At 62.9% G+C, this 56782-nt stretch carries 51 protein-coding genes, 2 tRNA genes and 2 pseudogenes (1 of these 55 cut by a window edge); 23 read left to right on the plus strand and 32 right to left on the minus strand.

Translation table 11 applies throughout. The annotated features are described in order from the left end of the window. Positions 1–438: 438 nt before the first annotated feature. Together CR105_RS20160 and CR105_RS20165 are read right to left on the minus strand one after the other, a co-directional pair. Positions 439–1986: a phospholipase D family protein gene (locus CR105_RS20160; RefSeq protein WP_099791525.1), complete on the minus strand. Its 1548-nt coding sequence runs from the start codon at positions 1984–1986 to the stop codon at positions 439–441. 22 nt (positions 1987–2008) lie between these two features. Beyond that, on the minus strand, positions 2009–2785 hold the full coding sequence (locus CR105_RS20165) for an enoyl-CoA hydratase (RefSeq protein ID WP_099791527.1): 777 nt from the start codon (positions 2783–2785) through the stop codon (positions 2009–2011). 83 nt (positions 2786–2868) lie between these two features. Here CR105_RS20165 and CR105_RS20170 point away from each other — a divergent pair, with 83 nt between their 5' ends. Then, the gene (locus CR105_RS20170; protein ID WP_099791529.1) at positions 2869–3228 is read left to right on the plus strand and encodes a hypothetical protein; all 360 of its coding nucleotides are present in this window, start codon (positions 2869–2871) and stop codon (positions 3226–3228) included. Here the strand turns inward: CR105_RS20170 and apaG are convergent, their stop codons facing one another. Then, positions 3229–3603, minus strand: coding sequence for a Co2+/Mg2+ efflux facilitator ApaG/CorD (gene apaG, locus CR105_RS20175; RefSeq protein ID WP_099791531.1), 375 nt, complete (start codon positions 3601–3603; stop codon positions 3229–3231). It lies immediately after the preceding gene. Positions 3604–3803: 200 nt separating this feature from the next. Between apaG and rpe the strand changes: the two genes are divergently transcribed. Further along, the gene (gene rpe, locus CR105_RS20180; protein ID WP_099791533.1) at positions 3804–4475 is read left to right on the plus strand and encodes a ribulose-phosphate 3-epimerase; all 672 of its coding nucleotides are present in this window, start codon (positions 3804–3806) and stop codon (positions 4473–4475) included. Positions 4476–4494: 19 nt separating this feature from the next. On the opposite strand, the gene kdpE is transcribed toward rpe, so the two are convergent. The 7 genes from kdpE to CR105_RS20215 form a co-directional block, all read right to left on the minus strand. Beyond that, positions 4495–5196, minus strand: a complete 702-nt coding sequence (gene kdpE / locus CR105_RS20185; RefSeq protein WP_099791535.1) for a two-component system response regulator KdpE — start codon at positions 5194–5196, stop codon at positions 4495–4497. Beyond that, positions 5193–7892 carry a DUF4118 domain-containing protein gene (locus CR105_RS20190; RefSeq protein WP_099791537.1) on the minus strand — a complete coding sequence of 900 codons (2700 nt, stop codon included), beginning with the start codon at positions 7890–7892 and terminating at the stop codon, positions 5193–5195. Before CR105_RS20190 ends, kdpE begins: the two co-directional genes overlap by 4 nt. A gap of 21 nt (positions 7893–7913) precedes the next feature. After that, positions 7914–8498, minus strand: a complete 585-nt coding sequence (kdpC, locus tag CR105_RS20195) for a potassium-transporting ATPase subunit KdpC (protein WP_099791540.1) — start codon at positions 8496–8498, stop codon at positions 7914–7916. A gap of 11 nt (positions 8499–8509) precedes the next feature. Continuing rightward, entirely contained in the window at positions 8510–10612 is a 2103-nt protein-coding gene (gene kdpB / locus CR105_RS20200; protein WP_099791542.1) for a potassium-transporting ATPase subunit KdpB, read from the minus strand. 24 nt (positions 10613–10636) lie between these two features. Next, on the minus strand, positions 10637–12442 hold the full coding sequence (gene kdpA / locus CR105_RS20205) for a potassium-transporting ATPase subunit KdpA (protein WP_099791544.1): 1806 nt from the start codon (positions 12440–12442) through the stop codon (positions 10637–10639). Further along, complete coding sequence (kdpF, locus tag CR105_RS29505) at positions 12442–12528, minus strand: K(+)-transporting ATPase subunit F (RefSeq protein ID WP_218968733.1); 87 nt, start codon at positions 12526–12528, stop codon at positions 12442–12444. The genes kdpA and kdpF overlap by 1 nt, the downstream gene beginning before the upstream one ends. Before the next feature lie 183 nt (positions 12529–12711). Next, positions 12712–13452: a TorF family putative porin gene (locus CR105_RS20215; RefSeq protein ID WP_099791548.1), complete on the minus strand. Its 741-nt coding sequence runs from the start codon at positions 13450–13452 to the stop codon at positions 12712–12714. A 204-nt stretch (positions 13453–13656) separates the two neighbouring features. On the opposite strand from CR105_RS20215, the gene CR105_RS20220 reads away from it, so the two are divergent. The 7 genes from CR105_RS20220 to CR105_RS20250 all read left to right on the plus strand — a co-directional run bounded on the left by CR105_RS20220 (position 13657) and on the right by CR105_RS20250 (position 19615). Further along, on the plus strand, positions 13657–14370 hold the full coding sequence (locus CR105_RS20220; RefSeq protein ID WP_099791550.1) for a phosphoglycolate phosphatase: 714 nt from the start codon (positions 13657–13659) through the stop codon (positions 14368–14370). A 186-nt stretch (positions 14371–14556) separates the two neighbouring features. After that, positions 14557–16053: an anthranilate synthase component I gene (gene trpE, locus CR105_RS20225; protein WP_099791552.1), complete on the plus strand. Its 1497-nt coding sequence runs from the start codon at positions 14557–14559 to the stop codon at positions 16051–16053. Between the two features lies 1 nt (position 16054). Then, positions 16055–16618 (plus strand): anthranilate synthase component II, encoded by a 564-nt coding sequence (locus tag CR105_RS20230; protein ID WP_099791554.1) that lies wholly within the window; start codon positions 16055–16057, stop codon positions 16616–16618. Positions 16619–16638: 20 nt separating this feature from the next. Further along, positions 16639–17673 carry an anthranilate phosphoribosyltransferase gene (gene trpD, locus CR105_RS20235; protein WP_099791556.1) on the plus strand — a complete coding sequence of 345 codons (1035 nt, stop codon included), beginning with the start codon at positions 16639–16641 and terminating at the stop codon, positions 17671–17673. A gap of 2 nt (positions 17674–17675) precedes the next feature. Continuing rightward, entirely contained in the window at positions 17676–18302 is a 627-nt protein-coding gene (locus CR105_RS20240; RefSeq protein WP_099791558.1) for a LysE family translocator, read from the plus strand. A gap of 12 nt (positions 18303–18314) precedes the next feature. After that, positions 18315–19115, plus strand: a complete 801-nt coding sequence (gene trpC, locus CR105_RS20245; protein ID WP_099791560.1) for an indole-3-glycerol phosphate synthase TrpC — start codon at positions 18315–18317, stop codon at positions 19113–19115. A gap of 2 nt (positions 19116–19117) precedes the next feature. Then, positions 19118–19615 (plus strand): cell envelope integrity protein TolA, encoded by a 498-nt coding sequence (locus tag CR105_RS20250; RefSeq protein ID WP_099791562.1) that lies wholly within the window; start codon positions 19118–19120, stop codon positions 19613–19615. A gap of 462 nt (positions 19616–20077) precedes the next feature. On the opposite strand, the gene CR105_RS20255 is transcribed toward CR105_RS20250, so the two are convergent. From CR105_RS20255 to CR105_RS20285, 7 genes are all read right to left on the minus strand, one after another. Beyond that, entirely contained in the window at positions 20078–20569 is a 492-nt protein-coding gene (locus CR105_RS20255) for a hypothetical protein (protein WP_131021778.1), read from the minus strand. Between the two features lie 301 nt (positions 20570–20870). After that, positions 20871–22679 (minus strand): M61 family metallopeptidase, encoded by a 1809-nt coding sequence (locus tag CR105_RS20260; RefSeq protein WP_099791566.1) that lies wholly within the window; start codon positions 22677–22679, stop codon positions 20871–20873. Between the two features lie 73 nt (positions 22680–22752). Then, entirely contained in the window at positions 22753–23328 is a 576-nt protein-coding gene (locus tag CR105_RS20265) for a nucleotidyltransferase family protein (protein WP_099791568.1), read from the minus strand. A gap of 6 nt (positions 23329–23334) precedes the next feature. Then, positions 23335–25551 (minus strand): xanthine dehydrogenase family protein molybdopterin-binding subunit, encoded by a 2217-nt coding sequence (locus CR105_RS20270; protein ID WP_099791570.1) that lies wholly within the window; start codon positions 25549–25551, stop codon positions 23335–23337. A 10-nt stretch (positions 25552–25561) separates the two neighbouring features. Then, positions 25562–26020: a (2Fe-2S)-binding protein gene (locus CR105_RS20275; protein ID WP_099791572.1), complete on the minus strand. Its 459-nt coding sequence runs from the start codon at positions 26018–26020 to the stop codon at positions 25562–25564. Between the two features lie 63 nt (positions 26021–26083). Then, on the minus strand, positions 26084–26806 hold the full coding sequence (locus CR105_RS20280; protein WP_099791574.1) for a DsbC family protein: 723 nt from the start codon (positions 26804–26806) through the stop codon (positions 26084–26086). A 30-nt stretch (positions 26807–26836) separates the two neighbouring features. Further along, a complete protein-coding gene (locus CR105_RS20285; RefSeq protein ID WP_370660698.1) occupies positions 26837–28069 on the minus strand; it encodes an FAD-dependent monooxygenase in 1233 nt (410 codons plus the stop codon). A 109-nt stretch (positions 28070–28178) separates the two neighbouring features. Between CR105_RS20285 and CR105_RS20290 the strand changes: the two genes are divergently transcribed. After that, positions 28179–28254, plus strand: a tRNA-Phe gene (locus CR105_RS20290). 181 nt (positions 28255–28435) lie between these two features. On the opposite strand, the gene CR105_RS20295 is transcribed toward CR105_RS20290, so the two are convergent. From CR105_RS20295 to CR105_RS20315, 5 genes are all read right to left on the minus strand, one after another. Continuing rightward, positions 28436–29149 (minus strand): ABC transporter ATP-binding protein, encoded by a 714-nt coding sequence (locus tag CR105_RS20295; RefSeq protein WP_099791578.1) that lies wholly within the window; start codon positions 29147–29149, stop codon positions 28436–28438. Further along, on the minus strand, positions 29142–30344 hold the full coding sequence (locus CR105_RS20300; RefSeq protein ID WP_099791580.1) for an ABC transporter permease: 1203 nt from the start codon (positions 30342–30344) through the stop codon (positions 29142–29144). Before CR105_RS20300 ends, CR105_RS20295 begins: the two co-directional genes overlap by 8 nt. A 5-nt stretch (positions 30345–30349) precedes the next feature. Further along, positions 30350–31582 (minus strand): efflux RND transporter periplasmic adaptor subunit, encoded by a 1233-nt coding sequence (locus tag CR105_RS20305; RefSeq protein ID WP_099791582.1) that lies wholly within the window; start codon positions 31580–31582, stop codon positions 30350–30352. Between the two features lie 248 nt (positions 31583–31830). Beyond that, entirely contained in the window at positions 31831–32139 is a 309-nt protein-coding gene (locus tag CR105_RS20310) for a CcdB family protein (protein ID WP_099791584.1), read from the minus strand. Then, a complete protein-coding gene (locus tag CR105_RS20315) occupies positions 32126–32464 on the minus strand; it encodes a type II toxin-antitoxin system CcdA family antitoxin (protein ID WP_099791586.1) in 339 nt (112 codons plus the stop codon). The genes CR105_RS20310 and CR105_RS20315 overlap by 14 nt, the downstream gene beginning before the upstream one ends. A gap of 203 nt (positions 32465–32667) precedes the next feature. On the opposite strand from CR105_RS20315, the gene CR105_RS20320 reads away from it, so the two are divergent. The 6 genes and pseudogenes from CR105_RS20320 to CR105_RS29015 all read left to right on the plus strand — a co-directional run. Continuing rightward, the gene (locus tag CR105_RS20320) at positions 32668–33330 is read left to right on the plus strand and encodes an SOUL family heme-binding protein (RefSeq protein WP_099791588.1); all 663 of its coding nucleotides are present in this window, start codon (positions 32668–32670) and stop codon (positions 33328–33330) included. A gap of 249 nt (positions 33331–33579) precedes the next feature. After that, positions 33580–35268, plus strand: a complete 1689-nt coding sequence (locus tag CR105_RS20330; RefSeq protein ID WP_099791591.1) for an alkaline phosphatase D family protein — start codon at positions 33580–33582, stop codon at positions 35266–35268. A 110-nt stretch (positions 35269–35378) separates the two neighbouring features. Then, positions 35379–35987 carry a TetR/AcrR family transcriptional regulator gene (locus tag CR105_RS20335; RefSeq protein ID WP_099791593.1) on the plus strand — a complete coding sequence of 203 codons (609 nt, stop codon included), beginning with the start codon at positions 35379–35381 and terminating at the stop codon, positions 35985–35987. Between the two features lie 82 nt (positions 35988–36069). Continuing rightward, a complete protein-coding gene (locus tag CR105_RS20340) occupies positions 36070–37227 on the plus strand; it encodes an iron-containing alcohol dehydrogenase (protein ID WP_099791595.1) in 1158 nt (385 codons plus the stop codon). 33 nt (positions 37228–37260) lie between these two features. After that, on the plus strand, positions 37261–37938 hold the full coding sequence (locus tag CR105_RS20345; RefSeq protein ID WP_099791597.1) for a type 1 glutamine amidotransferase domain-containing protein: 678 nt from the start codon (positions 37261–37263) through the stop codon (positions 37936–37938). Between the two features lie 78 nt (positions 37939–38016). Then, a pseudogene (locus CR105_RS29015) lies at positions 38017–38211 on the plus strand (hypothetical protein); the annotation flags it as partial. On the opposite strand, the gene CR105_RS20355 reads toward CR105_RS29015, so the two are convergent. After that, complete coding sequence (locus tag CR105_RS20355) at positions 38162–38311, minus strand: DUF2256 domain-containing protein (RefSeq protein WP_099791599.1); 150 nt, start codon at positions 38309–38311, stop codon at positions 38162–38164. The pseudogene CR105_RS29015 and the gene CR105_RS20355 sit on opposite strands and share 50 nt — an antisense overlap. 695 nt (positions 38312–39006) lie before the next feature. Here CR105_RS20355 and CR105_RS20365 point away from each other — a divergent pair. Continuing rightward, complete coding sequence (locus CR105_RS20365) at positions 39007–41094, plus strand: cytochrome-c peroxidase (protein WP_229414038.1); 2088 nt, start codon at positions 39007–39009, stop codon at positions 41092–41094. An 80-nt stretch (positions 41095–41174) separates the two neighbouring features. Here CR105_RS20365 and CR105_RS20370 read toward each other — a convergent pair whose 3' ends face one another. Further along, a complete protein-coding gene (locus CR105_RS20370; protein ID WP_099791601.1) occupies positions 41175–41714 on the minus strand; it encodes a hypothetical protein in 540 nt (179 codons plus the stop codon). A 291-nt stretch (positions 41715–42005) separates the two neighbouring features. Between CR105_RS20370 and CR105_RS20375 the strand changes: the two genes are divergently transcribed. From CR105_RS20375 to CR105_RS20390, 4 genes are all read left to right on the plus strand, one after another. Next, on the plus strand, positions 42006–42824 hold the full coding sequence (locus CR105_RS20375) for a hypothetical protein (RefSeq protein ID WP_131021779.1): 819 nt from the start codon (positions 42006–42008) through the stop codon (positions 42822–42824). A gap of 228 nt (positions 42825–43052) precedes the next feature. Continuing rightward, positions 43053–44396 carry an NADP-specific glutamate dehydrogenase gene (gdhA, locus tag CR105_RS20380; RefSeq protein ID WP_099791605.1) on the plus strand — a complete coding sequence of 448 codons (1344 nt, stop codon included), beginning with the start codon at positions 43053–43055 and terminating at the stop codon, positions 44394–44396. A gap of 177 nt (positions 44397–44573) precedes the next feature. Then, complete coding sequence (locus CR105_RS20385; RefSeq protein ID WP_099791607.1) at positions 44574–46355, plus strand: DUF885 domain-containing protein; 1782 nt, start codon at positions 44574–44576, stop codon at positions 46353–46355. 189 nt (positions 46356–46544) lie between these two features. Beyond that, positions 46545–47090: a hypothetical protein gene (locus CR105_RS20390; RefSeq protein ID WP_229414039.1), complete on the plus strand. Its 546-nt coding sequence runs from the start codon at positions 46545–46547 to the stop codon at positions 47088–47090. A gap of 16 nt (positions 47091–47106) precedes the next feature. Here the strand turns inward: CR105_RS20390 and CR105_RS20395 are convergent, their stop codons facing one another. The 3 genes and pseudogenes from CR105_RS20395 to CR105_RS20405 all read right to left on the minus strand — a co-directional run bounded on the left by CR105_RS20395 (position 47107) and on the right by CR105_RS20405 (position 49898). Next, entirely contained in the window at positions 47107–47562 is a 456-nt protein-coding gene (locus tag CR105_RS20395; RefSeq protein ID WP_099791611.1) for an FxsA family protein, read from the minus strand. A gap of 177 nt (positions 47563–47739) precedes the next feature. Then, complete coding sequence (locus tag CR105_RS20400; RefSeq protein ID WP_099791613.1) at positions 47740–48450, minus strand: MarC family protein; 711 nt, start codon at positions 48448–48450, stop codon at positions 47740–47742. A gap of 15 nt (positions 48451–48465) precedes the next feature. Further along, positions 48466–49898, minus strand: a pseudogene (locus tag CR105_RS20405) (BCCT family transporter). A 290-nt stretch (positions 49899–50188) separates the two neighbouring features. On the opposite strand from CR105_RS20405, the gene CR105_RS20410 reads away from it, so the two are divergent. Continuing rightward, on the plus strand, positions 50189–51439 hold the full coding sequence (locus CR105_RS20410; RefSeq protein ID WP_099791615.1) for a DUF819 family protein: 1251 nt from the start codon (positions 50189–50191) through the stop codon (positions 51437–51439). Positions 51440–51486: 47 nt separating this feature from the next. Further along, positions 51487–51562: transfer RNA gene (locus CR105_RS20415), tRNA-Phe, on the plus strand. Positions 51563–51701: 139 nt separating this feature from the next. Here the strand turns inward: CR105_RS20415 and CR105_RS20420 are convergent. From CR105_RS20420 to CR105_RS20440, 5 genes are all read right to left on the minus strand, one after another. Beyond that, positions 51702–52754, minus strand: a complete 1053-nt coding sequence (locus CR105_RS20420; protein WP_218968729.1) for a porin — start codon at positions 52752–52754, stop codon at positions 51702–51704. A gap of 653 nt (positions 52755–53407) precedes the next feature. Further along, positions 53408–54532: a J domain-containing protein gene (locus CR105_RS20425; RefSeq protein ID WP_131021780.1), complete on the minus strand. Its 1125-nt coding sequence runs from the start codon at positions 54530–54532 to the stop codon at positions 53408–53410. A gap of 132 nt (positions 54533–54664) precedes the next feature. Then, entirely contained in the window at positions 54665–55549 is an 885-nt protein-coding gene (locus tag CR105_RS20430) for a hypothetical protein (RefSeq protein WP_099791619.1), read from the minus strand. Between the two features lie 43 nt (positions 55550–55592). Next, entirely contained in the window at positions 55593–56180 is a 588-nt protein-coding gene (locus CR105_RS20435; protein ID WP_099791621.1) for a TerD family protein, read from the minus strand. A gap of 72 nt (positions 56181–56252) precedes the next feature. Then, positions 56253–56782, minus strand: the final stretch of a protein-coding gene (locus tag CR105_RS20440) for a toxic anion resistance protein (protein WP_099791623.1). The gene runs 595 nt beyond the window's last position; 530 of the gene's 1125 nt are visible here — the last part of the coding sequence; the start codon falls outside the window, past its right edge; it ends in the stop codon at positions 56253–56255.

Below are 56782 nucleotides of genomic sequence, written 5' to 3' on the forward strand. Positions count from 1 at the left end.
AAGCGCCTATATTTCTTCTTTGTGAACATTTGATAATTTAAGTTTTCAGTGACCGAAGTCACTGGCACTTTCATCAAACGCCCACACTTATCGACTGTTAATTGTTAAAGAACTTGTTCGGTACTGCCTGCTGCTTGGCGATGAAGCGTTGTGTTCATCAGCAGCGAAGGAGGAAGAGTATGAAGCGTTTCGCTTATTTCGTCAACCTCTTTTTTTTACCGCACCGTCGTTTCCGACGTCCCCAACTGCTCGCTAACTACTTGATTTCGCTAACCGTTTCATCGGGGAGGCGAACTATAGCAAACAGCCATGCAGCTTGGCAAGGACTGTTTAACGGGCCCCTCGATATTCCAGGGTGAGCGTCAGCGTGGTTGCTTCGGCGCCGCCCGGAACACGATGCGGCGAGACCGCGCATTCCTGCGCAACCGCCGGGAAGGATTAGAGCAGCCAGTCGATCGGCAGCCAGGACAAGAGGCGCACGCCCAGGCGCAGCCAGACGCTGGTGCCCGGCTCGGTGTCGTGGCGGGTCACGACGCCCTTGGTGCGCTCGATCCAGTACAGCGCGCCGTCGGGCGCGAGCCGCACTTCGTAGGCCCGCTCGGCCAGGCCGCTGTCGAGCCGTTCCTTCAGTTGCCGCGTCATCGCCGGGCTGGCGATCAGAAAGCCCATCTCGGTATTGAGGTTGATCGAGCGCGGATCGAAATTGAGCGAGCCGATAAACATGTGCTCGCCATCGACCGCAAACGTCTTGGCGTGCAGGCTGCTACCTGAGGAGATCAGGGGTCCGGGCCGGTGCCGGCGGTCCTCGAGCGGCCAGCTGCGGCGCATCTCGTACAGCCTGACGCCGGCTTGCAACAGCCGCTTGCGCCATTTGGCGTAGCCGGCATGCACCGCGGCGACATCGGTCGCCTCCAGCGCATTGGTCAGCACGCGCACGGCGACGCCGCTGCGGGCCAGCGCCGCCAGTTCGTCGGTCACGCCCGGGCCGGGCACGAAATACGGCGCCACCAGGTCGAACTCGCGCTGCGGTGTGCCAACCAGCTCGCGCAGCTGCGTTTCGACGCCGCTGCCCTGCGCCTCGCGCTGCAGGGCCTTGGCCGGATCGTCGCTGACCAGCCGCGTATCGGCCCATTCCAGCGGCAGCGTGCGCGCGACCAGGTCGGGCAGCAGCGTCGAGGTGCGCCGCGCCAGTTGCAGGGCCGCGGCGGGCGGCCCCGCGTCGACCGCCGTCGCTTCGGCGCGCACGGCGGAGGCGTCGGGATTGGGCGGCACGATCAGCGCGAGCGGATAGGCCGAGGCGCTGTTCCAGTAGCGGTCGAAATCGTTCGACACCGGCGCCACCACGGCGCCGATCGCCAGCACGTCGAGGTCGGCGAACAGCACGTCGCCGGCCGCATCGAAGTATTTGTCGCCGACATTGCGCCCGCCGATGATGGTGATCTGGCCGTCGGCGGTGAACGACTTGTTGTGCATGCGCCGGTTCAGCCGGCCAAATTCGGTCAGATAGCCGAGCAGGCGAAGGCGCCGCAGCACAAACGGATTAAACAGGCGCACTTCGATATTCGGATGGGCGTCGAGCTGCGCCAGGGCGGCGTCGATGCCGGAGGTGCCGAAGTCGTCCAGCAGCAGCCGCACCCGCACGCCGCGCCCGGCGGCCGCGCGCAGGGCGTCGAACAGCAATGCGCCGCTGATGTCGTTGCTCCAGATGTAGTACTGGACGTCGAGACTGCGGGTGGCCGCGTCGGCCAGCACGGCGCGCGCGGTGAAGGCGGTGCGCGCGTCGAGCAGACCGTACACGCCGGACTTGCCCGGATGGGCCGCCACCAGCGGCGCCACCGCCCGCCCGAGCGGGGTGGCGGCAGTATCGCTGAAGGCGCTCGAGGCCACGCGGCCGTCGAGCGGCGGCGGCGCCGTGCACCCGGCCAGGCCGAGCGACAGCGCCAGCACCAGGGCCAGGGCATGGATTTGCGTCAGCAACGAGCGCATGCCTGGCTGGCCCGGCGCGATGCTACAGGCCGTCGAAGTTGGCCGGACGCTTGGCCAGGAAGGCGGACATGCCCTCTTTCTGCGCCGGCGTGCCGAACGCGGCGTGGAAGTAGCGGCGCTCGTAGCGCACCCCTTCGGTCAACGTGGTTTCGAACGCGCGGTTGACGCTGTCCTTGATCGCCATCGCCACCGTTACCGACATCGACGCGACGACGGTGGCCGCGGCCAGCGCCTCTTCCATCAGCTTGTCGGCGGGGACCACGCGCGAGACCAGGCCGGTGCGCTCGGCTTCGGCGGCGTCGATCATGCGCGCCGTCAGCAGCAGATCCATCGCTTTGGCCTTGCCGATGGTGCGCGGCAGGCGCTGGGTGCCGCCGGCGCCTGGCGTGACGCCGACCTTGATCTCCGGCTGGCCGAAACGCGCGCTGTCGGCGGCGATCAGGAAGTCGCACATCATCGCCAGTTCGCAGCCGCCGCCGAGGCAGAAGCCGGCCACCGCGCCGATCACCGGCTTCCTGATGTTGAGGATGTGCTCCCAGTTGCGCCCGATGTAGTTGCCCGGATAGGTGTCGGCGTAGGTGTAGTTGGCCATCGCGGCGATGTCGGCGCCGGCGGCGAATGCTTTCTCGCTGCCGGCCAGGACGATGCAGCCGATGTTGGCGTCGGCATCGAACTGCTGCAGCGCGGCGCCCAGCTCGTTCATCATGTTGTCGTTGAGCGCATTCATCGCCTTTGGACGGTTCAGGCGGATCACAGCGACGCGGCCGTGAGTTTCGATCAGCAAATCTGCATACTGCATGGGCTACCCCTTTATTGGTTGTGGGAACGTCAATAGCGCGATTGTAGCCCTTCCGCCAGTTCGGTCAACGGCCCGGCTCAGGCTTGGGCGCCGGCGTAGGTTGTGGTTCGGGCGCCGGCACCGCCACCGGCCCGACCGGCGCCGGCATCACGATTGGCGGCTGCGGTTTCGGCTCGGGCGGCGCCGGCGGCGGCGTTGTCGCGCAGCCGCCTGACAGTGCGACGGCGACGGCTCCCATCGAAACGGGTAAACTGCGGCGAGTAGCTAACATAAGGAAGTGTATGTGGATCTTGATGGTTGAAGCGGCAGTGGCGCTGTTCCTGCTGGTGTTTATTGTATGGTGGACGATGTATTCGGGCCCGAAGGCCGGCGATGACGACCTCGACGCGATCGAGCCGCCGAAAACGGACAAGCCCGATCGCCTGGACGGCCCGCAAGGCTGATCAGTGCAGGGTGCGCGGCAGCGACAGCACGAATTCCGGGATTTTCGCTTCGAACCGGTGTCCATCTTCGGCCACGCAGAAATATTCGCCCAGCATGGAGCCTTGCGGCGTGGCCATCTGGGTGCCGCTGGTATATTCGAACTGTTCGCCAGGCTGCAGCAGCGGCTGATGGCCGACCACGCCCAGGCCGCGCACCTCTTCGACATGGTTGTTGGCGTCGGTGATGACCCAATGCCGGGCGATCAGCTGGGCCGCGACGCTGCCGGTGTTCTTGATCGTGATCGTATAGGTGAACACGTAATTGGTGCGTGCCGGGTCTGATTGCTCCGGCAGGTACTGGGTGCGGACAGTGACAGTCAATTCGTAGGGTGCCATCGGGTTTCCTTAGTGAAGCTATTATTTTCGAGCATCGTTCATCATACCTCGCAGCGCAAAAGTCCTGGTGTCAGGTCTGACATTCGGACATTTCGCCTTTGAAATGTCGGAATGTCAGACCTGACACCAGCTTCCGGGTACGGCCAAGGCGTGCAACAGCGTAAAATAGCGGCTCCGATATTGATAACCTGCGCCACGCCATGACCCAATTCCGCATCGCCCCCAGCATCCTGTCCGCCGATTTCGCCCGCCTCGGCGAGGAAGTGCGCAACGTCGTCGCCGCCGGCGCCGACATCATTCACTTCGACGTGATGGACAACCATTATGTTCCGAACCTGACAATCGGGCCGCTGGTGTGCCAGGCCATCCGTCCGCATGTCGACGTGCCGATCGACGTGCACCTGATGGTCAAGCCGGTCGATCGCCTGATCCCGGACTTCGCCAAGGCCGGCGCCAACATCATCACCTTCCACCCGGAAGCGTCCGAGCACATCGACCGCACCTTGCAGCTGATCCGCGATAACGGCTGCAAGGCCGGCCTGGTGTTCAATCCGGGCACGCCGATGCACTTCCTGAACCACGTGATGGACAAGATCGACATGATCCTCATCATGTCGGTCAATCCGGGCTTCGGCGGCCAGTCGTTCATTCCGGAAGCGCTGAAAAAAATCAGCATCGCGCGCCGCATGATCGACGAATCGGGCCGCGACATCCTGCTCGAAGTCGACGGCGGCATCAAGATCGACAATATCGCCGCCGCCGCCGCCGCCGGCGCCGACACCTTCGTCGCCGGCTCGGCCATCTTCGGCCAGCCAGACTACAAGGGCGTTATCGACGCCATGCGCGCGGAATTGGCCAAAACCGCGCGCTGATCGAGCCCCGCCCTTTCCACTAGGGCGTGCTGGTCGACAGACGGTAGCCGACGCCGGTTTCAGTGAGCAGGTGGCGCGGCTGGGACGGATCGTCTTCCAGCTTGTGACGCAGGTGGCCCATGTAGATGCGCAGGTAGTGGCCGTCCTCGGCGTGCGACGGGCCCCACACGGAGCGCAGCAGCTGCGGATTGGTCAACACGCGGCCGGCACTGCCCACCAGCACGGCGAGCAGCCGATATTCGGTTGGCGTCAGGTGCACCCGGACGCCGGCTTTCGATACGCAGCGGTCCTTCAGGTCGACCGTCACGCTACCGAAGTGCACCTGGCCGGCAAGGTCGGCGCCAGGCTGGCGCTGCCGGCGCACCGTCGCCCTCACCCTCGCCTGCAATTCGCCGACGCTGAACGGCTTGGTCAGGTAGTCGTCGGCGCCGGCGTCGAGCGCGGCGATCTTGTCGGCTTCGCCGGTGCGCGCCGACAGCACGATGACCGGCACCGTCGACCATTTGCGGATGTCGCCGATGAAGTCGATGCCGTCGCCATCGGGCAGGCCCAGATCGAGAATGATGAGATCAGGACTGCGGGTGCCGGCGTCGCTCAGGCCACGCTGGACGGTGGCCGCTTCCTGCACGTTCCAGCCCTCTTCCTCGAGGGCGCCGCGCAAGAAGCGGCGGATCTGCGGTTCGTCTTCTACCAGCAGTGCAAGCGGCGCAAGGTCGTTCATGCAGGCGATGCTTCCTGTTCGAGATCGGGCGTTGCAGGCGGCTGCCCCAACGGGAGCCTTATTATAAAGGCCGCGCCGCCAAGGTCCGATCGGGCGTAACCGATGGTGCCGCCATGCGCTTCGACGATGGCACGGCAGATTGCCAGCCCAAGGCCGACGCCGCTGCCGGCCGACTCGCGCGCGCCACGCGTGAATTTTTCGAACATCTCCTCTTCCCGTCCCGCCGCCACGCCGGCGCCGTTGTCGGCCACGGTCAGCGTCGCCCATGCGCCGTCCACCGCGGCCGCGATGTCGACGCGCGAGCCGCGCGCGGTATGCTTGGCGGCGTTCTCCAGCAGGTTGCACAGCACCCGCTCCAGCAGCACCGCGTCGAATCGCACCAGCGGCAGATCGGCCGGCATGCTGGTCGTGACGATATGCCCGCTCAGTGGCCCGGCGCTCAGGCGCAGCGCCGTGCCGACCGCTTCCTCGAGCGCCTGCCACTCCAGGTGCAGCTTCACCTGGCCGCTCTGCAAGCGCGCCATGTCGAGCAGATTGGCTACCAGGGCGCTCATGCGCAGCGCTTCGCCGTGCAGGCTGTGCGCCATGTCCAGCTGCGCTGCCGGCAGCGGCGGTTTGGCCCGCGTCAGCGATTCGGACAGGCCGACCAGCGACGTCAGCGGGGTGCGCAGGTCGTGCGACAGCGCCGCCAGCAGCGAGTTGCGCAGGCGCTCGGTCTCCATGTTTACCAGCGCGCCCTGCGCCACTTCGATGTAGTGCACCCGCTCGAGCGCGATGGCGGCCAGCGCGGCGAAGGTATCGAGCTGCTGGCGTTGTTCGGGAATCAGGATCCAGCGCTGCTGTTCCGGCTCGATCGCCAGCACGCCGCGGGTGCGCATCGGCGCCACCAGCGGCAGGTAGAAGCATCGGCTGGCGGGCAAGGTGCCGGTGCCGAAGCCGGCGCTTTCGGCGTGATCGTAAGCCCACTGCGCAACGCCGATATCCGGCGCGCCTGCCGTGTCGGCGCCGGCCGGCAGTTGCAGGCGCCCGTCCAGGTCAGGCACCAGCAGGATCGCCCTGGCGCCGAACGTGCGCCGAATGAACTCGCCGGTGATGTCGAAGATCTGCTCGGTCTGCAGCGCGCCGGATAGCTCGCGGGCGAACTCGTACAGCGCGCGCGAGCGCCGTTCGCGGTGCGCCGCGACATGGGCCTGGAAGCGCAACCCGGCCGTCAGGTGGCCGGTGATCAGCCCTACTGCCAGCATCACGCCGAACGTGACCACGTACTGCAAGTCGGAGACGGCAAACGAGAACCGTGGCTCGACGAAGAAGAAGTCGAAACAGGCTACGCCGACGCAGGTGGCGACGACCGAGGCGCCGCGGCCAAGGCGAACCGCCACCAGTACCACCACCAGCAAGAACAGCATGGCGATATTGGCCAGGTCGAGGTAGCCAACCAGGGGCGTGGCCAGCAGCGCGGTGGCCAGGCTGCTGGCGGCGGCCACGCCAAAGGCCAGCCAGCGGTGCTTGCCGGTCGTCGCCGCCTGCGCCGCCGGCGCCGGCGGCGCAGGCGCATGGGCGGCGTCGCCGATTTCCAGCAGGTCGATATCGGGCGCCATCGCCGTGATGCGCCGCAAGTGCGCGGTGCGCCACGGCCACGTCCTGTGGCCGCGCGCCATGACGATCTTCGACAAGTTGTGCTCGCGCGCATAGTCGACGATGGCCGCGGCGATATCGGCGCCGGCCACCACGGCGGAGCTCGCGCCCAGTTCCGCCGCCAGCTTCAGGGTCAGCAGCGTGGCTTCGCGGCGTTCGGCCGGCAGACGCTGCAGCTGCGGCGTTTCGACATACACCGCATGCCAGTCGGCGCCGAGCTGGCCGGCCAGGCGCGCGGTGCTGCGCACCACATGCTCGCTGCCGGGCCGCGGACCGACGCAGGCAAGCAAGGCGCCCGCCGTTTTCCATACCGTGTCGATCGACTTTTCAATGCGGTAGGCGCGCACGTCGTCTTCGATGCGGTCGGCGGTGCGCCGCAAAGCCAGCTCGCGCAGCGCGATCAAGTTCCCTTTGCGGAAAAAATTCCTGGAGGCGCGCTCGGCCTGGGGAGCCTGGTAGACGCGGCCGCTCTTCAGGCGCGCCAGCAGCTCGTCGGCAGGCAAGTCGACCAGCACGACTTCGTCGGCGGCGTCAAACACGGTATCGGGGACCGTTTCAGCGACCCGGATGCCGGTGATGCCGCCAACGACGTCGTTCAGACTTTCCAGATGCTGCACGTTGACAGTGCTGAACACATCGATGCCGGCGTCGAGCAACTCCTCCACATCCTGCCAGCGCTTGGGGTGGCGCGAACCGGGCGCATTCGAGTGGGCCAGCTCGTCCATCAGGATCAGCGCCGGCCGCCGCGCCAGCGCCGCGTCGAGGTCGAATTCGCCGAGCGACTTGCCGCGGTAGCTGAGCGCCCTGGGCGGCAGCAGCTCGAGCCCGTCGAGCAGGGCGGCAGTCTCGGCGCGCCCGTGCGTTTCGATCACACCAATTAACGGCGCATGCCCCTCGGCCTGCAGTTTGCGCGCGGCCGCCAGCATGGCGTAGGTCTTGCCGACCCCCGCCGATGCACCGAAGTAGATGCGCAGGCGCCCGCGCGCGTCCCTGCGCTGCTGGCTCTGTACCTGGGCAAGCAGCGCGTCCGGGTCGGGTCGCTCGCTGTCATTCTGAAACATCGGTACCTTGCTCCTGCGGTGTTAACGGTGTGCTGGCGGCTCGGCATCGAGCGCCAGGTTCAGGGCAAGTACTTTGACCCTGGCTTCGCCGAAAAGCCCCAGCGTTTGCCCGACAGTATGCGCCGACATCAGCGCTTCGACCCGCTCGGGCGCCAGTTGGCGCGCCGCCGCCACCCGGCCGGCCTGAAAGCGCGCGGCGGCCACGCTGATCTCCGGATCGAGTCCGCTGGCCGAGGCCGTTACGAGGTCAACCGGAATCGGGGCGATATTGGCCGGGTCGGCCTCCCGCAGCGCGGCAATCCTGCCCTTGACCGCATCGACCAGTGCCGGGTTGAGCGGACCCTGGTTCGAGCCCGAGCTGCCGCTGGCATTGTTGGGCATGGGTCCGGTGGCCGATGGCCGGCCCCAGAAGTAGCGCGGCGACGAGAACGATTGGCCGATCAGGGTCGAGCCCACCGGCTTGCCGTCGCGCAGCACCAGGCTGCCGGACGCCTTGTCGGCAAATGCGACCTGGCCGATGCCGGTCACGGCCAGCGGATAGAGCACGCCGACGACCAAGGTCAGCGCGCCAAACAAGACGAGGGCGGGACGCAGAGTGGATTTCATGAGCAGTTCCTTTATACGAGTTTGAGGGCCGACAACACCATGTCGATCAGCTTGATGCCGACGAAGGGCAGGATGATGCCGCCGACGCCGTAGATCAGGATATTCCTGCGCAGCAGCGCGGCTGCGCCGATGGCGCGATATTGCACCCCCTTCAGCGCCAGGGGAATGAGCACGATGATGATCAGGGCGTTGAAGATCACGGCCGACATGATGGCTGAATCAGGGCTGCTCAGGCGCATGATGTCGAGCGCCTTCAGCTGCGGATAGGTGCCGACAAACGCGGCCGGAATGATGGCGAAGTACTTGGCGATGTCGTTGGCGATCGAGAACGTCGTCAGCGAGCCGCGTGTCATCAGCATCTGCTTGCCGATCTCGACGATCTCGAGCAGCTTGGTCGGATTCGAGTCGAGGTCGACCATGTTGCCGGCCTCTTTCGCTGCCTGCGTCCCGGAATTCATCGCCACGGCGACATCGGCCTGGGCCAGCGCCGGCGCGTCATTGGTGCCGTCGCCCGTCATCGCCACCAGCCTGCCCTGCGACTGGTAGTCGCGGATCAGCTTGAGCTTGTCTTCGGGCGTCGCCTCGGCCAGGAAATCATCGACGCCCGCTTCGGCGGCAATGGCGGCAGCGGTCAGCTTGTTGTCGCCGGTGATCATCACCGTCTTGATCCCCATGCGGCGCAGTTCGGCGAAGCGTTCCTTGATGCCTCCCTTGACGATATCCTTGAGCTCGACCACGCCCATCACCCGGCCCGCGTCGACCACGACCAGCGGCGTGCTGCCGCGGCGCGAAACGTCGTCGACCAGGCGCCCCAGCTCAGCGGGATACGGCATCCCGAGCGCCTCGACATGCTTGCGTACCGAGTCGGCCGCGCCTTTGCGAACCTGGCGCGCGCCGATATCGACACCGCTCATGCGCGTGTTGGCGCTAAATGGAATGAAGACTGCCTGAAGGCTTCCCACCTCGCGCTCGCGGATATTGAATTTTTGCTTGGCCAGCACAACGATCGAGCGGCCCTCCGGCGTTTCATCGGCCATCGAGGCCAGTTGCGCCACGTCCGCCAGTTCCTGCTCGGTCACGCCTGCGGCCGGGAAGAAGCCCGCCGCCTGGCGGTTGCCCAGGGTGATGGTACCGGTCTTGTCGAGCAACAGGACGTCCACATCGCCGGCCGCTTCGACCGCGCGCCCGGAAGTGGCGATCACATTGGCGCCCATCATGCGGCTCATGCCGGCCACGCCGATCGACGACAGCAGCGCGCCGATGGTGGTCGGAATCAGGCACACCAGCAGCGCGATCAACACGGTGATGCTGACCGGGGAACCGGCCCCTGCCGCGGCCACGCTGAACAGCGAGAATGGCAGCAAGGTCACCGTGACGATCAGGAACACGATCGTCAGCGCCACCAGCAGGATGGTCAAGGCGATTTCATTCGGTGTCTTTTGGCGTTTTGCCCCCTCGACCATCGAAATCATGCGGTCCAGGAAGGTCTCGCCGGGATTGGCGGACACGCGCACCACCAGCCAGTCCGACAACACGCGGGTGCCGCCGGTGACGGCCGAGAAATCGCCGCCCGACTCGCGAATGACCGGCGCCGATTCGCCCGTGATGGCGCTTTCGTCGACAGAGGCGACCCCTTCGATGACTTCGCCGTCGATTGGAATCACATCGCCCGCCTCGACCAGCACCGTGTGGCCCTTGCGCAGGTCGGCGCCCGGCACCGGCAGCCACGCCGTCCCGTGTTTCGGCGTGGCCAGCTTCTTGGCCATCACGGTTTGCTTCAGCCCGCGCAGCGATGCGGCCTGGGCCTTGCTGCGGCCCTCCGCCAGCGCCTCGGCGAAGTTGGCAAACAACACCGTGAACCATAGCCACACAGACACGGCCAGAATAAAGCCGCTGGAAGCGCGCTCCGACGCGTCGCCGAGGGCCCGGAAATACATCAGCGTGGTCAGGATGCTGCCGACATAGACGACAAACATGACGGGGCTGCGGGCCTGCGTGCGCGGGCCGAGCTTCATGAAGGCATCGATCGTCGCCGGCCAGATCAAGCTGGCGTCGAACAGGGTCAGCGTTTTGCGGGATGTTGCTACCTGGGGTAGCGCTTGTACTTGAGACATCGTGGACTCCGTGGCCATGGATGATTACTTGGTATAGAGCTGCAGGTGTTCGACTACCGGGCCGAGGGCCAGGGCAGGAACGTAATTGAGCACACCGACGAGCAGCACCACGCCGACCAGCAGCCCGACAAAAATCGGCCCGTGGGTCGGCATGGTTCCCGGATTGGCCTCGAGGCGTGGCTTGGCAGCGAGCGCGCCGGCGATGGCCAGGATCGGCACGATCACGGCGAACCGCCCGAACCACATCGCGATGGCCAGCATGGTGTTGTAGAACGGCGTATTGGCGGACAAGCCGGCAAAGGCGCTGCCGTTATTGTTGGCGGCAGAGCTGAAGGCGTACAGGATCTCGGAGAAGCCATGCGCGCCTGGATTGGCGATGCCAGCCTTGCCGGCATCGAGCATGACGGCAATGGCGGTACCGCCCAGCACCAGCAGTGGCGTGACCAGGATCGCGATCGACGCCATCTTCATTTCATGACTCTGGATTTTCTTGCCCAGGTATTCCGGCGTGCGGCCGATCATCAGGCCGGCGATAAAGACGACCAGGATAGCAAACACCAGCATGCCGTACAGGCCAGAGCCGACGCCGCCGAAGACAACCTCGCCGAGCTGCATTAACAGCATCGGCACGGCGCCGCCCAGTGGCGTAAAGGAATCGTGCATGGCGTTGACGGCGCCACACGAGGCGGCCGTGGTCACTGCGGCGAACAGGGCCGAAGCCGAAATGCCGAAGCGCGTTTCCTTGCCCTCCATATTGCCCCCTGCCTGCAGGGCGTTGCTGCCCTGGTCGACGCCAAGCGCCGCCAGATGCGGATGGGCTGCCTGCTCGGCGCCCATCACAAGCAGCGTGGCGGCGACGAAGATGAGACTCATGGCGGCCAGCACCGCAACGCCCTGGCGCTGATCGCCGACCAGGCGTCCGAACGCGAAGCACAGACCGGCAGGAATAAGGAAGATGGCGATCATCTCCACGAAATTCGACAGCGGTGTCGGGTTCTCATACGGATGCGAGGAATTGGCGTTGAAGAAGCCGCCGCCGTTGGTGCCGATCAGCTTGATCGCTTCTTGCGAGGCAACCGGGCCCATGGCGATGGTCTGGGACCTTGCGACGACGCTCTGCATCACCGCCTGGCCCTGGGCGTCCTTGAGCGGCTGTCCATCGGCGCCGGCTTTCGGCATCGAATAGGTGACCGGATCGATCAGCTGCACTTCCTGGTAGGCAGAGAAATTCTGGATCACGCCTTGCCCCATCAGCACGACGGAAAACAGCAAGGACAGCGGCAACAGTACATATAACGTCGAGCGCGTCAGGTCGACCCAAAAATTGCCGATGGTCTTGGCCGAACGTGCGCTGAAGCCGCGCACCAGGGCAAACGCCACTGCCATGCCGGTGGCTGCGGAGAAAAAGTTCTGACCGTTGAGAGCAAGCATCTGCGTCAGGTAGCTCATGGTCTGTTCGCCACTGTATCCCTGCCAATTCGTATTTGCGACGAAACTGACGGCCGTATTGAACGACGAGTCCGGGCTGATATTGGCCAGCGCCTGGGGGTTAAGCGGCAGCCATCCCTGCAAGCGCTGCAAGGCAAAAACGAACAGCGCGCCGACGCCGTTAAAGACGAGCAGCGCAACCGTATAGGACTTCCATCCCATGTCGGCCTCGGGTGACACGCCCGCGGCCTTGTACAAAAGCCGTTCGGCGCGCCCCATCCAGGTCAGGCCGGGGACGGCGCCGCCATCGCCGACGCGGGCAAGCACGATGCCCAAGGGCCATGCAAGCACGAGCAGGACAGCCAGGAATGCGCCAAGCAGCGCCAGAGATTGCATCGTCATCACAGCTCCTCCGCTTTCAGCAATGCGTGGACCAGGTAGGCCAGCAGGCCCACGGCGACGACCGCGCCAATTTGCCAGATTTCCATTATTTGCTTCCCAACTTGTCGCAGCCGGCCGCGAACGCCCAGGTCAGAGCGAAAAACAGCGCCAGTGCGCCGATGTAAATTGCATCCATGTCATCCCTCTTGGTTTTGATACGGCAAGGGTATCGATTGCCGTATAAAGATTTTCTAAAGACTTCAACGTGCGCCGTAAACAAACCGTAAAAATCAGAAGGTTTTAGTGACCGTCAGTACGAGCGCCGATTTGCCGAGAAATTTGCCATTCGCGGGCGAGGCATAGGCCACCTTGCCGGCATTGGTGCCGACATAGGCAAGAGAGCCGGTAACGACGCCGAAGTCGCGTGTTACGCCGATTTTCCAGTCCGTGTAGCTGGCCGCGGCGTTGTTGGCCACGCGCTGGCGGCCTGCATGAAGATTGGCGATCAGCCCTTGGCCGGCGTCCAGGTTGGCAGCCAGATCGAGGTAGCCGCTGTTCTTGCTGTCGACGAAGCCGAACAGATTTGTCACGGCGTGCGAATACTTCACCAGTGCCGGCCCGTAAGACAATTGGCCGTACACCTCGGTGGTGTTGGCGTTGGCGAAGCCGGGCACTGTCGCCAGCTTGTTCGATGGGTAGACGTAAGTGAGGACGCCGACGTCGTAGCCGAGGCCGGCCGCCAGTTCTCCGCGCTTGCCTGCATACAGGTCTATCTCGATGTCGCCGTCTCCGCCAGCATCCTTCGTCCATTTGATTGTTGAGGCCCACGCACCGGCATACAGCCCGGACGCTTTTTGGACGAAGTCGGCGCCGCCCTGCAGTGCAGGCTTCAATCGCGTCTGGGAAATGCCGCGGTAGCGATAGTCGCTGGTCACGGCGGCGTTGAAGCTCAGGTCGGTCGCCTCGTCGGCGCGCGCGGCGCCGGCAGAAAAAGTAAGGATTGCAGCAGCTGTAAGGAGTAAAAGTTTCACGTCGGCTCTTCCGGTTATTGTCAAAATGGACGCGCACTCGACATGCGTCATCAACTGGAAGTAGCGTAGCAAGCAAGCCGTAAAGATTTTCTAAAGACATGGGCCGGTCTTGTAAACGCGGCGTAAAGATTCGTCTGCGGCAAGGCGGGCAATCGATCTCCTCCAGTTCCGATAAAATGGAACATTATCTCCAGCCAACACGTCATGTTTACCAACTTTAACAACGCGCGCCAGGGCGCCATCCGCGGCGTCATCGTCGACCTCGACGGCACCATGCTCGACACGGTGCCCGACTTCCACGTGGCGATCAATCGCATGCGCGCAGAGTTCGAGCTGGCCGCGATCGGCCAGGAGCGCATCCAGAACATGGTCGGCAAAGGCTCCGAGAACCTGATCCGCTCGGTGCTGGCAGTCGACTTCGACCAGGCCGGCGTCGAGCGTCACTTCGTACAAGCGATGGAGGCCTACCAGCGCCACTACCTGGCGATCAACGGCGACCACAGCGCGTTGTATGACGGCGTGATCGAAGGCCTGGAGGCGATGCGGGCGATGGGTTTGCGGATGGCCTGCGTGACCAACAAGCCGATCGCGTTCGCCGCGCCGCTGCTGGCAAAAAAGTGCCTGGCGCCGTATTTCGAGGTGGTCTACGGCGGCGAGTGCCTGCCGCGCAAAAAGCCGCATCCGATGCCGCTGCTGCAGGTGTGCGCCGACTTCGCGCTGGAGCCGGCCGAAGTAGTGGCGATCGGCGACTCGTCGAACGACGCCGAAGCGGCGCGCGCAGCGGGCTGTTTCGTGCTCACCGTCCCCTACGGCTACAACCATGGACAGGCTATACAGGAAACCGATTCCGATGGTATAGTAAGCTCGCTGCTTGAAGCGGCAACACTAATAAGTACGCATAACCGCACCGCTAACTGAACAAATCGCATGTTTTTCACCAAAAAACACACTGTCACCCAAACCGGCCCGCTTGAGGCCTGGCTTTGGCGACGCTGGCAATCCTGGGCTAAGTAACCCGTAATGATTGCTGCCGGCGGCGCTCGCGCGCCCGGCAGGTTTTTTGACCACCACCGCAGCCCTCCCCCGGCTGCCTGGAGAAAAAGCATGACCGAACTCGAATTCAAATCGCTTGCCAACGCCGGCTACAACCGCGTCCCCCTCATTTCCGAAGCATTCGCCGACCTCGAAACGCCGCTCACCTTGTACCTGAAGCTGGCGCAGACGCAGAACGCCGGCAAGAACACCTTCCTGCTCGAATCGGTGGTCGGCGGCGAGCGCTTCGGGCGCTACTCGTTCATCGGCCTGCCCGCCACCACGGTGCTGCGCACCACCGGCCGCGTCACCGAGATCGTCAAGGACGGCAGCGTGATCGAAACGCACGAGGGCAATCCGCTCGACTTCATCGAATCGTTCCAGGCCCGCTTCAAGGTGGCGCTGAGCCCCGGCCTGCCGCGCTTTTGCGGCGGCCTGGCCGGCTACTTCGGCTACGACACGGTGCGCCACATCGAACGCAAGCTGGCCGCCAGCACGCCGAAGGACGACCTGGGCCTGCCCGACATCCAGCTGATGGTGACCGAGGAACTGGCGGTGATCGACAACCTGTCGGGCAAGCTGTACCTGATCGTGTACGCCGACACTACCCGCCCGGAAGCGTTTTCGAAAGCGCGCCAACGCCTGAAAGACCTGCGCATGATGCTGCGGCGCGGCGTCGATGCGCCGGTCACATCGAGCTCGGTGCGCACCGAAGAGATCCGCGACTTCAGCAAGGAAGACTACCTGAAGGCGGTCGCCCGCGCGCACGAATACGTGATGGCCGGCGACCTGATGCAGGTGCAGATCGGCCAGCGCATCCGCAAGCCTTACGTCGACTCGCCGCTGACGCTGTACCGCGCGCTTCGCTCGCTGAATCCCTCGCCGTATATGTACTACTACAATTTCGGCGACATGCAGATCGTCGGCGCCTCGCCCGAGATTTTGGTGCGCAACGAGACCTCGTCCGACGGCAGCAAGAAGGTCACGCTGCGCCCGATCGCCGGCACCCGGCCGCGCGGCGCCACGCCCGAGCGCGACGCCGAACTGTCGAAGGAGCTGCTGGCAGACCCGAAGGAAATCGCCGAACACGTCATGCTGATCGACCTGGCGCGCAACGACATCGGCCGCATCGCCGAAACGGGCAGCGTCCGCGTCACCGAGCGGCTGGTGGTGGAAAAGTACTCGCACGTGCAGCACATCGTCTCGAACGTGGAGGGCAAGCTCAAAGACGGCATGTCGAATCTCGACGTGCTGCGCGCAACCTTCCCGGCCGGGACCTTGACCGGCGCGCCGAAGGTACGGGCGATGGAAGTGATCGACGAACTCGAGCCGACCAAGCGCGGCATCTACGGCGGCGCCTGCGGCTACCTCAGTTTTGGTGGCGAGATGGACGTGGCGATCGCGATTCGCACCGGCGTCATCAAGGACGGCATGCTGTATGTGCAAGCCGCCGCCGGCATCGTCGCCGATTCGATCCCCGAGATGGAATGGCAGGAAACTGAAAACAAGGCGCGCGCCGTGCTGCGCGCGGCGGAACAGGTGCAAGACGGCCTGGATGGGGAGCTCTGACATGCTGCTGATGATCGATAACTACGACTCGTTCACCTACAACCTGGTGCAGTACTTCGGGGAGCTGGGCGAGGAAGTGCGCACGCTGCGCAACGACGAAATCACGCTGGCTGAAATCGGCGCGATGAAGCCCGACCGGATCTGCATTTCGCCTGGCCCGAAGACCCCGGCCGAAGCCGGCGTGTCGGTCGACATCCTGCGCGAATTCAAGGGCAAGCTGCCGATCCTGGGCGTGTGCCTCGGCCACCAGGCGATCGGCGCTGCGTTCGGCGGCAACGTCATCCGCGCCAAGCAAGTCATGCATGGCAAGACGTCGCTGATCGCCCACACCGGCGTGGGCGTGTTCAAGGATCTGCCAAGCCCGTTTACCGTGATCCGCTATCACTCGCTGGCGATCGAGCGCAGCTCTCTGCCGTCCTGCCTCGAAGTGACGGCGTGGACCGACGACGGCGAAATCATGGGCGTGCGGCACAAGGAGTTCGACATCGAGGGCGTGCAGTTCCACCCCGAGTCGATCCTGTCCGAGCATGGCCACAAACTGCTGCAGAATTTCCTCGAACGCTGATACCCCATACCGGAAATGCCATGAAAATCACCCCACAAGAAGCCCTGCTGCGCTGTATCGAACACCGCGAAATTTTTCACGACGAGATGCTGCACCTGTTCCGCATGATCATGTCGGGCGAAATGTCGCCGACCATGATCGCCGCGCTCACCGTCGCCTTGCGCGTGAAGAAGGAAACCATCGGCGAGATCGCCGCCGCCGCCCAGGTCATGCGCGAGTTCTCGACCAAGGTGCCGATGGCCGACACCACCAACCTGCTCGACATCGTCGGCACCGGCGGCGACGGCGCCCACACCTTCAACATCTCGACCGCGTCGATGTTCGTCGCCGCGGCAGCCGGCGCGCGCGTGGCCAAGCACGGCGGGCGCAGTGTGTCGTCGTCGTCCGGCAGCGCCGACGTGCTCGAGTCGCTAGGCGCCAACATCAACCTGACGCCCGAGCAGATCGCCCAGTCGATCGCGCAGACCGGCATCGGCTTCATGTTCGCGCCAAACCACCACGCGGCGATGAAGCACGCCGCGCCGGTGCGGCGCGAACTCGGCGTGCGCACGATCTTCAACATCCTCGGTCCGCTGACCAATCCGGCCGGCGCGCCGAACATCCTGATGGGCGTTTTCCACGCCGACCTGGTCGGCATCCAGGTGCGCGTGCTGCAGCGTCTTGGCGCCCAGCACGCGGTGGTGGTGTACGGCCGCGACAACATGGATGAAGTCTCGCTGGGCGCGGCCACCATGGTCGGTGAACTGGTCGATGGCGAAATCCGCGAATACGAAATCCATCCGGAAGACTTCGGCCTGCCGATGATCGCCAGCCGCAACCTGAAAGTGACCGGCGCCGCCGAATCGAAGACGATGATGATGGAGGCGCTGACGGGTGAGCCGGGTGCCGCTTTCGACATCGTCGCACTCAACGCCGGCACCGCCCTGTATGCAGCCGGCGTGGCCGACTCGATCGAAGACGGCCTGGCGAAGGCCCGCGCTGCCATCACGTCGGGCGCCGCGCGCGCCAAGGTCGATCAGTTCGTGCAAGTGACCCAGCAACTGGGCCAGGGCTGAGCATGTTCGGCATCCACGACCTGGGTCTGTTCGTTGTCTCGGGTCTGCTGCTGAACCTGATGCCGGGACCCGATTCGCTGCTGATCATGACGCGCAGCGCCACCCAGGGCGCGCGCGCCGGCTGCGTGGCGGCGCTCGGCATCGGCGCCGGCGTCTTCATCCACATGTTCGCCGCCGCGCTCGGGCTGTCGGCGATCCTGTCGACGTCGGCCACCGCCTTCACGGTCGTCAAATACGTCGGCGCCGCCTACATCCTGTACCTGGCGTTCGGCCTGCTGCGCAGCAAACCGCGCGCCGCCGTTAACGCAGCGCCGGCCGCACCGCTGCCGTTTTCCAAAATCTTCGCGCAGGGCTTCCTGACCAACGTGTTGAACCCCAAGGTGGCGCTGTTCTTCCTCGCCTTCGTGCCGCAGTTTATCCAGGCCGACGCCCAGTACAAGGCGTTTGCCTTCATCGTCCTCGGCGTCATTTTCAACGTCAACGGCATGCTGTGGTGCTTTGCGCTGGCGCTGTTTACGGCGCGCGCCAAGGCGCGGCTGCAGGTCAGCGCGCGCACCTCGCTGTGGCTGAACCGCGTTACCGGCGGCCTGTTCGTCTGGCTCGGCGTCAAGCTGGCCCTCTCCAAATAAGATCGAGTCCCCATGTCCGACATCCTCAACAATATCCTGGCCGTCAAGGCCGACGAAGTGGCCGCCGCCAAAAAGCACCGCAGGCTGGCCAGCCTGCGCAGTGACGTCGAGGGCGATGCCGTCCTGCGCGCAGGCCTGCGCGGCTTCGAAGCGAGCCTGCGCAATACCATCGCGGCCGGCCGCGCCGGCGTGATTGCCGAAGTGAAGAAGGCGTCGCCGTCGCGTGGCGTGCTGCGCGAGAACTTCCGCCCCGCCAACATCGCCGAGAGCTACGCCCGGCATGGCGCGGCCTGCCTGTCGGTGCTGACCGATGCGCCGTTCTTCCAAGGGTCGCCCGAATACTTGCAACAGGCGCGCGCCGCATGCGAGATTCCGGTGCTGCGCAAGGACTTCATGGTCGACATGTACCAGGTCTACGAAGCGCGCGCGATGGGCGCCGACGCGATTCTGCTGATCGTCGCCGCGCTCGATCACGGCCTGATGGCCGAAATGGAAGCCTGCGCGATGGAACTTGGAATGGATGTGCTGGTCGAAGTACATGATGACGATGAGTTGACGGCTGCGCTGAAGCTGCGCACTCCGCTGCTCGGCATCAATAACCGAAACCTGCGCACGTTCGAGACCTCGCTGCAGAACACGATCGGCCTGCTGCCGCGCATTCCGCCTGGCAGGCTGGTGGTGACCGAGTCGGGAATCATGTCGCAAGATGACGTCAAGCGCATGCGCGACGCGAACGTGCATGCATTCCTGGTCGGCGAGGCCTTCATGCGCGCGCCTGACCCCGGTGTGGAACTTGCAAGGCTGTTCGACTAACCATGAACATTATCCGCATTACCAGGACCGCCAGCGCGGTCCTGCTGGCTTTACTCGCCTGCGCATGCAGCCAGCCACGGCTGGCGTCGCTGGTGCCGTACGGCCAGCCACAGCCGAAAGCAGGCGCGCCCTTGACCGGCCAGCGGGCGGCGTTCGCCAGCGTCGACACTTACAAGGACGATGTCGCCGCGCTGATCATGCGCTACAACGGCGCCCACACCTTCAGCGGCAAGCTGCCGCCGATGCTGCCCGCCATTGTCGTGCTCCGCATCACGGTCGATCGCGACGGCCGCATGACCGACGTCACGGTGCAGCGATCGCGCAACCAGGAAGCATCGCGCGTGGCGCTGGCGTCGATGCAGCGCACCGGCTCGTTGCCGCGGCCATTCAACCTGGCCACCGGGCCTAGCCGGTCGCTGACGTTTTCCGAGACGTTCCTGTTCAACGCCGACTACCGCTTCCAGCTGCGCACCTTGGCCCCGATTCAGACCGCGGACTGAACTCTACTAGTCGGCGACCGTCAGCTTCCGAGCCATCTGGGCTGCAAGCGGCGGCCGGTTGAATGGTTTATTCCCAGAAATTATTCTCAATTATTCGGCAGCCGTAATTATAGCGATGCGATAATTCATCGCAATCGAGGACGTGATACGTTCAAGCGGTACGGGATTCAACCGCGCATCGTCCTGAGGGCGCGACACAGGAAACTTGGCCGTTAAGGGTAGCGGCTCGCATTTCAAACCGCCCGTGCTAGCGATCGACGCCGTTTTTGACTCACATTATCTGCAAACGACGGCAGGCCCGTGCTCACGCTATCTGCAAATGAGCTTGCAATCGACGGCGCCGGCTCGCACTCCATGGCTGCTGGATCACGCTAACTGCAAACGAGAGCCTATATCGGCAAGTCTCTTTTCGACGTTCGCCAAGGGCCGATTTCACTCCTGAAGCGGAAGTTTGGGTAGCCGTCACGATTCGTCCTCGGAGAACCTGGGCAACTTCCAACTAGCATAAAGTGGGGGAAGACTGACAAACCACGTCATGTTTCCCAAAAAGAGGGCAAAGGCGACCCCAACGACACGTTCGACCGCCCATCCATGTTGCGCTACTGTCAGCAGCAAGATTGGTCCACCGACAATGTTGGAGATTGCAAGGAAAGCCATGCTGAAGGCGAACGCATTCTTGCGCAACGCAGCTTCCCATTCGTCGTCATCGATAGATGGCTTGCTCAACGGCCCGTTCATAGCGATGGCTGCGGCAACTGCCATAATCGGACCGGCGACGGCATAAAACATGTGAGGCACAGGGAAAGCGGTGGCGGAGAAGATGAGTCCCGCTCCGAATGCCATCGGAAGCAGCGGCAGCCACCGCATTGGTCGGTGTCTGCGTACATCGGCATCACCGGACATATCGCGTCGAACCTGATCGGACGCCTTGGACCACCAGACAAATGCATCCATCCTCTGGAGAGCGCCTGTGGACGTTTGCACTTAATCTGAGCCGAAAACGCGCCACCGACGGGAAATCTCAGCAAAGACGTCTATAGGAATGAAGGGATGCACACGGCGGCGATAGTCGCGAGTGTGCCCGGTGCTGATCGAAACGTTGAATGGTGCTGGCTCTCGTGGCCAAACCGCGCGCAAGACCCAGAATTACGCGCTTTTCGAAACCCGTTCACATACTCAGGTATCGCTCACTCAGGAGAATGACCGTTGCGTTCTACATGCTGGGGATTTGCGTCTACGCGCTTGGTCTTTCCTTCTAGGCGCTTGGACGCTTGAGCTTCTTGGCGCCGGCCGCCGCCTCCAGCGATATCGACGGCGTGCGGTCGCCCTGCAGCTTGACGTTAAACGTCAGCAGCTCGTCGCGCCGGAAGGCGTGCACCGCGACCGTGTCGCCGACGCGGTAGCGCCCCAGCAGCGCATCGAGGTTGACCGGATTGCCGGAGACGCGCAAACCATCGATCGCCACCAGCACGTCGCCGGCCGACAGGCCCGCGCGATGCGCCGCCCCACCCTCGTGCACCTGCGTCAGTTTGCAGTCGCCGCCATCGCGCCCGGTGCTCGCATCCAGCGCCGGCTTGGCGTCCTTGCGCTGGTCGATGAGCTTGATGCCGAACGGCGCGTACAGCTTGGCCAGCGGCAGGTCGTCGGTCCCGCGCACGTAGCGGTCAAACAGCGGCTTCAGTTTCAGGCCACTGACTTCATCGAACAGCGCCTCCACTTCCGCTTCGGTGACGCCGCGCGCAGCTACCGCATAGAAGTCGCGCCCGTAACGCTGCCACAGCGCGGCCATCACGTCGTCGAGCGACTTCTTGCCGTCGGTCTTGGCGCGGATCGTCAGGTCGAACATCAGCGCCACCAGCGAACCCTTGGTGTAGTAGCTGACGATCGCATTCGGCGCATTCTCGTCCTGGCGGTAGTACTTGCCCCACGCGTCAAAGCTCGAATCGGCCACGCTCTGCTTGGTGCGGCCACTGCCGCGCAGGACGCTGCCGATCGTCTTGGCCTGCAGCTTCAGGTACGCCGCCTCGTCGAGCAGGCCGCTGCGCACCAGCAGCAGGTCGTCGTAATAACTGGTGAAGCCTTCGAACAGCCAAAGCAGCGGCGTGTACGTCTCGGCCTGCAGATCGTATGGCGCAAAGGCGGCCGGCTTGATGCGCTTGACGTTCCAGGTGTGGAAGTACTCGTGGCTGCACAGGCCGAGGAACTTGAGGTAGCCGTCGGTCGCCTCGAGTTTTTTCGGCGTGGCCGCCGTCGGCAGGTCGGCGCGCGCGCAAATAAGCGCGGTCGAAGCGCGGTGTTCGAGGCCGCCGTAACCGTCGCCGACTACCAGCGTCAGGAACACGTAGCGGTCCATCGGCGCCTTCTTCGACTTCGGCTCGAAAAATTCGATCTGCGTTTCACACATCACCTTCAGGTCGGCCTGCAGGCGCGCCATGTTCAGATTCGGGACGCGCCCGGAAATGACGATGTCGTGCGGGACGCCGTGCGCCTTGAACGTCGCCAGCGCGAAGTCGCCCATTTCAACCGGGTGGTCGATCAGGTCGTCATAGTTGGTGGCAACGTAGGTACCGAAGCCATAGCGCTTCGCGCCCAGCTCCGGCAGCGACGTCGCCACCCGCCACGCCGCCGCGGCAGGGTCGGCCGGCCGCTGGATGTCGACCTGGTGCGCCATCTCTTCCTGGCCGAGCACGCGCAGGTAGACGCTGGTGCCGTTGAAGAAGCCGTGGGTCTGGTCGAGGTGGGCGGCGCGCACCGACAGGTCCCAGGCATACACTTCATAGCGCACCGTCAGTGCCCCGACAACCGGCGCCGCGCGCCAGGTATGCTTGTCGAGCTTAGTCAGCGCGACCGTCTTGCCGTCCGACTCGGCGCTGATCTGAACGATATTGCGCGAAAACTCGCGGATCATGTAGCTGCCCGGGATCCAGGCCGGCAGCGCCAGCACTTGTCCATCCGACGCCGGCAAGGCGACAGTGAGGGTGACTTCAAACAGGTGGCCGGCCAGGTCCTTGGGCACGATCGCGTAGTGGATGGCGGGCTGCTTCTTTTGGGGTGGCTTTTTCATGAGTGGTCGGCGGCGTCGCGAAATGGGGTCCCCGCGTGCGCGAGGACGACGTTAATCATGTTGTGAGTGTAGCTCAACGCTGTAAATCCGAGGGCTGATCGATGTCCTGGAAGATGCCGGGATCGTCGACCGCTACCTCGGCGACCTGGTGGCGCTTGAGGATGTGGCGGGCACCCTCGTCGCCGCTCAGCGCCAGCAGTTCGGGCAGACAAGCGGCGCCAAATGCGACCGGGTTGCCGCGCCTGCCGCCGCACACCGGCGCGGCGATCACGGCGCCGCCGGCCAGCGCATCGGCCAGCGCCTGAATGGTCGATACACGCACGTGCGGCATGTCGCCCAGCGCGACCAGCCAGCCGCGCGCCTCCGGCAGGGAATGCCGCAGCGCGTGCACCAGCGACTGCGCCATGCCCTGGTCCGCATCCGGGCAAGTGGTGACGTCGCAGCCGAGCGCGCGCAAGGCGTCGGCGACGCCGCCGTCATCGGGAGCGACCACCGCGACTACCTTCGGCAGCACCGCCAGCATCGCGCGCGCGCTGGCGACAACCACCGGCTCGCCAGCAGCCACAGGCTGCAGCAGCTTGTTACGTGCACCGGAGGGATCGAATCGGCGGCCCCTGCCGGCGGCGAGCAAAATACCGACAGGGGTCATGCGGGCCTACGCCGTCTGCAGGTCGAACGGCAACTTGCGCAGGCGCTTGCCGGTCAGCTTGAAGATCGCGTTGGCAAACGCCGGCGCCAGCGGCGGCACGCCCGGTTCGCCCATGCCGGTCGGCGCATCGCCGGAAGGCACGATGAAGACGTCGACCTGCGGCATGTCGGTCATGCGCGCCACGATGTAGTCGCCAAAGTTCTGCTGCTCGACGACGCCGTCTTTCAGCGTGATGGCGGCACCCGGCAGCGTGGTCCCTAGCGCCATCAGCGCGGCGCCCTCGACCTGCGCCGCAATCGACAGCGGGTTGACGGCCAGGTTGCAGTGCACGCCGGCGGTCACCTTGTGCAGCTTGGGCACGCCCTTGGTCACCGACGCCTCGACGACGTAGGCCACCACCGAGCCGAACGACTCGTGCATCGCCACGCCATAGGCACGGCCTTTCGGCAGCTTCTTCTTGCCGTAGCCGGATTTGGCCACAGCCAGGTCGAGCGCGGCCAGATGGCGCGCGTGCTTCGGATCGATCAGCGTCTTGCGGTACGCGACCGGATCCATGCCCGCCACATGCGCCGCTTCGTCGATCAGGGTCTCCATCACGAATGCGGTGTGGGTCGAGCCGACCGAGCGCCACCACAGCACCGGCACGTTCGCCTTGGCGGTGTGCGCGGTCAGGTTCAGCGGCACGTCGTACGGCGCGCCCATCCCCTCGACCATGGTCTGGTCGACGCCGTTCTTGATCATGAACGGCTCGAACGGCGTGCCGGCGATGATCGACTGGCCGACGATGGCGTGATCCCATGCCAGGATCTTGCCCTTGGCGTCGAGGCCGATGTCGGCGCGGTGCACGTGCGACGGCCGGTAGTAGCCGCCCTTGATGTCGTCCTCGCGGCTCCAGATCACTTTCACCGGGCCGCTCTTGCCGGCGGCGCGGTATGCCTTGGCGACATTGACCGCCTCGACGATGTAGTCGGAGGATGGCACGGCGCGCCGGCCGAAGCCGCCGCCCGCCATCATCGTGTTGACCGTCACCTGCTCAGGCGCCAGGCCCGAGGTGCGCGCCACGGCCGCGTGGTCGGCGGTCTGGAACTGGGTGCCGGCCCACACGGTGCAGCTGTCGGCCTTCAGGTCGACCACGCAGTTGAGCGGCTCCATCGGCGCGTGCGCCAGGTACGGAAATTCGTAGACGGCCGAAATCTTCTTCGGCGCCGACGCCAGCTTCGACATATCAGCTTTAAGCGCAACAGCGCCCGGCGTTTTTGCCAGCGCGGCGAAGTCCGCCATCTGCTTTGCGGTGCTGACCTTCTCGACGCCGCTGGCATCCCAGTCGATGACGAGCGCGTCGCGGCCCTGCTTGGCCGGCCAGTAGCCGTCGGCGATGACGACCACGCCGCGTCCGCCGCGGTCGGTCTGCACCTCGAGCACGTCGATGACGCCCTTGATCGCTTTCGCCGGCGCGGCGTCGAATTTCGCTACCTTGGCGCCGAACACGGGCGGGCGCGCCACCAGCGCCACCTTGGTATTGGGCGGCATGAAGTCGATGCCGAAGACCTGCTTGCCGCTCGACTTGGCACGCGCGTCGATGCGCCTGGTAGGCTTGCCGATGATGGCGAAGTCCTTCGCGTCTTTCAGCGTGACGGTGGCCGGCATCGGCTGCTTCATGGCGGCGTCGGCGAGCGAGCCGTAGCTGGCCTTCTGGCCTACCGGCCCCATGACGAAGCCCTTGGAGGTCTTGCATTGTGCCGGCGCGACCTTCCATTGTTCGGCGGCGGCGCCGACCAGCATCGCGCGCGCCTTGGCGCCGATTTCGCGGTACTGCACGAACGAGTGGGCGATGGTGCCCGAGCCGCCGGTCATCTGCATGCCGAACGCCGGGTCCTTGAACACGTCGCCGGCCGGCGCCAGCTCGCCGCGCATCTGCGACCAGTCGCAATCGAGTTCCTCGGCGATCAGCATCGGCAGCGAAGTGTGCACACCCTGGCCGAATTCGAGCCGGTTGACCATCACCGTCACGGTGTTGTCCGGCGCGATGCGCAGGAATGCGTTGGGCGCGTAGACCGGCTTGGGCGCATCCGCGGCGCGGGCGAACTTGTTCGAGCCCGGCATGAAGAAGCCAAGTACCAGGCCGCCGGAGACTACCGCGCCGGCTTTGAGGAAGCTGCGGCGCGACAGGCCGCCTTCTGCCGGGCGCACCAGCGCCGCGGGATTAATCCATTCAATACGCATGATCGATCCCTCAGGCTAAAGTCTTCGCCGCGTCCTTGATGGCCGCGCGGATTCGTTGATAGGTGCCGCAGCGGCAGATGTTCCCGCTCATGGCGCCATCGATGTCGGCGTCGGTCGGCGCCTTGTTGGTACGCAGCAGAGCGGAGGCGCTCATCACCTGGCCGCTCTGGCAGTAGCCGCACTGCGGCACGTCGTGCTTGACCCACGCATCCTGCACCGCCTTGCCGACCTTGTCGGCATCCATCGCTTCGATGGTGGTGATCTTCTTGCCGGCCGCTGCCGAAATCGGCGTCACGCACGAGCGGATCGGGTCGCCGTCGAGGTGCACGGTGCAGGCGCCGCACAGCGCCGCGCCGCAGCCGAACTTGGTGCCGGTCATGTTGAGGTTATCGCGCAGGGCCCACAAAATAGGCGTCGATGGATCGGCCTCGACTTGCATGTCGCGGCCGTTAATATGAAGAGTTACCATGCCCTGCCCCTTGGTTTTGGAATGACGATCTATATTGTTTTAGTGGTGCTACCGACTACTTGATTACTTGATGCTGCTGAATTTCGCCTCGAGCGTCTTGATGTCGACCGCGCCCGGGATGCGGCTGCCGTCGGCAAAGAAGATCGCCGGCGTGCCCTGGATGCGCATCTTCTGGCCGAGCGCGAGGATCTTGTCGTTCGGCGTCGCGCAGCTGGCCGCGGCGGCGGGAGCGGCTTTACCGTTGATCATCCAGTCGTCCCATGCCTTGTTGCGGTCCGGCGCGCACCAGATGTTCTTCGACTTGGCGAACGAATCTTCCGACAGGATGTTGTACATGAAGGTGTAGACGGTGACGTTGTCGAGTTCTTTGAGCGTCGTCTGGCGGAAGCGCTTGCAGTAGCCGCAGTTGGGATCCTCGAACACCGCGATCACGCGCTTGCCGTTGCCCTTGACCAGCTTGAGCGCCGACTCCAGCGGCAGGTCCGAGAACTTGATCTTGTTGATCTCGTCGATGCGTTCCTTGGTCAGGTCCTGCGCCGTCTTGGTGCTAAAGACGTGGCCCATGAACAGGTACTCGCCGCTTTTATCGGTGTAGAAGATGTCGCCGCCGGCGCGGATTTCGTACAGGCCGCCGTATGGCGTGGCCTTGACCGACTCGATCTTCACGCCCGGCCCCAGTTTCGGCTCGACGATCTTCTTGATGTTCGCTTCGAGCGGCGCCTCGGCGCCGGCGCACGCTGCCACCAGCGCGGTCGCCAGCAGCACAGCGATATGTGATTTACCCATGATTTACTCCGAATCGGTTACAAAAAAATCCTACTTCCCCATCGCGTGGGCCATCAGCCGACGCTTGAGCATGGGCAACTTATTCAGCAAGTTTAGCCCCAAATTCCGAACCACGCGCACCGGCTCGAGATCGGCGCCGAACAGGCGCGCCAGGCCATCGGTGGCGAGCTGCATCAGCAGCACGTCTTCCTTGCGCGCGCGGGCGTAGCGCGCCAGCACGCGTTCATCGCCGATGCTGCGCTGCGCTTCGCGCGCGGCGACCGTTTCGAGCAGCTGGGCCACATCGGCGAAGCCGAGGTTCATGCCGTGGCCGGCCAGCGGATGCACGACGTGGGCGGCGTCGCCCACCAGCGCCACGCGCGGCGCGACGATGGCGTGCGGGCGGATCAGCATCAGCGGCACGTCCTTGACCGACTCCGGCTGCAGCGGCTTGAGTTGTCCCAGCTTGTCTTCGCTCAGCACCGCCAGGCGCACCGCCAGTTCGCCGAGCGACTCGCGCATCAACGTATCGGCCAGCGCGTCGGGCGCCGACCACACCAGCGACACCCTGTCGCCCGGCAGCGGCAGCAGCGCGACGATGCCTTCGTGGCCGGTGAACCACTGGTGGGCGACGCCGTGGTGCGGTTTGGCGCAGCTAAAATTGGTCACCACCGCGCGCTGGTGGTACGAGCGGTAATCGAGGCCGATGTCGCACTGGCCGCGCACCCACGACTGGCCGCCGTCGGCGCCGACCACCAGCGCACTGGCGACGATGGCGCCGCCATCGAGCGTGACGGTGGCGCCGGTGTCGCTGGTGGCCAGGCTGACCGCGCGGGCGCTGACGATGTTGACGTTGGGCGCAAACCTGAGCGCGGCGTCGAGCGCCTGGTTCAGATTGCGGTCTTCGACGATCCACGCGAGCGTGCCGACGTGGGCGCCGAAGGCGTCAAATTCGACGTCGCCCGGCTGCTTGCCGTCGCCGTTGACGGCCATCGAATCGACCGGCGCGACGCGCGACGCGTCGAGCGCGCCCCACACCTTCAGTGACGCCAGCAGCGTGTGGGCTGTGTGATTGAGCGCGTAAACACGCACGTCCCACGGTTGCTCGGCGCCGGGCGCCAATGGCGCGGGCGGCGGGCCGGACGGCGGCACCAGCAAGGTGACGGAATGGCCGGCCTGGGCGAAGCCGAGCGCGGTGGTCTTGGCGATCGCGCCATTGCCGACGATGCAGACATCGCTGTCGTGCCGCGCGGCGGAGGTAGTTGGGCTGTTCATCCGAACCATTATAACGGCTGGAAAGGCCACAGTTTTATGCGGGAATGCAGCAATTTATTTGTTAAGTGAATACTCGGCCTTGCAAACCCGCGTTCGGGTGTCTATAATCATGCCTCTTGGCCTGGTAGCTCAGTCGGTAGAGCAGAGGATTGAAAATCCTTGTGTCGGTGGTTCGATTCCGCCCCGGGCCACCAAGAACATGTTTTACAAGACGCCAATCCATCGTGATTGGCGTTTTCGTTTCCGGCACACGTGATCCTCGTGTCCGTCCTATCTGCGAGGCGGCGCGCGCTTCCCCGCCCCGTCAGCCGCGCCGCAGGGCTGCGACTCAGCTTCAGATCGGATCAGTTCTTACCCGCTGTTTGTATTTGCGGCTTAGCCAAGTGCATCATCGCTCTCGATGTTGCCGTCCACTAGCTCGATGGTGCGGTCGCACTGCTCGGACAGGCGCGGATCGTGAGTGACCAGCAGAACAGCGCAGCCGAACTCCCGGTTGAATTTGCGGAACAGCTCGAATACCTCGGCGGCGGACTTGGTGTCGAGGTTGCCTGTGGGCTCGTCGGCAAGGAGCAGCGCCGGGCGGGAGATCAGCGCGCGGGCCACGGCCACGCGCTGCTGCTGGCCGCCGGAGAGCTGGTCGGGCCTGCGCTGATCGAGCCCCTCCAGACCGACCTGGGCAAGCAGGCTGCGCGCCCGTTCAATCTGTTCGGGCGCGGGTTTGCCGGTGGCGACCATCAGCGGCATCAGCACGTTCTCCAGCGCGGTAAAAGCCTGAATCAGATGGTGAAACTGGAACACGAAGCCGATGGCGCTGCCGCGCAGCGCGGTGCGCCCGGCGTCGTCCATGCTGCGGGTAGGCGCGCCAAGCAACAGCAGCTCGCCCGCCGTAGGCCGGTCGAGCAGGCCGATCACGTTGAGCAGCGTGCTCTTGCCCGAGCCGGACGCACCTACCAGCGCAGCGAAGTCGCGCCGCTGCAGACGCAGGTCCAGCCCATGCAGCACTTCCACTTCGGTCGGCTTTCCGACGTTGTAGCTTTTTCGAAGGCCTTGCAGGCGCAGTATCTCCTCGCTGGCGTCGTGCTCAGACATGGCGAATCGCCTCCACCGGGTCGAGTGAAGCTGCACGCCGCGCCGGCACCGCTGCCGACAGGAGGCCGGTGACCGTCGCCAGTGCCGTCGCGGCCACCGGCAGCCATGGCTCCACTGGGATGTAAAACAGTTTTGGCCCGAACGTGTTGAACGCGCCCACCAGGCCATATCCCGCGACGACACCGAGCAGCGAACCGGCAAGGCCGAACAGTGCTCCTTGGAATAAGAATACCAGGAGCATCTGTTGCCGCGTCGTGCCCATCGCGCGCAAGATGCCAATCTCACGCGTTCGCTGGACCACGCTCACCGACAGCACACTGGCAATGCCCAGCGCCACGCTCAACGCCACAAAGACGCTGATCATCTGCGTGGACAGGCTCTGCGAGCGCAAGGCGTTCATCAGCTGGGCATTCGTTTCCATCCAGCTTTCCGCCTTCAGTCCTGTGAGGCGGGCAATGCGGGCGGCGATAGTCTGCGCGTCGAATATGTCGTCGACCGTCACATCGATGATCGTCGCGCCACCAGGCAGGTTGAGCAGCGACTGCGCCTGCTTCATGTCCAGGTACACGTAGCGCGCATCCAGCTCGCGCACACCCAACTCAAAGATGCCAGCGACGGTCACCACGCTCTCCCGTCCCTGGCCGCCGTCCAGCCGCAGCTTGTCGCCCACGCGCATGCCGAGGTCTATGGCCAGCTGCTTGCCGATCACGCTGTCGCCGGCGCCGATGCGGAACACGCCGGCGACGATGTCATCCTGAATCGGGATGATGCGCAGGTAGCGCGCTGCGTCAATGCCGACCAGCGCCACCGACTGCAGCGCCTCGCCGCGCCGCGCAAACGCTGGCCCGGAGATCAACGGCGACACGGCCTTGACACGCGGCAGCACGTCGAGCACGTCGCGCACTTGCTGCCAATTGTTGATCGAGCGCAGGCGCTGGGCGCGCTTGCTTTCCAGAAGCAGCTGCGCGCTTCCCGAAGCAGGCGGCAGGATGCGGTTTTTCTCTTGCGTGGGCTGCACCTTGATGTGGGCCTGAGTGCCCAGGGTGCGGTTGATGATGTTGCCCTGCAGTCCGGTGATCAGCGCAGTGAGGAAAACAATCACTGCGACACCCACGGCGATGCCAACCAGGATCAGGGTACTCTGCGCCTTGCCTTCACGTAAAAACCTGGTAGCAATGGTCCACTCAATCCACATCGGCGTCAGTCCAGCTTGACCGGCAGTTCATTGCGCGCGGCGGGGTCGACGGTCAAGCCGGTGGACACCAAGCGCACGCGATCGCCTTGTGCCAGCGCGGCCTGGGCATCCGCCAGGATCCAGTCGCCGACCCGCAAACCGGCCGTGACTTCAGTCTGGGTGAGGCCACGCAGGCCGAGCTGTACCTGGCGCCGCGTGGCGCGGCCATTCGCGACCAGCCACAACGCGGCTTGGTTGCCGTCCGTGGCCGCCAGGGCGTCGTTAGGCACGACGATGGCGCGGCCCCGGCGGCCCGTTTCCACGTTCACCGAGACGGTCATCCCCTGGCGCAAGAATGCGGGCACCGGAGTGACGGTGAGGCGCACGTCCACAGTGCCGCGCTGCGCGTCGACGCTGGGGGCGATGAAGCTCACCTTGGCCGGGAACGGCCGCACAGGGTAGGCGTCGGCGATGCACATGGCCGGCTGACCGATCGCGAGCACTTCGAGGTTTTTTTCATCCAGTGGTACCACCACTTCGGTGTCGCCAATGCGCGCAATTTCGAACAGGACCCGACCGGGTTGCACCAGATCGCCCGGCTCGGCGTTACGGGTCAGCACGGTACCGGCGACTTCGGCGCGTATCGTGATCTTGGCCAACTGCGCTTTGGCGCTGGCCACACGCGCGCGCGCGGCGGCCTCGCTGGGATTGCCGGCGACGAGCGAACGAACAGTCAGCAGCGCCTGCTCGACCGCGATGCGGGCGACAGTCTCCGCTTGTGTCGCCTGTTCCATCATTTCGCGAGTGATCATCTGCTGCTGGAAGAGATCACGACGACGCTTGGCTTCGCGGCCGGCCTGAGCCAGCCTCGCTTGCGCCTCGTGCAGACTGGCCTGCGCCTGCGGACGGGTCGACTGCTGCAACTGGGCCAGGGCGGCTTCCGCCTCGCGAACCGAGGCCTCGAGATCGTCGGCACGGAGTACCGCCAGCACGTCGCCAGGCTGCACCACGTCGCCCTCCTGCACGCGCCGCTCGACTACCACCCCGGTCACCGGGCTGCCGACCTGTGCACGCGATACGGCCGCCACGCGGCCGGTCGCCACGACGGTCTGCACCAGTGGCCGCGCCGCCACTTCGTAACCGGCCAAGGCCGGCCCTCGCATTTTCTGCACTAGCCCCCATGCCAGGGCGCCGAAGGCCAAGCAGGCGACGGTGACGAGGAAGAGGGCGCGTTTCGTAATGGGACGTGGAATATGCATGGTGGCCGCTATGTTAGCGTATTGTTCAATATCTGGACTTCTGGGGCACGAGCGGCAGCGCCCCGGCGAGGCGTTTCCGGCACCCCGTAATGGCGCGATCGGGCCTCGATGCAAATAACGGCACACGCGTCGAAACTGTAGGCTGGTCGGGATCCATTGTCAGCCGCCCCACCGCCCCGGCGCGCAAAAATCAGGTCCGTAGCCGGTCCAAGGTGCGGATTTCACGGCCGCAGCGACGAAGTGAAATTTCAATAGCCGCGCAGCACGAATTCGATACACGACTCGGCGATCATCTGGTCGCTCGTCGACAGACGGCCAGCATGCTGGCGCAGCAGGCTCGCCGGCACCGCCAAAAGGTTGGGAGTGTCCATTACATATTCTTGACGTTCAAACTCAATCAGGGCTTGGACGTCTTGCACGATTGCTCGTGGCGGCACATGACGGGAAAGCGGAATACACCATCTGGTGCTGAGACGAACAAAATCGCTCTGCACGTCGACGTACAGGAGATGACGGGCACTCGTGTTCGGATTAACGAATATATCAAATCTCGGCATGGCCACCAGTCAACATTTCCGGATGCTCCGCCAAAAAGCGCTGTAATTGCTCCGCCGCAGTTCCCTCTTCCTCAATCTGGCGTGCGTATTGCTCCAAAGCGTCGCGATTGTCCAGCGCCCACTGTGTACACCCGCCATATCCACCAGGTGGCACCCACCCGTCCGGCACTTGGAGGATCTGCGGTGCCTGAGGCGGCGTGGTCGCCACGACCCGGACCGGAATCAGCTCGAATCGATCGCCAGGGTGACAGATGACGTCAAAAAGTTTCCCGGCATATTTCTTTCCCAGCGATATCTGGCCGCTGGCACCGACTTCCTTCAACATATACGCCTCCAAATAGTCATGCAATCATGCCGCATGATTGGCTGGGCGTCAACGGAGCTGGCCCGACGCCGAGAAGTTTGTGGCTTCCACACTCCCCGCGTCCGGCCTATGGAGTCGCTGATCAGCGATGCAGATGACCATTCACGGACGGTACGCTGAAAAGTGTATGCTATCCGATCAATCCACCTCTCCAACACTTTTCCATGCGCCATTCCATTCACGACACCAGCCAAGGTGCACTGCCTCAGCGAACCATATTGAAGGCAACCCTTGCGAGCGTGCTCTCGCTGACACTGCTGCCAGCGACCAGCAACGCGACCGAAGAGCCCGCCTATACCGTGTTGCGAACGTTCCCGGAATTTGAAATTCGCCAGTACGCGGCCTACACCGTCGCCGAGGTATTGGTCCCGCCCCCCGCCAGCGATGCAGGGAACCGCGCCTTCCCCGTTTTGGCAGGCTATATCTTCGGCAAGAACAAGGGCGAACGCAAGCTTGCCATGACCGCACCCGTGACCCAGACCGCCGCCCCGATGAAGCTGGAAATGACGGCGCCGGTGACCCAGAGCATCGCCACCGGTGGAATGTTGGTGCAATTTGTTCTGCCCAAAGGCATCACCATGGAAAACGCGCCGGAACCCCTCGATCCCCGCGTCATGCTGCGCGAAGTGCCGCCCAGGCAACTTGCGGTGATTCGTTATTCCGGCTCATGGTCGGAATCGAATTATGGCAAGCATTTAGCCAGACTCCAGGATGGGCTGCGCGCAGCCAAAATTGCCTGGAAGGGCGAACCGGTGCTATCCCGCTACGACGGCCCGATGACCCTTTGGTTCATGAGACGCAACGAGATCTGGCTGAACCTCGATTGATCGGAAGCACAGCTAGAAGCAGGCTGCCGCAGTCCGGGCAGGCGCTGCATCAGCGCTGTCTTGCGTTCGCGCTCGAAGGTGTCGCGCTCGCGGTCCGGGTGCAATTCGCGCAGCAGTTTACGGAAGATATCGCGCACCGGCAGGAATCGCCAAGACAACGTCAGCACGTCGTTTCAGACTCCTGTCATCAGGAAGTCATGTCATTCGCATAATCTGGTCTGGCAATTCACCCATGACGACAGGCTACCAATGACCCAATCGAATTCACGTCGCAGCTTTCTCCGTAAGGTTTCACTTGGCACCATGGCGGTGTCAGGCGGCATTGGACTCGCCGGCTGCGGCGGCGACGGTGCCCCCATCGACGTCAGGTTCATGCACGGCGTTGCCAGTGGCGACCCGCTGGCTGATCGCGTGATCCTGTGGTCGCGCGTAAGCACGACCAGTACGGAAGATATTGAAGTGACCTGGTTTGTCTCGGAGGACAGCGACTTCAGGACGGTCATTGCGTCCGGCAGCATGACGACCGGGACGGCGCGCGACCATACGGTGAAGGTCGATGCGACAGGCTTGTCAGCGAACCGGGGCTATTATTATCGCTTCCAATGCTTCGGCGTGGCCTCTCCGACTGGCCGTACCAGGACGCTTGGCATCGGCAACCTGAACCAAGTCAAACTCGCGGTATTCAGCTGCTCGAACTATCCCGCCGGCTACTTCAATGTCTACGCCGAGGCCGCCAAGCACAACGATATCGACGTCGCGCTCCATCTGGGCGATTACATTTACGAGTATGCCAAGGACGGCTATGCCTCCGACGATGCAGCAACGCTTGGCCGTGTCTCCTTGCCTGCCAACGAGATCATTACGCTGACCGATTATCGTCGGCGCCACGCGCAGTACCGCAGCGATCCGGATTTGCAGAACGTTCACGCCAGGCTGCCGTTCATCACGGTGTGGGATGACCACGAGTTTGCCAACGATGCATGGCGCGACGGCGCGCAGAATCATGACCCGGCAATCGAAGGATTGTTCATCGCGCGGCGCCAGATGGCAATGCAGGCCTATCACGAATGGATGCCAATCCGGTTGCCCGACGCAAGCCGGCCGGACCGCATCTACCGCTCGTTTGACTTCGGCAACCTGCTGTCGCTGCATATGCTCGACACGCGTGTCGTTGGCCGCGACAAACAGCTCAACTTCGCGAACTATATCGGCGCCAATGGTGCATTCAACGCCACGGCGTTAGCGGCCGATCTTGCCAACCCGTCACGGCAACTCATGGGCACTGAGCAGACAAGCTGGCTGCAGGGGCAGATGACCAGATCCAAAGCGACCTGGCAACTGCTGGGCCAGCAGGTGCTGATGGGACGCATGAATATTCCAGCGCCGCTCGTGTTGCAGACGATCAGCTTCAGTGCCTACACCGTCCTCGCCACGAAGGCGCAGACCGCGCCCGCAGACCTGACGCCGGCAGAGCTGAAGATCCTCAGCCAACCAGCGATTCCCTACAACCTCGATGCGTGGGACGGCTATCAGGCTGCGCGCGAAACTGTGCTGGGCATGGCGACAACGCTCAACAAGAACCTTGTGGTCCTGGCGGGCGACACGCACAACGCCTGGGCGAGCGATCTTGCAGATCTGAGCGGTCAGGCCGTCGGCGTCGAGTTCGGCGTATCGTCAGTCACCTCGCCGGGATTTGAAACGGTCTTCCCGAACGAAAATCCGGCCGCTGTCGCGGGCGGCCTGACGCAGATTATCGGGCCACTGCAATATGCCGAAACTGCGTCGCGCGGCTTCATGGTGGTCGTGGTCACCCCGGCGGAAACGCGCGCGGAATACCATTACGTCAGCACGGTCAAGTCGAGGACTTACACTGCGGCTGTCGGCAAGATCATCAAAACGCTGCCTGGCCCGGGCAACCGAAAGCTCGTTGCGGCGTAACCGCGTTGAGGCGCGCAGCGGCTTCAACATTCTGGCGCCGGTGGCCACGCGCGACATCAGCACGCACGGACGAATAGACGACTGGTCTAATTTTCGGGTATGATTGCTTCATGAGCCAAGAACGCCAAGACATCCGCCAGCACATTCTCGACACCGGCACCACCATCATCACCGGCAAAGGTTTCGCCGGCGTGGGCCTGAACGAGATCCTCAGCACGGCCGGCGTGCCCAAAGGGTCGTTTTACCATTATTTCAAGTCCAAGGAACGGTTTGGCGAGGCGATGCTGGAAGACTATGTCGGCAAGTACCTCGCGCAGATGGACGCAACGCTGGCCAAGCCAGGGCAAAGTGCGCTGCAATCGCTGATGGATTACTGGGCCGGCTGGAGCGCCGACACGGACGATGGCTGCGATTGCCGATGCCTGGTGGTCAAGCTGAGCAGCGAAGTGGCGGACATGTCCGAACCGATGCGCTTGGCGCTGCGCGATGGCACCGACCGCATCGTCGCCCGGCTGGCGCAGTGCATCGAGCGGGCGCTGGCCGATGGTTCGCTCAGCGGGATCGCCGATGCCAGCCACACTGCCCTGACAATGTACCAGCTGTGGCTGGGCGCGGCGATCTTGACCAAGCTGCGGCGCGACCCGAGCGCGTTGCAAGGCGCGCGGGTAGCAACGCTGAACCTGCTTGGCCTGGCAGCGGCACCATCGGCCGGCAACTAGGCGCTTCGGGCACGCCGACGCCGGCACGACCGGCGTTGTTTCGCGTCCAATTCAAGACGACCAGTCTAATACAAAGGAACCCATGAAGAACTTTCAATTTTACAACCCGACCAAGATCATCTTCGGCAAGGACACCGTGGCCGAGCTGGCCACGCTGGTGCCGCAACAGGCACGCGTGCTGATCCTGTTTGGCGGCGCCAGTGCCGAAAAGAACGGCACCCTGGCCGAGGTGCGCGCGGCACTGGGCCAGCGCAGCGTGCGCGAATTCGGCGGCATCGAACCGAATCCCAGCTATGAAACGCTGATGCGGGCGGTGGCGATGGCCCAGGCCGAGCACGTCGACTACCTGCTGGCGGTGGGCGGCGGTTCGGTGATCGATGGCACCAAGTTCGTCGCCGCCGCGGCCGTGTTCGACGGCGACGCCTGGGAGATCGCTCGCAGCGGTGGCACCAAGGTGCGCAAGGCGCTGGCGTTTGGCGCCGTCCTGACGCTGCCGGCGACCGGTTCGGAGATGAACAACGGCGCCGTCGTCACGCACAAGGCAAGCCAGGACAAGCTGGCGTTTCGCAGCCCCTTGCTGTTCCCGCAGTTTTCAGTGCTGGACCCGACCAAGACGTTCACGCTGCCCGCCAGGCAGGTCGCCAACGGCCTGGTCGACGCGTTCGTCCATACGACCGAACAGTACCTGACGTATCCGGTGCAGGCGCTGGCGCAAGACCGGTTCGCCGAAAGCCTGTTGCAGACGCTGGTCGAGATCGCGCCGCGGGCGCTGGCGGCGCCGGATGACTACGCCACGCGCGCCAACCTGATGTGGACCGCAACGCTCGCACTGAACGGCCTGATCGGCGCCGGCGTGCCGCAGGACTGGGCCACGCACATGATCGGCCACGAACTGACCGCGCTATACGACATCGATCACGCCCGCACCCTGGCCATCGTGCTGCCGTCGCTACTGAAGGTACAACGTGAACAAAAACGCGCGAAGCTATTGCAGTACGGCGAGCGCGTGTGGGGCATTCGCGATGGCAGCGAGGAAGAGCGCCTCGATGCCGCGGTCGATGCAACCCGCGCGTTTTTTGAACGGCTTGGCGTGCCCACACGTTTGTCAGCGTATGGTCTGGGCGCGCAGGCGGTCGAGGCAGTCCTGGCGCAACTGGCCAAGCACGGCATGACGCGCCTTGGCGAACATGGCGACATCGACCTGGCGCGCAGCCGGCGCATTCTTGAAGAAGCACTGTAAGTCCCCTACCCACGCACGTCAAAGGAACGAACGATGAACATTCTGATGGTATTGACCTCACACGACCAGCTCGGCGACACCGGCAAAAAGACCGGCTTCTGGCTGGAGGAATTTGCCGCGCCCTATTACGCGCTCAAGGACGCCGGCGCCGCATTGACGGTCGTGTCGCCGCTCGGAGGCCAGCCGCCGCACGATCCGAAGAGCGATGAACCGGATGCCCAGAGCGCGGCGACGGCGCGCTTCAAGGACGATCCGCAAGCCCAGGCCGTGCTGGCGAACACCGCCAGGCTGTCCGACGCAAAGGTCAGCGACTTTGACGCCGTGTTTTATCCGGGAGGCCACGGGCCGCTGTGGGATCTGGCGGAAGACGCATCGTCGATCGCCCTGATTGAACAGATGGTCGCGGCCGGCAAGCCGGTGGCCACAGTGTGCCATTCGCCAGGGGTACTGCGTCACGTCAAGGGCCCGGACGGCAAACCGCTGGTCAACGGCAAGAAAGTGACCGGCTTCACCAACACTGAGGAGGAGGCGGTCGGCCTGACCAAGGTCGTGCCGTTCCTGGTGGAAGACATGCTGAAGCAAAACGGCGGCATCTATTCCAAGATGGCTGACTGGCAGTCCCATGCGATCGTGGACGGCTTGCTGATTACTGGGCAAAACCCGGCCTCGTCGGAAGCGGCGGCCAAAGCGCTGCTCAAGCTGCTGGCCTGACAGGAAGGCCCGGCCTTGCCAGACCAGGCGGTACACTTGCCGCCCTCGTCGGGCGCGCCCGTTCAGCAACAATAGGGCGACGCGTCCGGCCTGTGGCCAGGCAGGGAGATCACTGCGGGACCTTTCTGGGAAGCCGAACCAGCGCTCCAGGTCTACCTCGAACGCAATCCCAACGGCCACACCATTGCCGAACCCGTCAGCGCGTCAGCGTTAGCGCGGGCATTCATGTCTTACGCTTGCTCTCCTGACGACAGCGATCTGAACAGTACTTGACGTCGCCCCAGACCTTTTCCCACTTTTTTCGCCATGTAAACGGCAACTGGCATTGCTGACATGGCTTGGTCGGGAGGTTCGATTTTTTTCGCATACGCATGTTGAGAATCCCTGGACGCTGTAGGGGCTATAGGTGTAAGCGGTGCGCCTGCCGGCGCAAGACCTGCACACATCGCAACTGGCCTTTGGACGCCGACCCGGGCGAGTATGTCATATGCCACGATGCGCAAACCGCAGCCGGCAAAATCCGGCTGCGGCGCTCCTATATTCGGCCGCCATGGCCCTGGTAGCTCAGTCGGTAGAGCAGAGGATTGAAAATCCTTGTGTCAGTGGTTCGATTCCACCCCGTGCCACCAAGAACATCGTTCACGCAACGCCACTCATGCAAGTGGGCGCTGTCGCTTGTGGGAGCTACTGTCCTTGTGTCCGGTCCGTTTCCGGCCTTCGCTAAAAGCTGGTGATCCGCGGGGTTTCCCAGCATATTTCTTTCCCAGCGATATCTGGCCGCTGGCACCGACTTCGCACCCACTTCATTCGAAGTCGTTACTTCCTAGCAGTTCCTTGATTCGCACAACTACTCGCGCTAAACGCGCCCCGACCTTGGCCTGCTGTGAGGTCATACGCTTGGTCAAGCTCAACGAACCAGCAATCCATTTCGTTACGCTGTTGACGAGTGCCTCCTGTTTCGCACTGATTGGTGGGTTTTAGCAACTGAATCGTACGCAATGGCGAGGCGCTGGATTTTTCCATGGCCCCCCACCCGAACCCATCGTACGACTAGCGTAGGAGACTTCAATGCATGCGCATAACAAATCCTGGAACAGGAAATTGTCCATCTCCTGCTTGATCCGGCTGTTCCGCCCCCGTTCCGCGCGCTATGTCACGGTTCAACTTGACGAAAAATACCACGCCATCTTCACGACGATGGTCTACACCGTCATGCTCGGTGCCGTTTTCGGCCTCGCCATCTATGCAGTTGAAGCGCATGGACAGAGTGCTGAAACGGAAACTATGCCACCACCGGCTTCGCTCAAGACCGTTCCAGTTCCAGGTCTCTCGGCGTCGGAGCTTGACGACCTCGTGACCGACAAGAAGGCGGCCATCCAACTAGGCAAGGCACTCTTTTGGGATGCGCGCGTGGGCAGCGATAATGTGACCGCCTGCGCAACTTGCCACGCCCACGCGGGCGCTGACAATCGCATCAAGAGTCAGCTCAATCCGGGACTTCTGGCAGGCGATAAAACGTTCCAGTTGGGTGGACCGAACTACACCTTGAAGGCAAGCGATTTCCCCCTGACCCGACATGCCGATGTGAACGACGCAGCGACGATCATCGGCGACAAAAATGAAGTGGTGTCATCGCAAGGTGTATTCACGCACAGCTTTACCGATGTTTCTCGAACCGGGGGCGCGGATACGTGTGCTTCGGTCTCTGATGCAGTTGTCCATGGCGGCTCCGGATTCAATGTCGGCGGTATCAACACGCGACGGGTGGAACCGCGCAATACGCCAACGATGATCAACGCCGTATTCAACTTCCGCAATTTTTGGGACGGCAGGGCAAACAACGTGTTTAACGGCGGCGATCCATTCGGACTTCGAAACCCGGACACGCTTGTCTGGAAGCTCGAAAACGGCGTGCTCCGCCAGGTCGATTTCTCCCTGCAATTCGCCCCCCTAGCCTCGCTGGCTTCGGGCCCTCCGCTGAGCGAAAATGAGATGAGCTGCCAAGACCGAACGTTCGCGAAGCTCGCGCAAAAGCTGATCGGCCTTCGGCCCTTGGCCAACCAGACCATTGCACCTGACGACAGTGTACTCGGCGTACGGGCATTTGCTGCCCCCACGTACGGAGCCCTGATCAAACGTGCTTTTCGGCCCGCGTACTGGAGTTCAATCTCGATTCTCAATCTGAGCGCGGCGGACGCTCTGAAATTCAAGACCGTGGACTTGGAACTGAGCCGCCAATCGCGCAATCCCGGTAGCAGCCTTCGGCCCCAGCAGTTCAATTCGATGGAGGCTAATTTTGCGCTGTTCTTCGGCGTCGCCCTGCAACTCTATCAGGCAACGCTGATTGCCGACGACACGCCTTTCGACCGCTATGCCGAGGGCCAAACGGCCGCACTCAACGCGCAGCAATTGAGGGGGCTTGCGATCTTCAGGGGCCAGGGTGAATGCATCCACTGCCACGCCGGAGCCGAACTCACCAGCGCGTCGTTTAGCAACGTGACCGGCGAAGGACGGCTCGATCAACGCCTGGGGGACAATGGAGCAATCTTCCGCTACGATAATGGCTTCTTCAATACAGGGGTGCGGCCGACGGCGGATGATCCTGGCGTCGGTGGCGTTGATCCGTTCGGCCATCCGCTCTCCGAAACCCGCATGGCGCAAAGCGGAAAAACCGATTTGCTGGGCAGTAGGTTCAACGAATCCGCCATCGCCCCCGCCGCGTTGACCGCAGTCGATGGCGCGTTCAAGACGCCAGGACTACGCAACGTGGAATTTACCGGCCCCTACTTTCACAATGGAGGAAAAGCGACGCTGATGCAGGTGGTGGACTTCTATAATCGCGGCGGCGACTTTGCTGCCAAGAATCACCCGAACCCCGACCCGACGATTCACCCGCTTGGCTTGACGGAAGCGCAGAAAAGAGATCTGGTGGCCTTCCTGCTGACCTTGAGCGACGACCGTGTGCGCTTTCGGAGGGCGCCATTTGATCATCCGTCCATCTGCATTCCGCATGGACAGGCAGGCGACGAAAAATCGCTAAAGGCAAACAAGACGGGGGCTGCAACCGATATCATGGTTTGTTTGCCGGCAGTCGGCGCCGGTGGTGCGAAAGCGCCGCTCTCGACCTTTCTTAATCTGGATCCATTCCAGCATTGATCGCAGTCTTCGCCAAACCATACGAGGGGGGCTGATAAGAACCGGCGACTGGATTAGTCATCGTCATAGACACTGAACGCCTAGCCGGGCATACGCTTCAGTACAAATTCCGCGCGTGGCCTGGCATGCCTGTCCAGGCGATATGTCAGCACGGTTCCATCCTGGCTGAGCCTGACGGTCCAGACATTGGTTTCCGCGCCAGGGACCAGTCTGGCAGTATGCGCATCGGCGAGGAATGATTGGGAGCGCGCTGTACCGCCGCCCAGCGCCATTCCGCCATACATGGTCACGGCATGGGGCGTACCGTCCGGATAGCGGTGATCGTGTCGCAGTTCCAGCCCAGCCGGCGGGCGGGTGAAAATCCAGGTACGGGAACGATCATCGCCGACTACCACCGGCATGCGTACGCCAGCGTCCGTACAGACGACCTGGGTCGAGATCCTCTTGCCAGCGAAATCGTTTCTCGGATCTATCGCATACGCCTGTCCGCCTTCGAACCGCTGGCTACACATGCCCTGTAGCGTGGTCATGAACAGATCACGCGCGTCAACCGGTGCCGGCGCGGCGGCACAGCCGGTTAACAACCATGCGCCTGCGAGAATGGGAAGAAAGTACTTCATTGGATCCGGGATGTGATTGGCGTGATCGCGAGAATAACACGGCAATAACCCCGACCCTGCGCACTGGCGTTGTCCTTATTGCACTGCGGTCTTGGCGTTTGTCATTATCCGGGCCCGGTCCGGTGTTCGAATGCAAGGACCGTTCCGATGTTCCTTACGTTGACGGTGCAGCTGGGCCCGGCGATACTCGCTGCTTCTCGATTGCTGAGTTGCACAATGCACGCCCTTCATCGGCGTCCGCCAGCTTTCGGTCCGGCATCAACTACTTCACGACCCCGGTTCAGAATAAAAATGCAAAACCGAAACAACGAACAAATGACGAGATTGGATGATGTTGCGACAATCCAGGAAAAGTTGTCCAGCTTCTATCTGGAGGCGCTCTCAGCTCTGCGCCGTTCCGAGGCTTTCAAGGCAGAACAGACGGAGATGCTTTCCGCGCCATTCCTGCTCAACGTCCATGCTGCAAAGGCTTATTTTAAAGCACCGATTCGGGTCATGTTCGTTGGCCAGGAAACCAAAGGCTGGCTTTGCCGCCTGCCGGAAGTACTCGACGATCCGACTACCCGTGTGCCCGCTCTGCTTGCCAAATACGAGAAGGGCCTGCTCGCAGATCCCGGTCACTCGCTCTTCCTGAGGACCCGGCGGCTTCTCGAGAGCGAACTTACTGGAGGCGTCCCCGGCTCCGTCATCTGGAACAATCTGTTTAAAATGGACGTGTACAAGGGAAAAGGGAAGTCAAGGAACGCCAGGAATCACTCGGTAGCGCTAACGGAATTTTCAGCGAAACTGTTCCGCTTCGAACGTGAATTGCTGCAGCCCGATGTTATGATCTTCGGCTGCAGTGCAACGCACGACAACGTCGTCAAGTCTCTGTTCGAGGCGCCAACCCGTCAGACCGTGCGGATCCACGTACCGAAAGAGCTTTGGCACTTCAGGCATGGCCGGATCGACTGCTTCAGGACGCTGCACCCTGCGGTCGCACGATTTGGCAGGCATCGAACTGTACAAAAGCACTACCAGACGATAATTCAAGAAATCAAGTCGAGGAAACAGGATTCTTTTGCCGCTGACGCGATTCTGCACCAGGCCGCAAAAACAGCAATGATGTGACGCCGACTCATAAGGTTGGAGTTGTTGTCTTCAAGGCCGCCATTGCGCCCTTCCCTACTCGGCCGCGCCGACCCCACAAGGTGACGCCCCGCGCCGATGCGTGACCGCCCGCCGACCAGCAATCGGGTCGGAGCTTGCGTCCGCCAGCCACTTCTGCCCCACATGACTCGCAAACCGTCGTTGATGGCGCTAGCCGAACTGACCCATATTCGATCCTTAGGATGCTCCATGAAATACCCTTCTGTACATCAGTACCTGCAGCACGTTGCCGACCGCAATCCTGGCCAGCCTGAATTTTTGCAGGCTGTCACCGAAGTGATGGAAAGCCTGTGGCCGTTCATCGAAAAGCATCCCAAGTATGCCGAGCATGGCCTGCTCGACCGCCTGGTCGAGCCTGAGCGCGTGGTCATGTTCCGCGTCTCATGGGTCGACGATCATGGCCAGGTCCAGGTCAACCGCGGCTACCGCATCCAGCACAGCATGGCGATCGGCCCGTATAAAGGTGGCATGCGCTTCCACCCTTCCGTCACCTTGTCGGTACTGAAATTCCTGGCCTTCGAGCAGACGTTCAAGAATGCGCTGACCACCCTGCCGATGGGCGGCGGCAAGGGCGGGTCGGACTTCGACCCCAAAGGCAAGAGCCCGGGCGAGGTGATGCGTTTCTGTCAGGCCTTCGTGAGCGAGCTGTTCCGCCATGTCGGTTCGGACACCGACGTGCCGGCCGGCGACATTGGCGTTGGCGGCCGCGAAGTCGGCTACATGGCCGGCATGATGAAAAAGCTCACCAATCGCGCCGACTGCGTCTTCACCGGCAAGGGCCTGAGCTTTGGCGGTTCGCTGATGCGTCCGGAAGCGACCGGCTATGGCACCGTGTATTTTGCCGATGAAATGCTCAAGACCCGCGGCCGCTCGTTCGACGGCCTGCGCGTGAGCGTTTCCGGCTCGGGCAATGTGGCGCAGTACGCGGTGGAGAAGGCGATGTCGCTCGGCGCCAAGGTCATCACGGTGTCCGACTCAAGCGGGACGGTTATCGACATGGATGGTTTTACGACCGACAAGCTGGCCATCCTGATGGAGGTGAAGAACCACCTGTATGGCCGCGTCAGCGACTACGCCGAACGCACCGGCAGCCGCTTCGAAGCCGGCGTGCGCCCATGGCACATCCCTGTCGACGTGGCACTGCCATGCGCGACCCAGAACGAACTGGACGCGAACGATGCCGCCGTCCTGATCCGCAATGGCGTGCTGTGCGTGGCTGAAGGCGCCAACATGCCCACGACCATCGAGGCCGCAAAAGCGTTCGAAGCTGCCGGGGTGCTTTACGCGCCAGGCAAAGCCAGCAACGCGGGCGGTGTCGCCACGTCCGGCCTTGAGATGAGCCAGAATGCGGAGCGCCTGTCGTGGCCAGGCGAGGAAGTCGACGCCCGCCTGCTGCAGATCATGAAGGGCATCCATGCAGCGTGCCTGAAGTATGGAACGGGCGCCGACGGCAGGGTCAGCTACGTCGACGGGGCGAACATCGCCGGGTTCGTGAAAGTGGCCGATGCGATGCTGGCCCAGGGCGTGATTTGACGGTCGCCTTAGGCCGCCAGTCTGGCGCAACGCCAATCCCATTAGCCAACGCCGCGCGGCTTGCATGGGCGACGAACTGAGCTCTAGGTTTGCGCTGCAAAACGTGTCTCTTCGCGCCAAGCTGATACCGAGCGGCGCCATGCTATTCTTCCTTGCCTAAAAACGCCAAAGGAAGACATGACCCGCTCGCTCCCGCTGCTGCTGTGCACCCTGCTGTGCGCTGCCCTGCCCGCCCTCGCCCAGGTAAAAACGCCGGCCACGCCGGAAAAGATGAACGCGTTGTATGCCCAATACTGGGAGGACTACCTGCGCGAGAATCCGGTCGCGGCCACCTTCAACGGCGACCAGCGCTACAACAACCGCCTCGGCGCCGTCAGCTCGGCCGAGCAACGCGCGCAACGCCGCGCGCTGGCGGAAAAGTACCTGGCTCGCAGCGCCGAGTTCGATCCCGCGCCGTTGCCGTCGGAAGACCGCATCAGCTATGACCTGCTGCGCTATCGCCTGCAACAGGTGCTCGACGGCCTGCGCTTCCCGTCCGACCTGGTGCCGGTGGACCAGTTCTCGGGCTTGCACCTGACGCTGGCCCAGCTTGGCTCGGGCAGCTCGGCGCAGCCGTTCCAGACGGTGCAGGACTACGACAACTGGCTGCAGCGCGCCGCCGGCTATCCCGCCGCAGTCGACGCCATGATGGCCGATATGCGCACCGGTATCGCGCAGCGCGTGGTGATGCCGAAGGCGCTGATTAGCCGCGTCCTGCCGCAGCTCGAAAACGTCGCCACCGACGACCTGGAAAAGAGCACCTATATGGGTCCGGTGAAAAAATTTCCCGCCTCGTTCAGCCCCGCGGACAAGGCGCGCCTGACCGAAGCCTACGGCAAACTGGTACGTGAACAGCTGACGCCGGCAAACCGCAAGCTGCTCGCTTTCATGAGCGATACCTACCTGCCGGCCGGACGCGACAGCGCCGGCATCGGCGCCCTGCCCGGCGGCCAGGAGTGGTATGCCTTCGTGGCGCGCAGATCGACCACGACCGAACTGACGCCGGCACAGATCCACGACATCGGCCTGCGCGAAGTGGCGCGCATCCGTGCCCAGTTCGAAGAAGCCAAGCTGCGCGTCGGCTTCAAGGGCACGCTCAAGCAATTCTTCGAGCATCTGAATACTGCGCCAGAGTTGCGCTTCAAGTCGCGCGAGGAAATCCTCGCCGCCTACGAGGCCGTGCGTCCGCGCGTGGAGGCCAAGGTGAACCAGCTGTTTGCGTACGTTCCCAAGGCGCCGTTCGAAATCCGCCCGGTCGAGGCGTTTCGCGAAGTGAGCGCCGCGCCTGCCTCCTATCAGCGCGGCTCGGTCGACGGCAAACGCCCCGGCGTCTTTTACTTCAATGCCTACAAGCCGGAGACGCGCACCCGCTTTACCACCAACGCCTTCTTCCTGCACGAGGCAATTCCGGGCCATCACTTCGAGCGCAGCCTGGCCCAGGAAACCGCTGGACTGCCCGCCTTCCGCCGCTTCGGCAGCAGCACCGCCTTTTCCGAAGGCTGGGGACTGTATAGTGAAATGCTTGGCCAGGAAATCGGCATGTACGACGATCCCTGGCAGTGGGTCGGGCGTCTGACTGCCGAAGTGTGGCGCGGCGTGCGCCTCGTGGTCGATACCGGCATCCATTCGAAGGGATGGACGCGCGAGCAGGCGATCGCCTATTTCAAGGACAATGTGCCGCAGGACGAGGTGACGGCGGTGCAGGAAGTCGAACGCTACATCGCGGTGCCGGGCCAGGCCCTCAGCTACAAGATCGGCGAGTTGAAACTGCGCGAACTGCGCGCGCGCGCCGAAGCCGCGCTGGGCCCGACCTTCGATTTACGCGCTTTCCACAACGAAGTGCTTTCGCACGGCTCGGTACCGCTCGACGTACTCGAGTCGGCTGTCAATCGCTGGATTGCGGCACAAAAGAATGGTTAAGCAGATAAGGCCGAGGTGGATAAGCGTATGGAAACGTTCCTCGCGAGTGTCGGAGCCAAGCTGTAATCGATAAGCGTTTCTTCGGCAACGCCAACCCCTTCGGGTCGGCGTTTTATGCTTTCTGGGCAAAAGCGCCAATGTCGGGTTACCCTGCACTACATGACACCCGACCACCTTCCCGTACAAACCTTGGAACTGCGTGTTCGCGAGCTGCAGCAATTGTTCAACTCGCTCGATCCGTCGCCATTCCTGACCAAGGACCTGGCCCGTTCGGCCGAGTCCTACATCGAGAGCTGGGCCCTGCCGTTAGCGCGAGGCAGCCGGCTGCAACTGACGATCCATGTCGAACAGCTCGACTCTACCGAGGCAGCAAGCGACCTGATGGCCGAGGCGATCCACAATCACTACGGCTACAAGGCGGACCTGGTCCGCGCGGAACTGCGGCAGATGCTGCGCCAGGGCAGGACCAGCCTGGCCATCGGCATGGCCTTCGTTGCGGCATGCCTGCTGGCGGCGGAAGTGCTCACCCACCCGGCCCAGGGCGCGGCTGGCAGCATCGCGCGCGAAAGCCTGACCATCATTGGTTGGGTGGCGATGTGGCGGCCGGTACAGATATTCCTGTACGACTGGTGGCCGGTGGTCGGCCGCATCCATGGGTACGACAACTTGAAGTTCGCCCGTGTCGTCGTGGTGAACGCGGCACAAGGCGAACGCTCCCCTGAAGAAGCGGGCTAGCTTGCTGCTTCAAAGCTCAGTCTTTCTTTTCCCTGAATTCAACATCAATCACCGTGCCATCGGCGCTTCTTGGAGCGTTCTGGCCAGGTGCGAATTTGAAGACAGACGATAACATTCGACCGAACATGGCTCGCCTCAGCCACGGGAACGTGAGAAGGAAAGCCGTAGTAAAACCGGTCAACATTGCGGGCACGGTTTCGCCTCGCGCCAGAAAGCTCAACAAGCAAAGTACGAGCAAGCTCACGATCAGTGGCCGACGGACAGGCTTGGGTAACAGACCAACAGTGCGCAACCTCCCTTTGCGAATCCAGGGAAATCTGGCAAAGATACCGCCAAGAAGCAGCCCTGCCACGAATCGACCAGTGCCGAGCTGATCAGCCAACACCCCGACCACAAGGTAACCGGTGTACGTCATCGTGCTGGCCAAAACAACCAGCGCTAACAATGCAACTGCGATCGTCAGCCTTGGCATACGTATCGCCGCTCTGACTAAGAAAGGTAGGATTTGTGTACTCCTGCAAATGGGTGCCCGAAGGCTAACGCAAATTTTAACAGCACTGTCCTGCGTCCGGGTTTTCAGTCAACACCCGAACGCTCGCCGCGCGCTGGCCGGGATCGATCCGACTCTCCAGATTGTTTCATGCCGGGATCAGAAGTTCGCCCGGATGGCGAGGTGCCCGGAAACCGACGTGATTTCGATTAATAGTTCGCGGACGCCTTCCCACACGATCTGCACGCCAAGGCACAGCAAAATGAAGGCGGTAAGGCGCAGGAAGACGGCGGTTCCGGCTTCGCCGATGAGGCGCAGGAAGTGCTCCCCATAGCGGAAGGCAAGATATAGCAGCACACCGATAATTGCCAGCGCCAACAAAGCGCCACCCATGCGCGCCAGCGACATCACGAGCTTCACATCGTGCAGGGCGACGCCCACCGTAATGGCGACGGAGATCGAGGCCGGACCGCAACTGATCGGAAAGGTCAGCGGATAAAAAGCCTGTCGGTACGCATGGTCGGGTGTGAATGCGTCGGCCAGCGCAGCCCGGCTATCCGGTGTGGCCGGCGTCGCTCCAAGCAGGCGCCACGCTACGGAAGCGAGGATCAGGCCGCCGCCGACGCGCACAATGGGCAGCGAAATGCCAAAAAAATCGAGGACATACGATCCAACCAGCATTGACCCCGTCATCAACCAGAACATATTGCGCGCGATGCGGCGCGCCAGCAGCGCGCGGGTGGTGGGCGAAGCACCATCGGTCATGCTCAGGAAAATCGGCGCAGTTGCAGCCGGATTCAAAATTGGCAGCATCGCCGCCAGCACAAACACAAAGCTTTTGGCCGATGCCAGCATTAACTCAATTGTCATGGCAATCTAGGCGGACTATGGCGAGCTGGCGGGCCGTTCGGCCAACTCACGCAGCCGCCGGCGTAGCGCGCGTTCACGTTCATGCTCCATGTGCCAGTCCTGGCGCACGGCGCGCCACAGCGCGATCACCATCAGGATGATCACAAGCACAAATGGCACGCCGAAGACAATGGTTGCTGTCTGCACCGCTTCGACGCCACCAGCTAGCAACAGACTGACGGCGATGCCGGAAACGAGCAGCCCCCAGATGACCTTGATGCGGGCACTCGGATCATGTTCGCCGCCAGTGCTCATCATGCCGAGTACCAGCGTGGCCGAGTCACCCGAGGTGATAAAAAATACCAGCACCAGCAGGGTCGCGACAACCGACATGGCGGTGCCGAGAGGCAGTGCGTCGAACATGGTGAACATGGCCGTCGACACATCCGCCTTGACCGCTTCAACGAGCGGGATCGATTGCCAGATTTCCAGGTGCAGGGCAGTGCCGCCAAATACGGAAAACCAGACCATACTGGCCAGGGTCGGTGCGAACACGGTGCCGGCGATAAATTCGCGGATGGTGCGCCCGCGCGAAACGCGGGCGATGAACAGGCCGACGAAGGGGGACCACGTGATCCACCATGCCCAGTAAAAGACAGTCCAGTCAGCCACCCATCCGCTTTCCCGGAAGGGAGTCGTGCGCAGGCTCATGCGCACGAATTCGCTCACGTAAGCGCCCAGCGTTGTGGTGAACGTGTCGATGATCGTGATCGTGGGGCCGACGATGAAGACCGTGACCATCAATAGAAACGCCAGTCCAAGATTAATATTGGATAGCAGTTTTATGCCACGCGTTACACCGCTGACAGCTGAACCAATGAACAGTGTGGCTGTCACGGCGACGATAGCAAGCTGCGAGGGGATGCCAATGGGCAAGCCGAATACCGCGTTCAGGCCGCTGTTGATCTGCAGCGCACCGATTCCCAGCGAGGCAGCGACACCAAATGCAGTCGCAATGATGGCAAGCACATTGACAACAACCGACAGCTTGGGCGCCCAACTCCACGGGAGCGACTCGGTCGCAGAACTGATCAGCGCAGGCTTTCCTTTTCGGAAGGAAAAGAAGGCGATTGCAAGCGCAACGACGCTGTACACGGCCCAAGGGTGCAAGCCCCAATGAAAAAAGCTGTAGCGCATTGCTGCGTTGGCCGCTTCTGATGTGCGTCCGGCGATGCCCGGTGGCGGTGTGCCGAAATGCGAAATGGGCTCGGCCACGCCCCAGAACACCAGTCCGATACCCATTCCGGCGGCAAACAGCATGGCGAACCAGCTGTGCCGCGAAAACTCTGGCTCGTCATCTTCGTGATCAATGCCAGCAAGCGGTCGAATACCGCCGCAAGCGAGGCCGGGGCGAATATGCCCCAGACTACGACGACCAGGATAACGCCCGCCGCGAGGATCAGCTGCATCGTTAGACTCCCTGAGGGAATAAGTGAGCCAGTCCCCTAAAGGACACGTCCTGCGTCCGTTCGGCACCGGGACGGTCTGCACCACTGCCGTCACCTTGTTCGACCAGCCAACAGCAGCGACGGTTCGCCTGGGCGCTTAAAAAGCTGTTGAGCCTTCGCCGATGTCAATACATTCCCAACCTCGAGACATTGACTATGCAGATGGGCGCGGCGATACTCGCTGCTCCTCGATTGCTGAGCTGCACAATGCATGCTCTTGATCGGTCCTGAAGCCACAACCCGGAGCCCGCATGCCCCCTGTATCTGTTCCCATGATCACCAACGATGCCGTCATCCTCGGCATGCTTGCCGTCATACTCGGTGGCGTGCTGTGGACAGCATCGCGTTCGGATGGCTTCTGGAAAAAATTCTACAGTTACGTACCCGCGCTGCTGTTGTGCTACCTGTTTCCTTCGCTACTGAACACGCTTGGCGTGATCGATGGCTCGCTGTCGAAGCTGTATCCGATGGCGCGCGACTACCTGCTGCCCAGTTCTCTGGTGCTGCTGTGCGTGGCGATCGACTTCAAGGCCATTGTCCGGCTCGGTCCGAAAGCGGTCATCATGTTCCTGACCGGCACGGCCGGCGTCATGCTTGGCGCCCTGGTGGCGTTCGAGGCGATGCGCGTGATCCATCCTGAAACCGTGGCCGGCGACACCTGGCGCGGCATGACGACGGTGGCCGGCGCGTGGATCGGCGGCGGCGCCAACCAGGCCGCAATGCGCGAGGTGTTCAACGTCGAGGCAACCATGTTCGGCCAGTTCGTCGCTGTCGATGTTCTGGTGGGTAATCTGTGGACGGCGGTGTTGCTGTTCCTCGCCAGCCGGGCCCAGGCCTTCGATCGCTGGACCGGCGCCGACCTGACGGCGCTGAACCGCTTGCGTGACAGCATTGAGCAATACCAAGCGCAGCACGCACGGATTCCGACCCTGACCGATTTCATGGTGATCCTTGCCATCGGCCTCGGCGCGACCGGACTGTCCCATTTCCTGGGGCAGCTGATGGTCGAGTGGATCGGCTCCCTGCCTGCCGAGTGGCGCCTGAAGGACTACAGCCTGACGTCGGGCTTTTTCTGGATCGTCGTGATCGCCACGACCATCGGCCTGCTGCTCAGCCTGACAAAGGCGCGCACTTATGAAGGCGCCGGCGCTTCGCGTGTCGGGACCGTGATGCTGTACGTGCTGGTGGCGACGATCGGCATGCAGATGGACCTGGCGGCCCTGCTCGATCGCCCGTGGCTGTTCCTGCTGGGCCTGATCTGGATCGCTTTCCACGGCGGCTTGATGATCCTGATGGCCAAACTGATCCGCGCACCGCTATTCATGATGGCGGTCGGGTCGCAGGCGAACATCGGCGCAGCCGCATCGGCGCCGGTCGTTGCCAGCGCCTTCCACCCTGCGCTGGCCCCGGTCGGCGTGTTGCTCGCCGTGCTGGGCTATGCGCTGGGCACCTACGGCGCCTACGTTACCGGCATCGCCCTGCGCGGGCTGGCCGGGGGCTGAACGGCGGCGGGCCGTGCGCAGTCACCGCACGTGACTCGCTAACTCTTGGCCGGGTTGCTCAGTCAGTAGAGCAGAGAATTGAAAATCCTTGTGTCGGTGGTTCGATTCCGCCTCGGGCCACCAAGAACATCGTTCACGCAACGCCCACTCATGCAAGTGGGCGTTGTCGTTTCTGGATTTACAGTCCTCGAGTCCGGTCTATTTCATGCGTAGCTTCTATCATGTAGCTCACCGCCCCCACTGATTTTCGGCAGCCCGAGATTCAAAAATCATAGCGAATACCGACAGCAATAGCATGGCCGCCGCCAAGGCTTGCATCGAAATCGCTCAAGCCGCCCCGACGCGCAGAGAGGGCGGCAGTTTCGCCTCGCGATAATATTCGACGAACATCTTGTAGTCTTTCGAAAGTTGATGATCGATGCCAAGATGAGCAATGTAGCCGCCGTAGTTCTCCACTTTCGCGAACATCAATTTGATCGTATTCCTGCCCAGCATAGCTGCCGAAGAGATTGACGGACCGATTGCCATCCGTTGAAAAGGCGCCAAGCTGACGGTTTCCAGTGTCGAATACCTCGACCTTAATCGCAAGATATAGCTTGTCGGCCTGATGGCTGGCGGACAGCCCATATAGCCGGTTGCGCCCATAGCCCGCGTCGCCCCGGTCATCGATGCCCGCGGCGAGGCGAGTGTTGCCAAATGCATAGGTAGCGGCGGCTTGCCAGCGCCGATCATCGATGCGCGCGGTCGAGCGCACGTTTCCGCCGCTGCCAGCATATGCTGCAGCCAGCGAGAAGCCATTGTGTTCCGGGGTGGAATAGGCAATGGTATTGGCGACGCGAAACACGGTATAGGTCGCGTAGCCGCTGTAATAGCTGCTGAACATGTCCACCGGCGCTGCGATCGCATTGTAGTAAGGCATCCACTGCTGGCCGTAGGTGATCGATCCGAAGTTGCCCCGCAATCCAATCCGCGCGATCCTGAACCGCTGTCCGTGCGGACGGTTGTCATCGCCCTGGTCGTATGGATCGCGCAGCCTGAAGTTTGCGGAATCAACAGCAAGTTCGAGTTGGCCGGTCAGCGCCAACTGGGCGCCGAGCTGATGGTCGACATTCATTCCCAACCGCGAGTAGGCGTCGCGCAAGGACGTATAAGCGTCGAGGCGATCTTGACGATCGGGGCTGACCGTCTCGAGTTGGGTACGCAGCGAACCGTAGAAATCGACAGGGGGGACACTTTGGGCGGCAAGGTCGGCACAGTACATGCAGCTCGAAACTGCGAGCGCGAAGCCTGCCGGCGTCACGCGCAGCTCAGCCATGGACAGGCTCCGCATGTTGGAATGAAAAGCTCCCCTTAGCTGCGGCAAGGTGCGTAGAACGGACATAATCTCGAGCCTTGATTCGCGCAGTCGCGTCTGGGCGAAAGCATACCTTGACAGACGCGCACTGTACATGAAGCGCAGTTGTAGCGAACACCCAGATGGAGCCAGTCGGATTGCACCGAAGACGCGGCAGTTCGGTCCCCTCACAGAAGCTGTTGAGCCCGAGCCGATTCTTGAAAATCCTTGTGTCGGTGGTTCGATCCGCCCCGGCCTCAAAGGAACTCGACCGCCCTGTCTTTACCTGCGCAAGCTTGCCGTTTGCAACGCCCTCAATTTGTTACTGTCTTCGAGGCAGGCCTTTTCAACATTCTGTACCGCGTTGGCGATTTGATTCACCTGGGCCGCTCCGATCGGAGTCACCGGTTGTTCAAAGCGCTCAGGCCGAGTGACGAGACGCTGATCAGATAATCCAGTGAACTGCTGGACGAGGGCCGGTCAAGCGGCGCTGATTGCCTACTCTGCGTTCTATCAGTATTCCTGACGTTACCCAGCGCTTGAGCACCACGCTGCCCGCACTCCGGCTGCTACCCATCCTACTTAACAGCTCAAGGGTTCCAACGTCCCTTTCCGTGCGAGTCACATTCCAGGGCCTACCAGAACAGATCTTCATCCCGTTGCAGTTGCTGTTTCGATGACTGGTTTGGCAGCTTCTTCAGCCACGCCTTCAGCACTTTGACGTCACGCAGTGACTGCAGATCTTCTTCGATAATCGCGATCTGAAGGCGCAGATGGGCGATGTCGCTGTCGAGTTCGCGGATCATCGACGCGGGCGTCACCTCGTCGAAAATATCCGCGTGCATTTCGATTGAGGCCACGCCGACGAAGCCGTCGATCTCGCTCTCGAGCTCGCTTAGCTGCTCTTTCAGCACCTTGTTGTATTGCTTGATGCGTTCCTCGCTCAGATTGGCCAGGCTCGCCTGGTCGATCTGCTCGACTTCCAGCTGCAGTTCGAGCAAGCCGAGCATGTCATTGGCGGCGTAGGCCGCATTGACCCGCTGCATCAGCGTCGTTTTGCGCTGGCGTTGGGCATCGTCGGTTTCGCGATCGGGATGCAGCTGGCTGGCCAGCTTGCGGAAAATGTCGCGCATCGATTGCTTCACCCGCTGCGCTTCGGCGGCCAGGCGGCGCTCGCGTGCAAGATCGGCTGGCCGCTTCGGCCGGGACTCCTCTTGATGCTGCTGCGGGGCAGCCGCTTCGCCCTCCTGCTCGGCCAGCTGGGCGTGGAAGGCCTTGAGCATGGCCTGCGGCGAGCGCACGTCGATATCGCCTTTGAATTCGGCTCCCAACAGCGTCTCCATCATGAGCCGGATCTCTTCCTTGCTTTCGTCTTCCTGCGCGTCGAAATCATCGCCGCTATGGCGGTTGTAGAGATCCTTGAGCACCGCGTCGTCGGCATCGGCCAGCAGGTCTAGCGCGTTGGAGGCAACGAACCTGCTCAGCTTCTGGCGCTCGCGCTTGCCCAGCAATTTGTGATCGTGCATGTCGTCCAATAGCACGAGCAATTGCTTAAAGTGCTCGCCATGGGTATCGACAAGAGGATTATATTCACCGTCGATCTTGCTCATGACGGCTGGAAGCGTTTCCTTCCACTCCGCCAACAGCGCGCGCGCCGTTTCGAGCTTTTTAATCAGCGTATTAAATTGTTTGCGCGCTCGCGACACGGGGCCGACAGCAGGAGGAACAAGGCGGAGGGCTTGCGGGGAGGTCGGTTTCATCGGAGTGGCAAGGCCTCGTTGCTTGGACGCATTGAGGCTGGGGTAAGGACGGATCCGGTAGCATAGCAAACTATCAGGCTTGCGGTCCTGCTGTCCGGCAGCTCAGCCGGGGTTGCGGGCGGGCCCGACTTGTCAATTGCCGCTTTGCGCCTGCGCCATCTCGAGCGCCGGCAGTGTGACGGTAAGGAAAGACGACACTTGTCCGATCAGGTCGGCAGTTTGCTGGCGCACCTGCCCCATCTGCAATATCGACAGTGCCGCCTGGCGCGCTGCCTGCTGAATCAGCGTGCGGCGCTGCACCAGCGCATCCAGCAAGGTTGCATCCGCGGCGCCACCGGCAAGTTTCGACACCACGGCAAGCGCGGCCCAATGCAAGTTCAGGTTTGTCGCCGACTCCTCCAGGTTGCGCGTGGCGACCTCGCTGTCGGTCATCAGCTGCAGCAACTGCGCACGCGCTGATGTCAGCGCTGCCTTGGACTGGGCCGGCGTCGGCGCCCGGCGGAACAGCTTGCTGAATACGCCCGTTGGCGCCCTGCTGCTCTCGAGCGCTTCCTCAAGCAGCGCCGGTACTGCCATTTGCGAAAACTTCAGCACCAGCTCGGTGACCGGCTGCAGCAATGCGGCCTGCGCCATCAATGGCCCCTCCGCCCAACACGTCACCAGCGCCAGCCTGACCGGCAAGATGCGGCGAAACAGCGCGGCCAGGCGTTGCTCCGAGTGCTTGAATATCGACGGATAGTCGGCGCGGGCGGTCGCCAGGGCGTCGCGTACCGCCGGATGGTCTTCGCTGTCGAACAGTGGTTTGGGCGCCGCCTTGGCGGTCACCGCCGACGTTTCCGGCACGGGGGGAATGTCGTCGAATGACAGCGCCTTGGGGGTCGTATTTTGCCGGGCCGCAGTGGTGTCGTCAGCGTCGCCGAAGTCCAGCGCCCGCGGCACAAGCGGGCGGTTGCCCGGATCCGGCGCCGGCTGCGGCTCGTCGCCGAAGTCGAATGCCTTGGGCGTTTGCTGGCTCATCGGCTGGCGGCGACAAGGGCGCGGCAGGAATGCTCGGCCGTCCTCAGACCGTGCCGCCGAGCTTGCGGATGAAGGTCGCCAGGTTCAGCTTGAAGCCGGCGCCGACGGCCTGGAAGCGCCATTCGCCATCCTTGCGGTACAGCGAGCCGAACTGCAGTGCGGTCTTGTCCGAATAGTCTTCGTCCAGGTCGTATTGGGCGATCACGTCGCCGGTCTCGTCGTTGTACACCTTGACGTAGGCTTCGGCGACGCGGCCAAAGGTCTGCTTGCGCGCTTCGGCATCGTGGATGGTAACCACGATCGGCATCTCGACGACCGCCGGGTCGACACGGCTCAGGTCGACGGTGATGACTTCGTCGTCGCCATCCTTGTCACCGGTGCGGTTGTCGCCCGAGTGCACGACGGCGCCGTCCGGAGAAGTGACCTGGTTGTAATAGACGAAGTGGGCGTTGCTGAGCATGACCGGGTTCTCGTCGGCGTCTTTCTTGCACAGGAACACCGACGAGTCGAGGTCGAACGCCTGCCCTTCGGCCGCGTTGACCTTCCATCCGAGGCCGATACGAACACGCTTCAAGCCCGGTGCGGTTTTTTCGAGATTGATGCGATGGCCAGTTTCGAGCGTGGTCGACATGGACTTTCCTTTTAGGGTGAGGATGACATTTTCGCGCGAATGCGCATCCGGAGCAATGGGCGGCGTCAGTGCTTACGCCGAACCTGGCGAAAAGCGCGCAATCAGGTCGCGCTCCAGCTGCTGCAATTTCGGCAACTCGTCCTTGCGGCGCTGCTGGCCTTCGTTCGAGATCTGCTCGAGCTTGTCGAAAGCGGTGATCAGCTGCGTCTGGACGTGCTGGGCAGTTTCGAGACTGACCAGGGAACGCTGCTTGGCGCGGGCCACCGTCTCGGTATTTTCCAGCAGCATGTCGGCCTGGGCGCGGAATGCCGCGTCGGTGGCGTCGTAGGCGGAGTTGGCGATCGCCGCGCTCTGCTTGGCCTCGAGTTGCAGCAAGTACAGCGAGAACACGTTGCGCCACGCCGGGATCGACACGTTGACGATATCGGTAAAGGTGTCCGTCAGCGCGCGGGCGTTGTCTTGCGACAGGCGGATTTGCGGCACCATTTGCGTGGCCATCAACATGGCGCGACGCAAGTCGTCGATGCGTTTTTCGAGACGCTCAAGACGGCGCCTGAGTTCAGTCGCCTGCTGCGCCTCGAACGCGTTGGCCGCAGCCTCCT

The sequence above is a fragment of the Massilia eurypsychrophila genome (genome assembly GCF_002760655.1).
Lineage (GTDB): Bacteria > Pseudomonadota > Gammaproteobacteria > Burkholderiales > Burkholderiaceae_D > JAFCUW01.

Excerpts from the sequence above, each read along its gene's own strand:
- CR105_RS20275 (WP_099791572.1), bottom strand. The coding sequence starts at position 26,020 with ATGGTAACTCTTCATATTAACGGCCGCGACATGCAAGTCGAGGCCGAT.
- CR105_RS20165 (WP_099791527.1), bottom strand. The coding sequence starts at position 2,785 with ATGCAGTATGCAGATTTGCTGATCGAAACTCACGGCCGCGTCGCTGTG.
- CR105_RS20385 (WP_099791607.1), top strand. The coding sequence starts at position 44,574 with ATGACCCGCTCGCTCCCGCTGCTGCTGTGCACCCTGCTGTGCGCTGCC.
- CR105_RS20255 (WP_131021778.1), bottom strand. The coding sequence starts at position 20,569 with ATGGATGCATTTGTCTGGTGGTCCAAGGCGTCCGATCAGGTTCGACGC.
- rpe (WP_099791533.1), top strand. The coding sequence starts at position 3,804 with ATGACCCAATTCCGCATCGCCCCCAGCATCCTGTCCGCCGATTTCGCC.
- CR105_RS20425 (WP_131021780.1), bottom strand. The coding sequence starts at position 54,532 with ATGAAACCGACCTCCCCGCAAGCCCTCCGCCTTGTTCCTCCTGCTGTC.
- CR105_RS20300 (WP_099791580.1), bottom strand. The coding sequence starts at position 30,344 with ATGTGGATTGAGTGGACCATTGCTACCAGGTTTTTACGTGAAGGCAAG.
- CR105_RS20370 (WP_099791601.1), bottom strand. The coding sequence starts at position 41,714 with ATGAAGTACTTTCTTCCCATTCTCGCAGGCGCATGGTTGTTAACCGGC.
- CR105_RS20395 (WP_099791611.1), bottom strand. The coding sequence starts at position 47,562 with ATGCCAAGGCTGACGATCGCAGTTGCATTGTTAGCGCTGGTTGTTTTG.
- CR105_RS20250 (WP_099791562.1), top strand. The coding sequence starts at position 19,118 with ATGAACATTATCCGCATTACCAGGACCGCCAGCGCGGTCCTGCTGGCT.
- CR105_RS20295 (WP_099791578.1), bottom strand. The coding sequence starts at position 29,149 with ATGTCTGAGCACGACGCCAGCGAGGAGATACTGCGCCTGCAAGGCCTT.
- CR105_RS20400 (WP_099791613.1), bottom strand. The coding sequence starts at position 48,450 with ATGACAATTGAGTTAATGCTGGCATCGGCCAAAAGCTTTGTGTTTGTG.
- kdpF (WP_218968733.1), bottom strand. The coding sequence starts at position 12,528 with ATGGAAATCTGGCAAATTGGCGCGGTCGTCGCCGTGGGCCTGCTGGCC.
- CR105_RS20335 (WP_099791593.1), top strand. The coding sequence starts at position 35,379 with ATGAGCCAAGAACGCCAAGACATCCGCCAGCACATTCTCGACACCGGC.
- trpC (WP_099791560.1), top strand. The coding sequence starts at position 18,315 with ATGTCCGACATCCTCAACAATATCCTGGCCGTCAAGGCCGACGAAGTG.
- CR105_RS20260 (WP_099791566.1), bottom strand. The coding sequence starts at position 22,679 with ATGAAAAAGCCACCCCAAAAGAAGCAGCCCGCCATCCACTACGCGATC.
- CR105_RS20280 (WP_099791574.1), bottom strand. The coding sequence starts at position 26,806 with ATGGGTAAATCACATATCGCTGTGCTGCTGGCGACCGCGCTGGTGGCA.
- CR105_RS20270 (WP_099791570.1), bottom strand. The coding sequence starts at position 25,551 with ATGCGTATTGAATGGATTAATCCCGCGGCGCTGGTGCGCCCGGCAGAA.
- CR105_RS20310 (WP_099791584.1), bottom strand. The coding sequence starts at position 32,139 with ATGCCGAGATTTGATATATTCGTTAATCCGAACACGAGTGCCCGTCAT.
- CR105_RS20285 (WP_370660698.1), bottom strand. The coding sequence starts at position 28,069 with ATGGTTCGGATGAACAGCCCAACTACCTCCGCCGCGCGGCACGACAGC.
- apaG (WP_099791531.1), bottom strand. The coding sequence starts at position 3,603 with ATGGCACCCTACGAATTGACTGTCACTGTCCGCACCCAGTACCTGCCG.
- CR105_RS20220 (WP_099791550.1), top strand. The coding sequence starts at position 13,657 with ATGTTTACCAACTTTAACAACGCGCGCCAGGGCGCCATCCGCGGCGTC.
- CR105_RS20240 (WP_099791558.1), top strand. The coding sequence starts at position 17,676 with ATGTTCGGCATCCACGACCTGGGTCTGTTCGTTGTCTCGGGTCTGCTG.
- CR105_RS20230 (WP_099791554.1), top strand. The coding sequence starts at position 16,055 with ATGCTGCTGATGATCGATAACTACGACTCGTTCACCTACAACCTGGTG.
- trpD (WP_099791556.1), top strand. The coding sequence starts at position 16,639 with ATGAAAATCACCCCACAAGAAGCCCTGCTGCGCTGTATCGAACACCGC.
- kdpC (WP_099791540.1), bottom strand. The coding sequence starts at position 8,498 with ATGAAATCCACTCTGCGTCCCGCCCTCGTCTTGTTTGGCGCGCTGACC.
- CR105_RS20160 (WP_099791525.1), bottom strand. The coding sequence starts at position 1,986 with ATGCGCTCGTTGCTGACGCAAATCCATGCCCTGGCCCTGGTGCTGGCG.
- CR105_RS20190 (WP_099791537.1), bottom strand. The coding sequence starts at position 7,892 with ATGTTTCAGAATGACAGCGAGCGACCCGACCCGGACGCGCTGCTTGCC.
- CR105_RS20265 (WP_099791568.1), bottom strand. The coding sequence starts at position 23,328 with ATGACCCCTGTCGGTATTTTGCTCGCCGCCGGCAGGGGCCGCCGATTC.
- CR105_RS20365 (WP_229414038.1), top strand. The coding sequence starts at position 39,007 with ATGCATGCGCATAACAAATCCTGGAACAGGAAATTGTCCATCTCCTGC.
- trpE (WP_099791552.1), top strand. The coding sequence starts at position 14,557 with ATGACCGAACTCGAATTCAAATCGCTTGCCAACGCCGGCTACAACCGC.
- kdpB (WP_099791542.1), bottom strand. The coding sequence starts at position 10,612 with ATGTCTCAAGTACAAGCGCTACCCCAGGTAGCAACATCCCGCAAAACG.
- kdpA (WP_099791544.1), bottom strand. The coding sequence starts at position 12,442 with ATGACGATGCAATCTCTGGCGCTGCTTGGCGCATTCCTGGCTGTCCTG.
- CR105_RS20330 (WP_099791591.1), top strand. The coding sequence starts at position 33,580 with ATGACCCAATCGAATTCACGTCGCAGCTTTCTCCGTAAGGTTTCACTT.
- CR105_RS20435 (WP_099791621.1), bottom strand. The coding sequence starts at position 56,180 with ATGTCGACCACGCTCGAAACTGGCCATCGCATCAATCTCGAAAAAACC.
- CR105_RS20315 (WP_099791586.1), bottom strand. The coding sequence starts at position 32,464 with ATGTTGAAGGAAGTCGGTGCCAGCGGCCAGATATCGCTGGGAAAGAAA.
- CR105_RS20305 (WP_099791582.1), bottom strand. The coding sequence starts at position 31,582 with ATGCATATTCCACGTCCCATTACGAAACGCGCCCTCTTCCTCGTCACC.
- CR105_RS20340 (WP_099791595.1), top strand. The coding sequence starts at position 36,070 with ATGAAGAACTTTCAATTTTACAACCCGACCAAGATCATCTTCGGCAAG.
- CR105_RS20430 (WP_099791619.1), bottom strand. The coding sequence starts at position 55,549 with ATGAGCCAGCAAACGCCCAAGGCATTCGACTTCGGCGACGAGCCGCAG.
- CR105_RS20320 (WP_099791588.1), top strand. The coding sequence starts at position 32,668 with ATGCGCCATTCCATTCACGACACCAGCCAAGGTGCACTGCCTCAGCGA.
- CR105_RS20355 (WP_099791599.1), bottom strand. The coding sequence starts at position 38,311 with ATGCGTATGCGAAAAAAATCGAACCTCCCGACCAAGCCATGTCAGCAA.
- CR105_RS20420 (WP_218968729.1), bottom strand. The coding sequence starts at position 52,754 with ATGGCTGAGCTGCGCGTGACGCCGGCAGGCTTCGCGCTCGCAGTTTCG.
- CR105_RS20410 (WP_099791615.1), top strand. The coding sequence starts at position 50,189 with ATGCCCCCTGTATCTGTTCCCATGATCACCAACGATGCCGTCATCCTC.
- CR105_RS20345 (WP_099791597.1), top strand. The coding sequence starts at position 37,261 with ATGAACATTCTGATGGTATTGACCTCACACGACCAGCTCGGCGACACC.
- kdpE (WP_099791535.1), bottom strand. The coding sequence starts at position 5,196 with ATGAACGACCTTGCGCCGCTTGCACTGCTGGTAGAAGACGAACCGCAG.
- CR105_RS20375 (WP_131021779.1), top strand. The coding sequence starts at position 42,006 with ATGCAAAACCGAAACAACGAACAAATGACGAGATTGGATGATGTTGCG.
- gdhA (WP_099791605.1), top strand. The coding sequence starts at position 43,053 with ATGAAATACCCTTCTGTACATCAGTACCTGCAGCACGTTGCCGACCGC.